Origin of the sequence: Mesorhizobium sp. M0217, assembly GCF_040321955.1 — a bacterium.
In the GTDB taxonomy this organism is placed as follows: domain Bacteria; phylum Pseudomonadota; class Alphaproteobacteria; order Rhizobiales; family Rhizobiaceae; genus Mesorhizobium.
This window is the reverse complement of sequence record NZ_JAMYSN010000009.1, coordinates 1-54,835: the sequence shown is the minus strand read 5'-3', so window position 1 is coordinate 54,835 and position 54,835 is coordinate 1. Positions and strand designations below refer to the sequence as shown.

Here is a 54,835-nt window from a genome sequence, read left to right as displayed (position 1 = left end):
TTCTCGCCGAAACCGACGGCGGGCACCGCCAGCGCCAGCACCGCCACCGGCGGAAAGGTCTGGCCGATATTGACCAGACTGCGCGACAGCGGCAGGAATTCGGCGCCCGCCGGCCTGGTCACCAGGATGGCAAGCGCCACGGCAACGATGGTTGCGGCGACGGTAGCGATCAGCACGGTCCTGAGATGCAGCAGGGTCAGCGTCAGCAGGCTGCCCTGATTGTAGATCGCCGGCGCATTGTTTTCGGTCAGCGGCTTCAACAGCGGCTCGAACCAGCCGGGATTGGTGACGAAGGCTATGAGAAGCACCACCAGTGCAAGCCTGAGCAGTGAAGGCAGCCAGGCTTTTAGACCGGCCCCTTTCATGCCGGCCTCGCCGCGCGCTTCACCAGCCCGTCGACGGTGACGCGGCCGAGCAGCTTGCCGTCTTCGCCCTTGACCGGCAGCGCCGGCCGGCCCGACCACAGAAGCTCGGCCAGCGCGTCGCGCTGGCTGGCGTCGCCTGGGATCGCCTCGCCTTCGGCAGTCCCCTTTTCCACGGCGTCGCGCACGCGGCCGAGCGACAAGAGCCGGAACGGCTTTTCGCTGGCGCCGACCAGGGTTTCGACGAAGGCGTTCGCTGGCCGCGCCAGGATCTCTTCCGGCTTGGCGTATTGCACCAGCTTTCCGGCATCCATGACGGCGATCTTGTCGCCCATATGGACCGCCTCCTCCATGTCGTGGGTGACGAGGATGATGGTGGTGCCGAAGCGCTTCTGGATCGCCAGCAGATCTTCCTGCGCCTTGGTGCGGATGATCGGGTCGAGTGCGCCGAACGGCTCGTCCATCAGAAGCACATTGGGCTCGGCGGCGAGCGCGCGCGCGACGCCGACACGCTGCTGTTGCCCGCCGGACAGTTCGTGCGGGTAGCGCTGGCCATAGGCCTCGGGGTCGAGCTGGTAGAGTGTCATCAACTCATCGACGCGGGCCTTGATGCGGTCCTTGTCCCAGCCCAGCAGGACCGGCACGGTGGCGATGTTCTGCGCAACGGTGCGGTGCGGGAACAGGCCGTGGCCCTGGATAGCGTAGCCGATGCTGCGGCGCAGCTCGTAGCCGGGCAGCGTGCGGTTGTCGTTGCCGTCGAGCTTGATGACGCCGGCGGTCGGCTCGACCAGCCGGTTGATCATTCGCAGCAGCGTCGTCTTGCCGGAACCGGAGGTACCGACAATGACGCAAACCGTACGCGGCTCGACGACCATGGACACGTCGTCGACCACGGTCGTCGCGTCATAGCGCTTGGTAATGCCTTCGATCTCGATCATGCCGTTTCAACCCTGCGCCTGGTGGCGGTCATTTCGATCACTGCGTCGAGGATGATGGCCCCGGCGAAGGCCAGCGCCACCGTCGGCACGGCGCCGAGCAGCACCAGGTCCATTGCGGTCTGGCCGACGCCCTGGAAGACGAAGACGCCAAAGCCGCCGCCGCCGATCAGTGCGGCGATGGTGGCCAGGCCGATGTTCTGCACCAGCACGATGCGGATGCCGGTGAGGATCACCGGAAAGGCCAACGGAAACTCGACGCCGAACAGGCGCTGGCCATCGGTCATGCCCATGCCGTGCGCTGCATCATTGGCCGCGCGGGGTACGCCGGCAAGCCCGACCACGGTGTTGGCCACCACCGGCAGCAGCGAATAGAGGAACAAAGCCACGAAGGCGGGCGCGGTGCCGATGCCTCTGATACCGAGCGCTGCGGCACCCGGAACATGCGCGGCGACCCAGCCCAGCGGCGCGATCAGCAGGCCGAACAGCGCGATCGAGGGTATGGTCTGGACGATGTTGAGCACATTGAGCACGCCGGCCCGCAACCGTTCGACGCGGTGGCACAGGATGCCGAGCGGCAGGCCGACGATCACCGCCGCCGCCAGCGACCCCAGCGCCAGCGTGATGTGCTTGGAGCCTTCGGCCCAGAAACTATCGGCGCGGTTTGCATATTCCTTGAGGATCGACAGGCTGTCCCACTGCCCCGATATCAGCAACAAGCCGATGGCCAGCGCCGCGAGGACGAGCACGCCGACGCGGGCCGGTGGCGACAGGTTGAGCCTGGTCAGCACGTCGGCGAGCAACAATGTGAAGGCAAAGATCAACAGCCAGAACCCGGAAGCCGGCGAGATGCGGGCGAAGGTGTTGCCGGCCGGCGTCAGGAAGGTGCCGGCGACACCGATCAGGATGGCAAGGGCGGCGAGCGCCACGACGCTTGCGGCCAGGCGCAGGACAAGCGGGGTTTTCAGCAAGGCAACAATTGCGGCCACGACGACGATCGCCAGCAGTAGCGGCCCGACTGTGGCCGGCAGCGCCTCCAGGATCGAGCGCGCCTGACCGGGAACGATACGATTGGCGCGGAAGGTGGCGAACGGAGCCAGAAACGCCGCATAGGCAACGATCGCCGCGATAACCATGCCGAGCTTGTCGAAACGCAGGGTCATGGATGCCCCTCATGAGGAGCGATTTTCCACGTTGCGCAGACTACGCTGGTGATCGGTGCAAGCCGACGCGAAGTCCGATCTCCCCCCTTGCGGGGGAGATGGCCGGCAGGCCAGAGGGGGGTGTGAAGGATCGTCAGCTCTCGAGCGTCGGCCTGTTCGGAAGCAACCCTGTCGAGGCACGCACCTGCTACCGGTTGTGAGGTCGGCGGGACAGCACCCCCCTCTGTCCTGCCGGACATCTCCCCCGCAAGGGGGGAGATCAGCAGCTTCCAGAGAGGGGTGTCTCGCACCAGCGTCACGATCAGCTATGCGCTGACTACTTCAAAAACCCGTTCTTCTTCAAAAAGTCCTCGGCGACACCCTTGACCGGCTCGCCGCCGACCTGGACGCGGCCGTTGAGTTCCTGCAGCGTGACGAGGTCGAGCTTGGCGAACACCGGCTTCAACAGCGTCTCGATCTCCGGATGCTCTTTCAGCACCGCTTCGCGGATGATCGGCGCCGGCTGGTAGACCGGCTGCACGCCCTTGTCGTCGGCGAGCACGACCAGGCCGGACGGCGCGATGCCGCCGTCGGTGCCGTAGACCATGGCGGCGTTGGCGCCGTTGGTCTGGTTGGCGGCAGCACCGATTGTCGCGGCGGTGTCGCCGCCCGAAAGCGTGATCAACTGCTCCGGCTTCAGCGTGAAGCCGTAAGTGGTCTGGAACGCCGGCAGGGCTGCCGCCGAATTGACGAACTCAGCCGACGCCGCCAAAACCACCGTGCCGCCGCCGGCGACGTATTTGCCGAAGTCGGTCAGGGTCGCCAGCTTGTTGGTCTCGGCAACCTCCTTGCGCAGCGCGATCGCCCAGGTGTTGTTGGCCGGTGACGGCGACAGCCAGACGATCTTGTTGGCGTCATAGTCGAGCTTCTTGGCGGTCTCATAGGCCTTGGCGGCATCCTTCCAGACCGGATCGTCGGCCTTCTCGAAGAAGAAAGCGGCATTGCCGGTGTATTCGGGATAGATGTCGATCTCGCCGGCAGTGATCGCCTTGCGTACCACCGGTGTGCCGCCGAGCTGGATGCGGTCGGTGGTCTTGATGTTGTTGGCGTTGAGCACAAGCTGGATGATGTTGCCGAGCACGCCGCCCTCGGTGTCGATCTTCGAGGAGACGACCACCTGGGCATTGGCGGAGGCGGCCGTGATGCCGAGCGCCAACGCCGCGCCGGCCAGAATCTTGACTGAAAACATTGTGAAAACCCCTTGCTTTGGACCGAAATGCGGTGGCCGCATATGAGCATGGCTTCAACGCCCCGTCGGGGCACACGGTTTCATAACAATGGGTACAGACGCAATAATTTTGTGCGGTCGCCGCGATTTCGGCCGCCGCCATGCTGACACGTCGTGCCAAGCCAAAGATAGAACCGGATCAGGCGCGGGCTTTGCGCGATCCGGTCAGTTTGAGCGCGCCAAGGGCGACGAAGCAGACGGCGACGACCGGGAAAACCAGCCAGTTCAGCATCTCCCAGCCCCACGCATTGTAGATGGCGCCCGACATTAGCGAGGCGAAGGCGACGGAGCCGAACAGGACAAAGTCGTGGAAGCCCTGCACCTTGCTCTTTTCGGACGGATGGTAGCTGTCGGCGACCATGGAGGTGGCGCCGATGAAGGCAAAATTCCAGCCGAGGCCAAGCAGGATCAGCGCCGTCCAGAACTGCCACAAATGCAGGCCGGACAACGCCACCGCGGCGCAGCCGATGAGCAGGACCAGGCCGGTTGCGACGATGCGTTCGGCGCCGAAGCGATGGATCAGCGATCCGGTGAAGAAGCTCGGCGCAAACATCGCCATCACATGCCAGGAAATGCCGAGCGTGGCGTCGTCCGTCGACAGGCCGCAGCCGACCATGGCCAGCGGCGCGCCGGTCATGACGAAACTCATCAGCGCATAGCTGCCGACGGCGCAAAACAGTGCCGCGACGAAACGCGGCCGGGTGACGATCTCGGACAGCGGCCGGGCGTCGCTTGACGCGACTTCCGCGTGGCCGGGAGCCTTGGCCGGGATGCGCAGGAATGACAGGATGATGGCGCCGGCCGCCGCCAGAACCGGAATGGCCACGAACGAGCCGGCAAACATCACCGGCGCCAGCAATTCGCGGGTGAAGATGACGATCTGCGGCCCGAGGATCGCGGTGATGACGCCGCCGGCCAGCACGAAGGAAATGGCGCGCGCCTTGAATTCGGGCGGAGCATTATCGGCGGCGGCGAAGCGGAACTGCTGGACGAAGGCGCCGCCGACGCCGATCACCAGCAGGGCGAAAGCGAACAGCCAGAAGCTGGCGTGGAACAGTGCCAGCGTGGAGATGACGCCGCCAAGCGCGGTCACGATGGTGCCGGTCATGAAGCCGCCGCGCTGGCCGAGCCAGCGGATGATGGCCGCGGCCGGCAACGCGCCGAGCGCCACGCCGATGTTGAAGCCGGTGATTGGCGCTGTTGCCAGCGACTTATCGGGGCCAAGCAGATATTGCCCGGCCAGCCCGCCCATGGAAATGGCAATCGGCGCGGCCGAACCGATAATCGCCTGCGACGTCGCCAGGATGATCGCCGTGCGGCGCGCGTCCCGTGCTGCGCCGGCGACGGTGCCGGTCACAATGCGTCCTTGCCGCGCCCCTCGCCCCGCACCCGGCGCGACACACGGTCGAGCACGGCGTTGGTCAGCTTCGGCTCGTCTTCCTCGTAGAAGGCCTTGGCGATGTCGACATATTCCGAAACGATGACGGCCACCGGCACGTCGTCGCGCTTCATCAGTTCGTAGACGCCGGCGCGCAGGATGGCGCGCAACGTCGAATCGAGTCTGGACAGCGGCCAGTCTTCGGTCAGCGCCTGGCGGATGATCGGATCGATGGTCGTCTGGTTCTCGACGACGCCGGCCAGGATGGCGCGAAACCATTGCGCGTCGGCCTCGCGATAAAGCGCGCCGTCGACTTCCTTGCCGAGCCGGAACGCCTCGTATTCGGCGGTGATCTCGAAGACGCCGCTGCCGGCAACGTCCATCTGGTAAAGCGCCTGCACGGCGGCCAGACGGGCGGCGCCACGCTTATTGGCATGGCGTGTCGCGGGCTGGCCGGGCGAAGCGGGTTCGCTCACGATTGCGCTCCCAGCTTCTCCTTGAGCGCGATCATGGTCAGCGCCGCGCGCGCGGCAAAGCCGCCCTTGTCGCCCTCCGAGCGCTTGGCGCGCGTCCAGGCCTGCGCGTCGTTCTCGGTGGTCAGGATGCCGTTGCCGATCGCAATCGCTTCCTGCACCGAGAGATCCATCAGCGCGCGGCTCGATTCATTGGCGACGATGTCGAAATGATAGGTGTCGCCACGAACGATGGTGCCGAGCGCGACAAAACCATCAAAGTCCTTGCCGCCCTCGCCCATGCCCTCGAGCGCAAAAGTGATCACTGCTGGAATTTCCAGCGAACCGGGAACGGTGACGACGTCATAGGTCACGCCGGCTTCGTCGAGTGCTGTCGTCGCGCCGTCGAGCAGCGCGTCGGCAAGGTCGTCATGAAAGCGCGCCTCGATGATCAGAAGGTGGGCCTTCTTCTTCGGGCGAATGAACGCTTTGCCGTGTTGGGATGTGCCAGCCATAAATGTCTCCGGGGGTAGCCGGTGACTTAGGCCGAAGCGGCCGCATTCGCAAGCTTTGTCCGAAGGGCCAGCCCAATTTCCGGACGGTGGCCCAAAGCCCTACCGGCCCTCTCGCGTGTGCCACAGACGCAGCACGTAGATAATCGATTCGTGAATCTCATACCGCAGTTCATAATTACCCACCATCACCCGTTCGGCTGCTTGGCTATTTACAGGCGCAAGAAAATCGTGAAGCCGAACCAGATCGGACAGAGCCTTGCTGGCCCACTTCAGCTCCATCAACGTGGCGCCGGCAATGGCTTTTCGCTACCAAGGCTCTCGGCCCATGCTTGGACGGTTTGATGGTCGATAACCCGACCGGCATCCACATCGGCCAGAGCTTCGAGGGTGAGCCGCCGACGCTCTTCCTCCATATCGACCCAAGCGGAAAGGGCTTGCTTGACGATCCATCCACGCGGACGCTCAAGGCGGGCGGCCAGTTGGTCTACTCTTTCCGCCAGCGGCAGCGGCACATGCGCGGTAATTACTTTGGTTTCCATCAGGAACCTCGGTTAATCAACTCAAATCATAGCGATTAAATATGATTAAGTCGAGACCGGAGCATTGCATGCCCATCAAAGCCCCTCTTTCGCCGCCTCGACCAGTCGCGCGGCGTAGCGGGCCATGGTGTCGATCTCGAGGTTGACCTTGTCGCCCACCTTGCGCTCGCCCCAGGTCGTCACGGTCAGCGAATGGTGGATCAACAGCACGTCGAAACGGGCGCCTTCGACCTTGTTGACGGTAAGCGAGGTGCCGTCGAGTGCGACGGAGCCTTTTGGGGCAATGAATTTTGCCAGTTCGCGCGGCGCCTCCAGCGTGAAGCGAACGGCATCGCCTTCATCCTTGCGCTCGATGATTTCGGCCATGCCGTCGACATGGCCCGACACGATGTGCCCGCCGAGTTCGTCGCCGATCTTCAGTGCCCGCTCGAGATTGACCCTGGTGCCTGATTTCCAGCCCGACGCCGTGGTCAGCCTGAGGGCCTCTTCCCAGGCTTCGACCTCGAACCAGCGTGCGTTGGACCCGCCATCTGGCAGCGCCGTCACCGTCAGGCAGACGCCGCCGCAGGAGATCGAGGCACCGATGGCGATCGTCGCGGGGTCATAGGCGGTGTCGATGCGCAGGCCGACGCCTTCGCTCAGCGGCTTGACGGCCGCGACGGTGCCGATATCGGTGACAATTCCAGTGAACATTTCAGATATCTCTCACCCATTCGGCATAGCTGTCTTCCGCGAAGCGCATCTCGCGCAATTTGCGGAAGCCTGCCGGGATATGGTTGGCGTCGATGGGCGATGCAATGCCGCCCTCGCCGATCGCTTCCGGTCCCTGGAACAGCACGATGCGGTCGATCAGTCCTTCGGCGAGGAAGGCGCTGGCCACCTTGGCGCCGCCTTCGACCAGAACGCTGGCCATGCCGAGCGCGCCGAGATCCTCGAGCAGTTCCGGCAAGGCCACGCCGCCTTCATGGGTTTCGGTGCCGATGAAGCGCACGCCGGCACGCTCCAGCACCGACCGCCGTAGCGGATCAGCCTCCAGGCTCGCGGCGATATAGAGCGGCACCCGGTCGATGCCGGAGACCAGCTTCGAGGCTTCGGGCAGCCTGATCTGGCGGTCGAGCACGATGCGCGCCGGCGAGCGGTTCTCCAGCCCCGGCAGCCGCACGGTGAGCGCGGGATCATCCTCCAGCGCCGTGCCGATGCCGACCAGTATGCCATCGGCTTCGGCGCGCATCAGATAGACTTCGCGGCGGGCGACATCGCCGGTGATCGCAACCTGGCCGGCGCCATACCTGCCGATCTTGCCGTCGCTGGAAAGCGCAAGCTTCAGAGTCACTTCCGGGCGCTTTTTTAGGGATCGAATCAAATAGCCGGCCATCTGCCCGGCGGCTTCCTCGACCAGCACCTTTTCGACCACTTCGATGCCGGCGGCGCGCAGGATGGCGTAGCCTTTGCCGGAGACGCGCGGATCGGGATCGCTGGCAGCGCCTACCACCCGCGCCACTCCGGCATTGACCAGCGCGTTGGCGCAAGGCGGCGTGCGGCCATGGTGGGCGCAGGGCTCCAGCGTGACATAGGCGGTGGCACCGCGCGCCAACTCGCCGGCTTCAGCCAGCGCTTCGGTCTCGGCATGCGGCCGGCCGCCAACAGCGGTGACGCCGGTGCCGACGATCATCGGGCCGGCGCCATCGTCGCGAACGATTATGGTGCCGACGGAAGGGTTGGTGGAGGTGCGGCCGGCATTTTTCCGCGACAGCCGCAGCGCCGCGGCCATGAAGCGGCGATCGAGGGCCTGCTGATCGGCCTTCCCTGACGTTTGGCTTGCCATGCTCAGCCGGCGTCCTCTTCGCTCTTCAGCTCGTCGCCTTTGAGTTCGTCACCTTTGAGCTCACCCAGCACATCGTGGAAATCCTTGGCCTCGCGGAAATTGCGATAGACAGAGGCGAAGCGGACATAGGCGACGTCGTCGAGCGACTTCAGCGCTTCCATCACGAGCCGGCCGACCTCGCCCGAGGCGATTTCCGTCTCGCCGGAGCTTTCGAGCTGGCGCACGATGCCGGTGACGGCGCGGTCGATGCGCTCGGGATCGACATTGCGCTTGCGCACCGCGATCTCCACCGAACGCAAGAGCTTGTCGCGGTCGAACGGCACCTTTCTGCCGGACTTCTTGACCACCACGAGGTCCCGCAACTGGACGCGCTCGAAGGTGGTGAAACGGCCACCGCAATCGGGGCAAACGCGCCGCCGGCGGATCGCGGCGCCATCCTCGGCGGGGCGCGAATCCTTCACCTGCGTATCTTCGGACTGGCAATAGGGACAGCGCATGGAGAGCCTTCGGGTTGGCGATTCTGGCGGAACGATAGGCTTAGAGGTTTTTGCCGGGACGGCAAAGGTTCGGCAACGGCCGCTCGCGCCCTCAGAGATAGCGAGGCGGGAGGAAAATTGCCAGCCGCGCCAGATATGTCAGGGGGCGACGTCCTTGGTCGGGAAGCCGCAGGACGTTCCGAGGTTGCGGTAGGCCTTGGTGAAGCCATCCATCGGGATGCTGGCGACAGCCTGCTTGCCGAACGTCACATCGAGCGAGATGACCTGGCGCATGGCCCGCAACAAAGCGAGACTGGTCTTGGCCTGGTTGTCGACGGTCCAGCTCGGGCGGCCGGCATCATTGGAATAGACGGTCGCGGAAACCTTGACGCCGGGGTCGCCAAAGGTCGCGGCGATCTTCTTGCCGGTCGGCAGCTCCTTGTTGGCGATGGTGAACATGATCGCCGGATAGGCATCGGGCGGCAGGGCGTCGCCAGTCGAGATCGAAAGCGTCAGCGTGCCGGCATTGCCGTTGCCGTCGACAAAGGCTGTCGAGGCCGCACAGGTCTTGTGCGAATCCTGGCCGGTGTCGAGCGCATCGATGATCGTGGTCCACCTGCCAAAGGTGCTGGTGGCCGGGATATCCGTGCCCGGCTGCGTCTGCTCCTCGGCGATCGCGCACGACACAGTGAAGGTGGCAAGCAAGCCGAGGAAGGCCAGAACGGCAGGATGGAACATGCGCATCGTCAGATCTCCACAGGCCGCGCCGCCCGGACAGCAAGCGGCGCAGAGCGCGGGATAAAAGACGATGCGCCGCTGGCGGTCAACCGAGATAGGGATAGAGCGGGAAACGATCGGTCAGCGCCACGACCTTGGCCTTCACGGCTGCTTCCACAGCCGCATTGCCTTCGTCGGAATTGGCGACCTTCAGCCCGTCCAGCACCTCGGCGATCAACTTGCCAATCTCGCGGAACTCGGCCTGGCCGAAGCCGCGCGTGGTGCCGGCCGGCGTGCCCAGACGCACGCCCGAGGTGACGAAAGGCTTTTCCGGATCGAACGGGATGCCGTTCTTGTTGCAGGTGATGTTGGCGCGGCCGAGCGCTGCCTCGGCGCGCTTGCCGGTGGCGTTCTTGGGCCTGAGATCGACGAGCATCAGATGGTTGTCGGTGCCGCCGGAGACGATGTCGAGGCCGGTTTCCTTGAGGCTCGACGCCAGCGCCTTCGCGTTGGCGGCGACACTCTCGGCATAGAGCTTGAAGCTCGGCTTCAGCGCCTCGCCGAAGGCGACCGCCTTGGCGGCGATGACATGCATCAGCGGGCCGCCCTGCAGGCCGGGGAAAACCGCCGAGTTCATCTTCTTGGCGATGTCCTCGTCATTGCACAGGATCATGCCGCCGCGCGGGCCTCGCAACGATTTGTGCGTGGTCGTGGTCACGACATGGGCGTGCGGCAGCGGTGACGGATGCACGCCGCCGGCAACCAGGCCGGCGATATGGGCCATGTCGACCATCAGATAGGCGCCGACCGCATCGGCGATCTCGCGAAAGCGCTTCCAGTCCCAGATGCGCGAATAGGCGGTGCCGCCGGCCAGGATCAGCTTCGGCTTGGTCTCATGCGCGGTCTTTTCGATCGCGTCCATGTCGAGCAGATGGTCGTCCTTGCGCACGCCGTAGGAAACGACCTTGAACCATTTGCCGCTCATGTTGACGGGCGAGCCGTGCGTCAGGTGGCCGCCGGAGTTCAGATCGAGGCCCATGAAGGTATCGCCGGGCTGCAAGAGCGCCAGGAAGACCGCCTGGTTCATCTGGCTGCCGGAATTCGGCTGGACATTGGCGAAGTTGCAGCCGAATAGCTTTTTGGCGCGCTCGATAGCGAGTTCCTCGGCGACGTCGACGAACTGGCAGCCGCCATAATAGCGCTTGCCCGGATAACCCTCGGCGTATTTGTTGGTCATGATCGAGCCCTGCGCCTCGAGCACGGCGCGCGAAACGATGTTTTCCGAGGCGATCAGCTCGATCTCGTGACGCTGGCGGCCAAGCTCGTTGCGGATCGAGCCGAAGATCTCCGGATCGGCATCTTCCAGCGTGGTTTCGAAGAAGGATTCGAATTTGTTCGACGCTGCCGCTGCAGTTGCCATGGCCTGAAATCCTTCGCTTCGGGGCATTTATCTATGCATATCGTTGCCCCGAAACCGCTGCACGGTTCCGGGCGACATGCATTGCCGCGCCATTAACACAGTTGTTTTCGCCTCGCCACGTTTGCAGCGCGAAATTTGCTGGCCGGATTGCGCCAGAGCGGCCCTGACCCACTATTTTCGCTCCTGCCGCCCCTGCAGCAAGGCTTCGGTGAGCGTGATCTCGGTAAACAGCGCCCGCGCCGTATGGTCGTTGATCGCGCCGCTGCTTAACATGTCGCGCACGGCGATGCGCTCGGCCTCGATGCCGGCAAGCCGCATTTCGAGCTCCAGCCGCCCGGCTTCGCGGGCCTCCGCCCGGGCGTCGTCGGCCTCGTCCGAGGTGGCGATGCGGCGCCGGTAGCCGGCGACGATGTTTTCGGCGGCGGCAAGCCTGGCGCCGGGCACCTCGCCCTGGTCGTCGTAGCTCGCGCCCGCCATGCTTTCGATGCGGGCGATGGCCGCCTTGGCGGCGCCGATGCGGGCGAGACGCTCCTCGATGGCGCTGCCATCCTCGCCCGGCTCGACCAGCCCGCGCGCTATCTTCGGCAGCGCCACGCTGGCGATGGCGAGCGAACAGATGATGACGCCGGCGGCGAGGAAGATCACCAGGTCGCGCGCGGGAAAAGGCGAGCCGTCCGGCATGGCGAGCGGGAGCGACAGGATGCCGGCCAGCGTGATCGCGCCGCGCACGCCCGCCACCGAGCCGGCAAGCCGCACACGCATCCCGAACGGCTCGGCCTTGCGCTTTCCCCATTTTGCCTTGAGGCCTGCCGCGATGTCGCCGACCCAGATCCAGAGGAAGCGCAGCGCGATCAGGCACAGCGTCAGCGCAATCACCGTCGCGACCGGCTGGATGATCGGGTAATGGCCAGTCAGTTCGGGCGGCACGCGGCGAATGATTTCGGGAAGCTGCATGCCGAGCACGATGAACAGCGCGCCATTGTAGACGAAGGACAAGGTCGTCCACAGCGAGATCGTCTGCATGCGCGCCGAGACGCCGAGGAAGCGGAAGACGCCGGAGCCGCCGGTCAAAAGCCCGGCGGTGACCGCCGCCAGAATGCCTGAGGCATGCAGATGTTCGGCGACGAGATAGGCAATGAAGGGCAGCAGGACCATGACCAGAACCTGCGCCTCGGCCGGAACGCCGCCGATGCGATTCAGAAGCTGCAGGAGCCTGGCGGCGATGAACAACGCGGCGATGCCGGCCAGGATGCCGATGCCGACGGCATAAACGAAGCTCAGCGATGCATCGGCGAAGGAAAAGCTGCCGGTCACGGCGGCGGCGACGGCGAAGCGGAACATGACCAGGCCCGAGGCGTCGTTGAGCAGCGCCTCGCCTTCCAGAATATGCATCAGCCGCGCCGGCACCAGGCTTCTGTCGACGATCGAGGACACCGCCACGGCGTCGGTCGGGGACAGCACGGCAGCGAGCGCGAAGGCGACGACCAGCGGGATGCTCGGCACCAACCAGTGCAAGGCATAACCGAAGCCGACAATGATAAAGAAGACCAGCCCGATGGCCAGATCGAGGATCGGTCCGCGCAGCGCGATCAGCTCGCGTTTGGGCGCTCCATACGCATCGCCGAACAAAAGCGGCGGAATGAACACCAGCAGGAAGAGTTCGGGGTCGATCTCGACATGGATGCCTTTCACCGGCCAGGCGAGCGCGGCGCCGATGGCAATCTGCAGCACCGGCAGCGGCACCCGAACCAACCGCACCAGTGCGCCGGAAAGAGCGACGAAGACCAGCACGGCGAGGATGAAGATTGCGACCTGCATGGCGCGATTCCGGCTGTTTTGAGGACCATGCGCAATTGCCGTTAGTCCGTCCAGATGGGCCTGCGGCGCAACGTCCGGCAGTGTTCATGGCCTGCATGGCTGGCGGCCACCAGTCTTCTTCTGTTGGGATGTCGAACGGAAAAGGCCACCTTGCGGTGGCCTTTCCTGAAGGAGATCAGCCGCTTAGAGCGAAGAGGTGATCTGCAGTTCGCTGGCGCCATCGAGCGCGTAGACGTCGTCGCGGAACTGCACGACGCCCGGACCCGTCGACCAGGCCGACACATAGAGGAAGTGGACCGGAACCGGGTTGACGACCTGCACCGGCGTGTTCTCGCCGGTCTTGATGGTCGCCTCGAAATGCTGGCGGTCCCAGCCGGGTGTGTCGCGCAGGATCCATGTGACGAGGTCGCGCACGTTCTGGACACGCACGCAGCCCGAGGAATCGAAGCGCATCATCTTGCCGAACAGGCTTTGCTGCGGCGTATCGTGCATGTAGACGCCGTCGGGGCTGGGGAAGTTGATCTTCACCGAGGCCATGGCGTTGCCGGAACCCGGATCCTGGCGGAAGCGGTATTTTGCGGCATCATCCGTCGACCAGTCGACAGTCATCGGATCGACTTCGCTGCCATCAGGCGCAAACAGCCGGATGTGGCTGTCCTTGAGATAGTCGGGGTTCTTCCGCATCAGCGGAATGATGTCCTTGCGCACGATCGAGACCGGCGCGTTCCAGTAAGGATTGACGATGATCTCGTTGATCTTGGAATTGACCACCGGGGTCTGGCGGTCGATCTTGCCGACGATTGCGGTGTGGCGCAGCACGACGCGATCGTTCTCGACCGCCTCGATCTGTGCCGCCGGGATATCGACCAGCACATAACGGCTGCCCAGCGTGCCGGCCTTTTCGCGCAGGCGCTCCAGGTTGGTCTGCAACTGACCGAGGCGGATCTGCGCCGAAACGTTCATCGCGGCGTAGGTGTATTTGCCCATGGCGCCGTCGGCCGGCAGGCCATGGCGCGCCTGGAAGCGCTTGACCGCGGCGTCGACGTAGGAATCGAACGATGTCGAAATGCCGGCGCTCTGCGCCAGGTCGCCCGAAACCATCAGCCGCTTGCGCAGCGGCACCACGTCCGGATCGTCGACGCCAAGCTGCAGCTTCTTGGTCGCCGGCACCTCGCCCCAGCCGCCCTGGGCGACGATGTTCTGATACTGCGCCACCGCCTGTTCGGTGAAGGCGACCGTCTGCAGGCTGAAGATCGGCAGCGTCGAGGCGACCTTGCCGCCCTCCGAGGCGCGGGCATCGAACTGGTCGTCCCAATTGCCGCGGCCCGACGATTTCAGGATATCGTCGATCACATCCTGCGCGCTGGCGGCATTGGCAACCATGGCAACGGCGAGCGCGGAAGCTCCGGAAAGGAAAAGGCGGCGGCTGGTTCTCATGGACGTTCCAGACATTCTTGTCGTGTTTGGCTTCTAGCGTTTGGCTGTTGCAGCGTTCGGCTACGTGCTCGATCTTGGGCGATATCGCCCGCACTCTAAAGTTGGCACTGTTAACAATTAGCCAACCATGACCTGCATCACTGAGCCGTGAAAAGCGGACCGCGATGCGACATTACAGGCGCGCGAACAGCTTTCGCCGCCGCATCACCCGCATCCCCGCTTCCACCGCGAATATGGCGGCAACGTGGCTTACGCCGAATTTGGAAGCGCTGGCGGCTCGAAAAGAAAAGGCCGGTGCTTTTCGGCACCGGCCTGTTGGCTGAGACTTTCCTCCGGCCGCGCTTCTTCCGGCGCAGCTGCTATTCAATGCCCGCTGATTACATCCGGTAGGCGATGGTGTCGTTCCAGAAGCGGTCGAGGCGCTGCAGCGCGCGGTTCATCTGCTTGAACTCTTCGCTGTTGATGCCGCCGACCTGTTCGATCGAGCCGACATGGCGCTCATAGAGACCGGCGACGACTTCCGCCACTTCATTGCCCTTCGGCGTCAGCGAAACGCGGACCGAACGGCGGTCGATGCGCGAGCGCTGGTGGTTGATGAAGCCGAGATCGACCAGCTTCTTCAGATTGTAGGAGACGTTCGAGCCGAGATAGTAGCCACGCGAGCGCAGCTCGCCGGCGGTCAATTCGGAATTGCCGATATTGAACAGAAGCAGCGCCTGGATGGCATTGATGTCGGAACGGCCGTTGCGGTCGAACTCGTCCTTGATCACGTCAAGCAGACGGCGATGCAAACGCTCCACCAGCTGCAGCGATTCCATGTAAAGCGAACGGATAGCCTCGCGGCGATCGTCGGATACGTTGGCGGTCTTCGCCGCCGGACGCGAATTGATCATTGTCTTTGCCTCTCGTTTGTCGCCCTGGTGATTTTTTGTTTTTCACCTTGATTGCGACACTATCGAATACTCATAAAATTCGACTTAAACGCTAGGGCTAACAAGAGCTTACCGGTAATAGGTTTCGCAAGACGCTTAACGAACGGTCACCCGAGCAAGGATAATTAACCTAAAGATTTAGCGAATGGCTGCGGGGCGGCGTTTCAGGCGCGCGCGGGGCGCTTGCGCATCCAGATAACGACGCGGAAGGCGATGTAGAGCAGCGCCACCGCGGCATGCGAGAAGACGATCAGCGGCCGGTGGCCGTAGAGATCGGGGAAGCCGGCATACATGATGGTCTCGGTCACCGCGCAGATGAACCAGATCACCGGGCCCCATGACGCCAGCATCCACAGGCCGGCGGCGGCGAAGGGGAAGAACACGGCCAGCATCACCGCCACGACCTGCCAGTGCACCGGCATCAGGTCGAAGCGCCACAGCGGGCCGGGATAAAAGCCGATCAGCCGGATCCAGTACAGGATGCCGAACAGCAGGCAGTAGCCCGCTATGACGCGCTGGAACCAGGCGAAGATGATCTCGACGCCCGAGGGCTGCAGCACGATACGCCGCGACGTGACCTCGCTCACAGTTCGAGCTCCCGTTCGAGCGGCGCGAAATAGGCGTCCACCGAAGCAGCGTCGACCTCGGCCAGGCTTGCCGGCCGCCACTGCGGCGTCGAACCCTTGTCGACGAGGACGGCGCGGATGCCTTCATAGAAGTCGTGGCCGGCCAGCATTCGGTTGAGGATACGGAACTCCATCTTCATGCAGGCTTCCATCGACAGCGTCAGCCCGGCGCTGATCTGGCGCCACGCGACATTGAGGCTGGTCGGCGAGCGGGTGCGGATGGTGGCCAGCGTCTTGGCGGCAAACTCGTCGGCGCCTGCCGCCCGCTCCAGGCTCTCAAGGATTTCGGCGAGCGACGGTTGGGAAAAATGCCGGGCGATGGCTTCCAGCACCGGCTGGGCGGTTTCGCGCCGGGCCGGCACGAAGAAGCCGCGCAGCACCGATTCCGGATCGCCATTGGCGCAGAGCCGGTCGAGAAAGGCAGCCTGGTCGGCGGCCTTGATGGTGTGGGTGGCCAGGCCCGACCACAGCGCATCGCCATAGCGAATGCGGTTGCCGGTCAGCGCCAGATACATGCCGAAGCTGCCGCCAAGGTCGGGCAGCAGATGGCTGCCGCCCACGTCGGGGAAGAAACCGATGCCGACTTCGGGCATGGCGAACTGGGCGTTCTCGGTCAGCACGCGCTGCGAGCCGTGGAAAGAGATGCCGACGCCCCCGCCCATCACGATCCCGTCGATCAGCGCGACATAGGGCTTTTTGTAACTGTTGATGCGGGCGTTGAGCCGGTATTCGTCGGCGAAGAACTCGACCGGCGGCTTCCCGGCGCGGGCCTCGTAGACGTGCATGATGTCGCCGCCGGCGCAAAACGCTCTGCCCTCGGCCTTGACGACGACGACATCGACGCCGGTATCGCGTTCAAAAGCGTCGAGCGCCTTGTCCAGCGCCTTGATCATGCGATGTGTCAGCGCATTGAGCGCCTGCGGCCGCGTCAGCGTGACGACGCCTGCCTTGCCCAACCGTTCGAAGCGGATCTCGTCGCCGCCGCCAAAGTCCATCGTCAGAGAATCCCTCCCCGCGCCTGCGGGACTGAAGTGCTAAAGGTGGCGCATGGGTGCGTCAACCGGCGGGCGCGGTTTGGATTTTCGCAAGGCAACGCGACCGTGCTGTGCCTCCGACAGAAATGCGCGCAAAATTGCCGGGCAAAACAGCCTTTCTTCTGATGCAGGGACAAACGCATGACGCATGAAACCGCAGCGCCGAGCCATGGCTGGGAGATGCCGAAAAAGTTCGACCCGGATGATGTTCTCAGCCGCCCGCTGATGGCCAATCTGGCGACCGTGACCGCTGACGGCGCGCCGCGCAACGCGCCGATGTGGTTCATCTGGGAGGACGCTGCGATCTGGCTACTCGGCTCGACCGGCGCAAGTGCTGTCAAACACCTCGAACGTGACCCGCGCTGCGCCGTGGAGATCGTCCATTTCGACAATGAGGCCGGCATCCTGCTGCATCTCGGCCTGCGCGGCGTCGCCACCATAGAAGCGATGGCGCCGAACCGCTTCAAACGGCTGCTGCACAAATATCTCGGCCCGGAGGCGACCTGGAACCGCTGGTTCATCGACAATGTCGCCGACATCGGCCATCCGGACGGGCGCCTGATCCGGCTCGCCCCGGAGAGCACCTTCACCAACAATGTGTCGTTCTTCAAAACCGGCCCAGAACTGGCGTGGCCGCCGAAGCCGTAAGCAGCGCGTTATCGACTGGCACAATCGTGTCGCATTGGTCAGCGGCAAGGCCTCGTGGTAAAAGCCGCCTCGACCCGGAGTTTTTGCGATGAACAAATTCACCCCCGCGACGAGCAACAAATTCGCGCCGGCAAAGCCCGGCGGTGCGCGCAGCGTCGACGAGATCACCGGCAGCCGCCGCTTGCGGCGCATGCGCAAGGCCGACTGGTCGCGCCGCCTGGTGCAGGAAAACCGGCTTACGGTGAACGATCTGATCTGGCCGATCTTCGTCATCGACGGCAAGAACACGCGCGAGCCGATCGCCGCCATGCCCGGCGTATTCCGCCTGTCGCTGGACCTCGCCGTCAAGGAGGCCGAGCGGGCCGCTAAGCTCGGCATTCCGGCGATCGCCACCTTCCCCAATGTTGAACTCAGCCTGCGCGACCTGACGGGATCGCACATCCTCGACCCGGAAAACATCATCAACCGCGCAACCCGCGCCATCAAGGACGCGGTGCCGGAGATCGGCATCATCACCGATGCCGCGCTCGATCCGTTCACCTCGCACGGCCATGACGGCATCTTGCGCGACGGCATCATCGTCAATGACGAGACGGTGGAACAGGTGACCGCCGCGGCCGTCATCCAGGCAGCGGCCGGCGCCGACATCATCGCGCCGTCCGACATGATGGACGGCCGCATCGGCGCCATCCGCGACGCACTCGACGCCAACGGTTTTTCGGATGTGGCGATCATGTCCTATGCGACGAAATTCGCCTCCGCCTTCTACGGCCCCTACCGCGAGGCGGTCGGCACCGCGGGCCTGCTCAAGGGCGACAAGAAGACCTACTATCTCGACCACGCCAATTCCGACGAAGCGGTGCGCGAGGCCGAGCAGGATATCGCCGAGGGCGCCGACATGCTGATGGTCAAGCCCGGCCTGCCCTATCTCGACATCATCCGCCGGCTGAAGGACGAGTTCCAGATGCCGACCTTCGCCTACCAGGTGTCAGGCGAATATTCGATGATCAAGGCGGCGGCCGCCAATGGCTGGATCGACGGCGAAAAGGCAATGCTGGAGAGCCTGCTCGCCTTCAAGCGCGCCGGCTGCGACGGCATTCTGACCTACTTCGCGCCGGAAGTGGCGCAAATGCTGAAGGGATAAATTCACTCCAGCACATAACTCTCTTTGACATTTCTTGTTTCGAAGTCCAGCCGACCACGCCCGCAAACCGACATGTCTTGGAACACGTCGGGATTCTTGATGCCTGCTTCGACACAGGCTTCTCTCAATTTGGCGGTGCAAATGACGATGCCCATGTTCTTCTGTTTGAAGATATGCGCATCGCCAACAATCTCCTCCTTGAAATAGAAGCACGCGCCTCCGGCGCGGTCGTAGTGGACGCCTCCATTCTCGCCGATCAAAAGCCTAAACTTCGACGATTCGAGATCCACGGCATCAATCTTGCGAACGATGTCGCAAAGGTAGTGCTTTGGTTCGATCGGCTTTCCGCTCAAATAGAATACGTCGCAGTCGTTAAACACGACCCCATCGGGGTCGACTGACTGCAGAACGTCCTTCAGGCGCTCGGATACAAGCCAGTAACAATGAAAATCTTCTAAGTCTTTTGGTGGCCTGCAATAGTCTGTCGCTTCAGGCCGTAGCCTGGGCGTCTCCGGGTACTCAGGAAAGCCGTATCCCCCAAACTCCGTCGGCCCGAGCAGTATGCGGGATGGCGGCACCAAAGCTTGGGCGTTTTCCAGCTGAAGACAATGGGACCCGCCGCGATATGTCGGTCCGATCTGGAAGAATTTTCCATGTTTCTTGAATTTCGCCTCTTTGCGGAAAACCCGCTCTGGGACTTGAGCTGGCCTATTCTGCGGGCGGTTCCGGTTGGCAAACAGTTTTGCAATGAGTGAAATAATGGTCACGTGCGCGCCTGCTCAGTCTACCGACTTTCGAGTTCAAGACTAAATCGCGTGAGAGTACCCGTCCACCTGCTTCGCGCCCGAAGTGGCGCAAATGCTGAAGGGCTAGCCGGAACCCGGACTTTCCGGGTTCCGGCTTTTCCTCACGCCTTTGGCAAATAAGGAATCGTTCCGGCGAGATCGGTATCGTCGATCAGCTGGAAGCGGCTGTCGCTGCCCTTCCGGCGCTCCGCCACAAACGGGGCGTATTGCGGATCGTTGGTGAAGGCCTCGGCTGCCTTTGCCGACGGAAACGCCATGATGGCGATCAGGCTGGTGTCGAGCGGCTTGCCCTCCAGCGTCTTCACATTGCCGCTGCGGGCGAGATACTTGCCGCCATGCTTGTGGACGAGGTCATGCACCGAAGCGGCATAGGCCGGCACCCATTTGTCGTCCTTCACCTTGATGTCTGCGATCACGTAAGCGGTCATTGTCCAACTCCTCATGGATCGGCACCGGACTGCCCGGTGACGTGACCGCTGCCTCGCATGGCGGCGCCGGACCGCTCCAGTCACAGAACTGTACCGGGGGTGCCAGTACAGCTTCTGTACTGGCTGAACTCAGGTTTTCTGAATAAGGTCCGGCAACATCTTTTGGAGCTCACCACATGACACAAGCCGGTTACAAGCAATTCTGCCCGCTCTCCATGGCCGCCGAGCTGCTCTGCACACGCTGGACCATGGTGCTGCTGCGCGAACTGGTGGCGGGATCGACCCGCTTCAACGATTTGCGCCGCGGCGTGCCGAAAATGTCGCCAACCCTTCTGTCGCAACGGCTTAGGGATCTCGAAGCGGGAGGCATCGTCGAGCGGACCGAGATCGCGACCGAGAAGGGCGTGTTCGAATACCGGCTGACCGAGGCGGGCCGGGATTTGCGCCCGGTTGTCGAGGCGATGGGGTTTTGGGGCCAGAAATGGGTCGAGGCCAGGCTGTCGCTCAAAAACCTCGATCCGTCGCTGCTGATGTGGGACATGCGGCGCAATCTGAACCCCAGTCCGCTGCCGGACGGGCGCACCGTGATACAATTCCTGTACCATGACCTGCCGGCGTCAAAACGATCGTGGTGGCTGATCGTCGAAAAGCAGGGCGAGGTCGATCTTTGCTGGTACGATCCGGGCTTCGACGTCGATCTCTACGTCTCGACCGATCTGTGCACCATGACCTCGATCTGGATGGGGCTGACGACAGTTCACAAGGAACGCGACAAGATCATCCTGACCGGCGATCTCGACGTCGCCGGCAAGATGCAGATCTGGCTTGGGCTCAGCCCGTTTGCGGTGATGCCGAAGCGCGTGGCGGCTTGAGGTCCCTGCGCATTCCACAGATCGGCTTGCCTCTAAAAATATTAGTTGCAAAATGCAATCAGTTTGAATACTGATTGCAAATCACAACTGGTCACCGAAAGGGAGTCCCCATGTCCAAACTTCGCGTCAATGCCTTCACCTTGTCGCTCGACGGTTTCGGCGCCGGTCCTGACCAGGACCTGCAAGATCCGCTCGGCGTTGGCGGCGAACATTTGCACAAATGGATGACCGGCACCCGCACCTTCCACGAGATGGTCGGCAAGGATGGCGGCACCACCGATGTGGACGACCGGTTCACTGTCCGCAGCTTCGACAATGTCGGCGCCTGGATCCTCGGCCGCAACATGTTCGGCCCAATCCGCGGCGAATGGCCAGACGAGAGCTGGAAAGGCTGGTGGGGCGACAACCCGCCCTATCACGTGCCGACCTTCGTGCTGACCCACTACAAGCGCGACCCCATTGTGATGGAAGGCGGCACCGTTTTCCACTTCGTTGCCGGCGGCATCCACGCCGCGCTCGAACAAGCAAAGGCCGCGGCCGGCGGCAAGGATGTCCGCGTCGGCGGCGGCGTTTCCACCATCCGGCAATATCTGCAAGAGAAGCTCATCGACGAGTTGCATCTGGCGGTGTCGCCGGTGTTGCTCGGGAGGGGCGAGAGCCTGTTTGCCGGGCTGGATATGCTGAAGCTGGGTTACCAGTGCACCGAGCAGGTGGCGACAGCGCTCGCCACGCATGTGACGATCAAGCGGGTGTAGTGGCGAAGTGATAGGCGCAGGCTTCTTTCTCCCCGTTCTACGGGGAGAAATGCCCGGCAGGCAATGAGGGGCAGCGCTGCTTTTGGAGGTTAGCAGCGTCCGACGACTCTGAATTCGCCGATGCCGGCGCTGCCCCTCATCCGCCCTTCGGGCACCTTCTCCCCGTGAAACGGGGAGAAGGAAAAGTGCTCAATACTTCTCCGGCACGTAAAGCTCGCGCGGCAGGACCTGGCGCTCGTACTCCGGGTTGAACACCCGCTCGGGCAGCGTGATTTCTTCGTGCGGCACGTCCTCATAGGGCAGCTGTTTGAGGAGATGGTCGATGCAGTTCAGCCGCGCCCGCTTCTTGTTGCCTTCGACGATGTACCACGGTGCCTCTGGGATGTTGGTGCGGGCAAACGTCTCTTCCTTGGCCTTGGTGTACTGCTCCCAGCGCACGCGCGACTGCAGGTCCATCGGCGACAGCTTCCACTGCTTCATCGGATCGTGGATGCGCATCATGAAGCGCATCTGCTGTTCCTCGTCGGTGATCGAGAACCAGTATTTGACCAGCGTGACGCCGGAGCGGACCAGCATGCGCTCGAACTCCGGCACGTCGCGGAAGAACTCTTCGACCTGATCGGGTTCGGCAAAGCCCATCACCCGCTCGACGCCGGAGCGGTTGTACCAGGAGCGGTCGAACAGCACGATCTCGCCGCCGGCCGGCAGATGCGGCACGTAGCGCTGGAAATACCATTGTGACTTTTCGCGCTCGGTCGGCGCCGGCAGCGCCACGACGCGGCAGATGCGCGGGTTGAGGCGCTGGGTGATGCGCTTGATGACGCCGCCCTTGCCGGCGGAATCGCGGCCCTCGAAAACCACCACTAGCTTCTTCTTGTGGTAGGCAACCCAGGACTGCAGCTTGATCAGTTCCGACTGCAAGCCGATCAGGTCGCGGAAATACTGCATGCGATCGATCGACGGCGGATGCGCGTTCTTGTAGATCTTGGCGATCTCCAACGACAGCGCCGGCTCCGAGATTTCCAGCTCATAGTCCTCGTCGAGCGTGTCGGCGAGTTCGGCTTCCAGCCAATCCCTGGCCGCAGAATTCTGCTTTAGCTCATTCATTTCCACTGCTCCGCTTGCCGGCTGACATGAAACCCTGAGCCGACTTGATATAGGCCGGCAATGACGGTTTTATTGCAAGCCGCCGGCCAGCCGGTCTTCACTGCAAAGCAGCGAGGCATTGCCGATCCAGCGCCCTGGCATGGCGACAAGCCGCTCAAATTGTCCTACAAATAGCGGACCCGTTCGGGCTTCCCCGCCCTTTCCTGCTAAAACCGCCTCCCCACCAAAACTACGAGGATCAGACATGGAATACCGCACGCTTGGCCGTTCCGGCTTGAAAGTTTCGGCGCTGACCTTGGGAACCATGACCTTCGGCGGCAGCGGGCCGTTCGCTGCCGTCGGCAATTCCGATCTCGCGGAGGCCTCGCGCATCATCGACACTTGCATCGATGCCGGCATCAATCTCATCGACACCGCCAATGTCTATTCCAACGGTCTGTCGGAAGAGATCATCGGCGAGGCGCTCGGCGGCAAGCGCAAGAACGACGTGCTGATCGCCTCCAAAGCGCGCATGCGGATCGGCAAGGGCCCCAATGACGAAGGCCTGTCGCGCCATCATCTGATCCGCGAATGCGAGAAGAGCCTGAAGCGCCTCAGGACCGATGTCATCGACATCTATTTCCTGCACGAATGGGACGGCGCGACGCCGCTCGAGGAAACCATCGCCGCGCTCGACACGCTGGTTGCCCAGGGCAAGATCCGCTATGTCGGCTGCTCCAACTATTCCGGCTGGCAGGTCATGAAGGCGCTCGGCATCAGCGACAGCCAGCACCAGCCGCGCTTCGTCACCCAGCAGATCCACTACACGCTGGAAGCACGCGAGGCCGAGTATGAGCTCTTGCCGATCTCGGTCGACCAGGGCCTTGGCGTTTTGGTGTGGAGCCCGCTCGCCGGCGGCCTGCTGTCGGGAAAATACCGCCGCGACAGTCCGACGGCGCGCCAGATCGGCGGCTGGTCGGAACCCCCGATCCGCGACGAGGATCGGCTGTGGCGGATTGTCGACGTGCTGGTCGATATCGGTGCGGCACGCGGCGTTTCGGCGGCCCAGGTGGCGCTGGCCTGGCTGCTTGGCCGGCCGGCCGTCAGCTCGCTGGTGATCGGGGCGCGCAACGAAGCCCAGTTGAAAGACAATCTCGCCGCGGCGAGCCTGACGCTGTCCTTTGATGAACGCCAGCGTCTCGATGCCGTCAGCCGGCCTCCGGTGCTCTATCCCTACTGGCACCAGCAGTTTACGGCGAAGGACCGCTTCGGCCCGGCCGATCTGGTTATGGACCGCAGCGTCATCTGACTTAAGGGCGCCGGAAGCCGCTAGCCCGCGATAAACCGCCAGACCTGCGGATCGGGCTCGATCTGGCCGCTGAGCACGAAATATTTGTAGAGCACGAGCAGGCAGATCGCCTGCTCGGCCCGCTCGTCGGCGAATTTGCGGCAATAGGCGTTGGCCGCCGCAACGATGCGCTGGGCCTCGGCCGGATGCTGCTCGAGATGATGCACCCGCTCGGCCAGATCGCTGAAGTCGGGCGCCAGCGGCACATAATGGACATCGGGCTCGAGCTGCCCCTCGGCGAACCAGGTCTCGTAAGTCGGCGGCGGCATCAGGCAGAGCGAGTTCGAGCTCATGATCCATTTCAGATTGGTCGCGACATCATTGCCTTCGAGCGAGATGATGTAGCGGTAGCGGCGCTGCTGATCGATGCTGAGATAGGGCTTGCGGTATTCCGCAGGTGCTGTCGCCCTCGGCGTGCCGACATCGCAGAACGGCAGATTGCGGGCTGCATCCAGCAACAAGGTGCGGATCGGATTGTTGAGTTCGCCGCGCCAAACGACGAGCGGATGCTTGTCGGCGAAGGCGACATCGTCGGCCGGCATGTAGAAATGACGGAACTTGTTCAGCTTGAACAGGACGCCGTTGCCGTTGTCGCCCGCTATCGGCCGGTCCTTGACGATCGACGGCATCTTCGGCACTTCGATGACGTCGCCGAATTCCAGGTCGATGCGCAGATCTGGGTCGAAATAGCGGGTGAACTCCTTCAGATCGTAATAGTACATGCTGCGGTCCGACGGCAGCCGGCTGACCGGCACGGCCTCGGGGCTGGGGCTAAAAGGCTCCCGCAGCGTGTTGTAGTAATTGAGCCGCTGGCGGACCGATGCGTCGGAAAGCCTGGCCTGATCGAGCAGCCGGCCGAGCCGGCGCCGGAAAAGAACCGGCGGCGCGATGTCGCGCATGGCGTTGCGCGCATAGTAGATCAGCTTCTGTGCGTTTCTTTGAAGCGTGGCCATCGGTCGTTTTGATTCGAAATCGGTCGGCGGCGGCTCCAGCAACTGTCCCGCAGCCTTTTCTAAACCATTGTGTTCGCCATCACGCAAGTCCAGAACCGCTGGCATCTGCCCTCGCGGCGCTGTTGTGTTTGCCGGCCAATGCTTCTAGGCAGGATCAGGCACAGCGAAAGGAAACGATATGGCTCGACCACCGAATTACGGTCAGGAACGCAAAGAGCGCGACCGGCAGAAGGCCGCCAAGAAGGCGGAGAAGCTCGCCGCCAAGGTCGCGGCCAAGGAGCGCGCCGAGCCTGAGAACGAGGCAAGTTCCAAAACCGACACCGAGACAGAAAAATAGGCAAGACAGGATCACCGGCCCGCGAAACGGGCCGGATCCTGGCAAAATGCCGGTCTGATCAGGCCGATGTGATCAGGCCGGGGCCTTGTCGCTGACGAAGACGTTGACCTCGCGCGCGGCGGCGATGAAGGCGCGTCTTGCAATCATCGCCGGCTTGTCGCCGGCCAGCGCGTCATGGCAGGCCTGCAGCGCTTCGCGATGCTTGGGGCTGCGCTTGCCGGGCCAGCTGTTGAGCAGGTAATCGGAAGCCTCACGCACCGTACGCAAGAGCTGAGTGCTTCCCTCCGTGCCCGACTTAACGGTCACGGGTGTTTCAAATCGGTTGTTTTCCATGGCCGCCTCTTACGCCATCGGCGTCCGCGAAGCGAGGCCGAAAGCGGATGGCGTCGGCGTTCTTTCGTTTTCGTGACCGGTATCAAGCGGCGACGACAGCAAAACCCCTGGCGCGCAGGCCGCGCCGGTCATTGTGCAACGACGTCACCAGGCGGGCGCGGCTGCCGGCTATATGGGCGGAAAGTCGCGCCGCCGCCGCATCGGCATCGCCGGCCCGCACCGCTGCCAGAATGGCGTGATGCTCGCTCCAGGCGCGGCCAAGGGCCGCCTCGTCGCGCACCTCCAGCCAGCGCGCCCGCGACAGCCGCGTCATGGCATCGCGCACGGCCCGAAACAGGAACTCGTTGCCGGAGAGCCGCGCCAGTTCGATATGGAAATCCATGCCGACGCGGTGCCATTCCTCGCGCGGCGTGGCAGTGTCGCAGGAGTCCAGCATCGCCTTGATGACATCGGCTGCGCTCCTGTCGGCCAGCGCCGAAGTCAGCCTGACCGCCGCGACCTCGACGGCTTCGCGGTACACCGCGATCTGTTCCAGTTCGGCAAGGTTGATCGGCGACACGGTCCAACCGCGCCCGTCGCGGCAGATCAGCCCTTCCGTCTCCAGCCGCAGCAGGGCTGCCCTGACCGGCGTGCGCGAGGCGCCGAAGCGGCTCTCGATCCAGCGCTCCGTCAGCCGCTCGCCAGGACCGACCTCGAGGCCAAGGATCATCTCGCGAAGCGCTTTTTCGACGATGTGCATCTGCGACATAGTTGCTTCCATTGCTGGCGATCGGCCTTGCCCGTTGGTCTTGCCGATCACATTGAGAGCGCCTGATTGACAGCAGCCGGGCTTTGCGTCCATGAGGGTACCAAGTTGGTATCCCAAAATGGTATCCGCAGCAAGCGGACAGGACAGGACATGCCGCAGGACAGTGCAGCGCGGGCCGCCGAAGTGCCTTCCACCTACAACATTCATTGGCGGCGCAACCTGTTCGTGTGCTTTGCCGGATCGTTCAGCACGCTTGTGGCGATGACGTTGCTGCTGCCGTTCCTGCCGCTCTATGTCGAACAGCTGGGCGCCGTGGGCCACGCGGCGATCGTGCAATGGTCCGGCATCGCTTTCGGCGCCACCTTCCTTGCCGCCGCCCTTGTCGCGCCACTGTGGGGACGGCTGGGTGACCGTTATGGCCGCAAGGTGATGCTGGTGCGCGCCAGTTTCGGCATGGCGATCTGCATGTCGCTGACCGGCATGGTGCAGACCGTCTGGCAATTGGTGCTTTTGCGCCTGCTGATCGGCTTTGCCGGCGGTTATTCCTCAGGCTCGACGATCCTTGTCGCCATGCAGACGCCGAAGGAGCGCTCCGGCTGGGCGCTTGGCGTGCTGTCGGCCGGCATCACCGCAGGCTCCCTGGTCGGCCCGTTGCTTGGCGGCGCGCTGCCGCCATTGATCGGTATTCGCGCCACCTTCCTCATCGCGGGCGGCGTCATTTTCCTGGCGGCGCTGGCGACGACGTTCCTGATAAAGGAGATGCCTCGCCCGCCAGTACAGGCAAAACGCGAGGAGAAACCAAAGGGAAGTTGGGCGCAGATCCCCGACAAACGCCCTGTCGTGGCCATGCTGGCGACCGGCATGCTGTTCACCTTCGCCAACATGTCGATCGAGCCGATCATCACCGTCTACGTCCAGCAACTGGTCGCGGACGCAAGCCGGGTGACCCTGGTCTCAGGTGTCGTCATGTCGGCGGCCGCACTCGGCGCCATCCTGTCGGCGTCACGGTTGGGCAAACTCGCCGACCGCATCGGCCACTGGAACGTCATCGTCGCATCGCTGGCCGTCTCGGCTCTGCTGTTGATACCGCAGGCCTTCGTCACCGAGAGCTGGCAGTTGGTCGGGCTGCGGTTCCTTATGGGTCTGGTGCTGGGCGGGCTGTTGCCCTGCATCACCAGCGTCATCCGCCACAATGTTCCCGATGGGGTCGGCGGCAATGTGCTGGGCCTGGCAATCTCGGCGCAATATGTCGGCCAGGTTGCGGGGCCGCTGCTGGGCGGCTTCGTCGGCGGCCATTTCGGCATGCGCGCGGTGTTTCTCGGCACGTCGTTGCTGATGGCGGGCGGTGCCGCGTATAATTGGCTGGCCCAGGCGCGCCGCACGCGCGACATGCTGGCGATATCGGAAAAATCCTGACAGACAGGTCGCGCCGCCTATCGTCAATCCCGGAGCCCGAGACATGAGCATCGCCGAGTCAGCACCAGCAAACAGCGCGCGCATCCTCGTTTTCGCCGGCGGCATTGCCGGCGCGGCGGGCGTGGCGCTGTCGGCGGCTTCAGCGCATCTCGGCGGCGCGTTCGTCGGCACGGCCGCATCCTTCCTGCTCATGCATGCGCCGGTGTTTTTGGCCGTCGGCCTCGCCGGCGCAAACCGGATCTTGCGGATCGGCAGCCTGGTGCTGCTCGTCGGGCTTGTTCTGTTCTGCGGCGATCTGCTGGCACGGGATTTCGTGGGATCGCGGCTGTTCCCGATGTCGGCGCCGATCGGCGGCACCTTGCTCATCGCGGGCTGGCTGGTGATCGCGGCCTCGGCGCTCGTGCGGCAACGGTCCTGACGAGGCAAGAACCCTGCCCCATCAGATATCACACGAGGCTTAATCCTGCCGGTTTTCCGGCAGCAGGTCGCGGTTGCGCTTGGCAGGCTTGGTCGGCCGCCGCCGTTGCGGCTGCTCCGTGGCAGGCGAGATACCCCAGTAATTGCGATAAATGTCTTCGAACAGATGTTTCACGGGATGCATGTTCGTTCTCCTCTTCAAGAACTTGAATCGATCCAATCAGCTGGCACGAAAATGCCGGGGCCGATCAGCTGCGCTTGCGTTTCACAAGGTATTGCAGGTCACGCCTCCACGGCCCGACCTTGTCGCGGCGCCTGCGGGTGGCGGCGTCGGAGACTATGCCCCAATCATTGCCGTAGATGTCTTCGAACAGATAATTCACGGGATGCATGGCACCCTCCTCTTGAATCGATCCAAGTTGTACTTGATGAATCCCTTGGATCGATTCAAATATAGACCCTCTCCGCCGTCCGATCAAGGGAAAATTTGAACCGATCCAACGAAAGTGCTAAACAGGCTCCGGTTCAGGAGACGAAAATGACGGCATTGACCTCCGGCAAGACGAGACCAGTGCGGCTTGCCGACATCGCCAAGGCGGCCGGGGTCTCGCACGGTACCGCGTCCAACGTGTTCGCTCGCCCGGAGATCGTGCGCGAAGAGGTCCGCGAGCGGGTCAAGGCGGCGGCGGAAGCGATGGGCTATGCCGGCCCGGATCCCAAGGGCCGGCTGCTGCGCGCCGGCAAGGTCAACGCCATCGGCGTGGCAACGGCAGAACCATTGTCCTATTTCTTCGACGATCCCTTTGCCCGCGTCATGATGGCCAGCATTTCGCAGGCCTGCGACGCCACCGGCGCCGGAATTTCGCTGGTCTCGGCCGCCAACAGCGAGCAGCTCGCCTGGAACATCCAGAGCGCCCTAGTCGACGGCTTCATCGTGTTCTGCATCGAGGGTGGGTCGCGGCTGGTCGAACTGGCGCGCGAACGCAAACTGCCTTTCGTGGCGCTTGATCTCGATTCGGAAAATGAGGCGGTCGCTGCGATCGGCGTCGACAACGTCGCCGGCGCGGGTCTGGCGGCGCGCCATCTGGCCGAGTTCGGCCATCGCAGCTTTGCCGTACTCGCCCTGGAATCTGCCGACGCTGGCTTTGGTCCCGTCACGCAGGAGCAAGTCGAGACGACATCCCTCTACTCGGGCACACGCGACCGTCTGCGTGGCTATTTCGGCGAGCTCTCCCGCTTCGGCATCGACGTCTCGCAAGTGCCAATCTACGAAACCCTCAATGACGAGGCGAGCGTGCGGGCCGGCCTCGATCATATTTTCGCGCTGCCGCAGACGCCGACGGCAATCCTGGCCATGTCGGACAAGATCGCGCTGCATGCGCTCGACTGGCTGCGCGAGCGTAACATTGCCGTGCCGGGCGATGTGTCAATCGTCGGCTTCGACGGCGTGCCGGAAGGCGCCGACTCCGAGCCGCCACTAACCACTGTCGCCCAGCCGATCGCCGAGATGGGCCGGCTGGCCGTCAAGGCGATCCTCGAAAATGACGGCTCGCAGCACCGGCAATTGCTGCCGGTCGTTCTTGTGGTGCGGGGGTCGTCCGGCCCCTCGCCTGCTGGCTAGGCGGCTGATGTGGGATCATCGGCTTAGCCTTGGCATCGCGGGCATGCCGAAGGTCTGGTGAACGGCTGGCGCTTCTTTGCGAACCGGCTTTTTGCCCAAGCCGATGCCGGACAGCCACTCAAGATAGAAGGCGAGCGCGAATTGCATGGCGATGCCGGCCGAAATCAGCAAGACGTCATAGGGAAAGCCGCCCGGATTGATCAGCTTCATCACCTGCGCCGCCATGGCGATCAGCGTGCCGGCGAGGAACACCGGCAAGGAGCGCTTGCCGAGCAGGGCAAGCGGATGGTCCGGGCTGAGACGGAACAGGTTCGAGAAAGCCGGCAGGGCGACGATCAGATAGCTCACCGCCAATATGTGCAGGAGCCGCGGCAGCGACAGGAACGTCTTGTCGAAGCCGCCGATCACCACGGGCAGGTTAAACCACGTTATCTCGCCCCAGAGCGGGCTGTGCACCCAGACCGCCGCTGCCGCGACATAGGTCGCCGCGGCGCCCACCAGCCAACGATTGACGGGAATTGTGCCGCCGCGCCTGGCATGCAGCATGCCGGCAAGGCCGATGTTGAACAGGAATTGCCAGGACAGCGGGTTGAGGAACCAGAAGCCGGGCTCGGGATAGTTCGGCGGCGCGATCTGCCAGAGGCCGGCGGCAAGCCACAGCGCGCCGGAAAAGACCAGCGCCGGGAGCGGCCGGTAGCTGACGAAGAGCAGGAAAAGCGGCGCCATCAACAGCAGCGCCGCATAGACCGGCAAAATGTTGTTGTAGCCAAGCTGGTGGCCAAGCGTGACAATGCCGATCATGACCTCCGGCGTGTTCTTCATCAGCGGCTCGATGTTGATCAGCTTGAGCAGTTCCGGCCGCCGGCCGTACACCGCCGCGGCGCAGAACAACGCCATCACAACCATGGTGGTGACGATGTGGGCACTGTAAAGCACGCCGGCCCGGCGCCACATCTTCAACATCGCCAGCAGCCGGCCGCCCGGCTGGAACTTGTTGCCATAGGCGAGTGCGACCGACATGCCGGAAATCAGCACGAAGGCTTCCGCCGCGTCCGAGAATCCGAAATTCTTGTAGGTCAGCGTTTCGAAGACGGTGCCCGGCACGTGGTCGATATAGATGGTCAGGAGTGCGAGCGCACGGAACACGTCAATGCGCGTGTCGCGATCGGCGATACGCGGGGCGCGATCGGGCGGAACTGGCAGGGTCATCGACAAAAGGCCTCAAAGGAGAGCAAGGGTGCTCGCGTTGTTCATGCCGGGATGCGACCATCGGCGCACACCGCTTCGATTCCTCCCGCAGGGAGCATATCGGCGCAGAAACGGTCTGAAATGAGCCTGTTGCAATCACATTTGGCGGAGCGTGAAAATATTCCGTTTTGAAGCTGGCAAAGGACCAATGTCTCCGTGAAAACAACGAGATATGAGCGTGCATCGATATAGCGACGAGAACGCCTTTCTGCATCAGGATCTGGCGTTTCCCTACCGCCTCCTCAAGCCGGAGAATGTCGGCGGCGAGAGCCTGTTTTTACTGCACGGATCGGGTGTCGACGAAACGACGATGGTGCCGATTGCGAGGCAGATCGCCCCCAACGCCACGCTGGTCGCGGTGCGTGGCCGCATCCGCCAAGAAGACGGCTTCCGCTGGTTCGAGCGGATCACGCCGACCAGTTTTGAACAGGCGAGCATCCGTGCCGAAACATCGTACTTTGCCGCCTTCGCAAGCGAGGCCGCAAAGCGCCACGGGCTCGACCTCGCCCGGGCGACTTTCCTCGGCTATTCCAACGGCGCCAATCTGGTTTCCACCCTGATGCTGCTCAACTCCGGCCTCGTCCGAAAAGCGGCGTTGCTGAGAGCAATGCCCGTGCTTGACGATGCGCCGGCAACCGATCTGACAGGAAGGCGCGTCCTGATTGTCGCTGGTGCCGCGGACGAGACCTACGGGCCGTTTGCGCCGCCACTGGTGAGGCTGCTCAACAAACATGGCGCCGAGGTCGATGCGCGCATCGTGCCTTCAGGTCACGAAATCGGCGACCCGGATGCCGCCATCGTCCGGCAATGGCTGGCGGGACCAGCATTGGTCGCACGCCAGGCAGGCTAGGAGACCTTGGTAGACCGCATCGGCGCCCGGCGGAACGGCTGAGCAGATGCTCATCGCCTAGCCCTGTCCCATCCGGTTCCAGGCATCGAGCCCGGCGATCTTGTAGGCTTCGGCCAGCGTCGGATAGTTGAAGGTGTTGTTGACGAAGAAATCAACCGTGCCGCCGAGGTTGATCACCGCCTGGCCGATATGGATCAGTTCGGTGGCGCCTTCGCCGACGATGTGGGCGCCGAGCAGGCGGCGCGTTTCGACCGAGAACAGCAGCTTCAGAAAGCCGGAGTTGACGCCCATGATGTGGCCGCGCGAGGTTTCGCGGAACCGCGCCAGACCGACTTCATAAGCAGCGCCGCTCTCGCGCACCTGCTCCTCCGACTGACCAACGGTGGAGATTTCCGGCACGGCGTAGATGCCATAGGGGAAGGTTTCCGGCGGCGGTGGCAGTTGCACGCCGAAGGCGTGGCAGGCGGCCACCCTGCCCTGCTCCATCGATGTCGAGGCAAGGCTGGGGAAACCGATGACGTCGCCGGTGGCATAGATGTTGGGCGCACTGGTCTGGAAGGTCTGCGGATCGACCTTGATGCGGCCCCGGGAATCGGCCTCGATGCCGACCACGTCGAGGCCGAGGCTGCCGAGATTGCCGCTGCGGCCGGCGGCGTAAAGCACGATCTCGGAGCGGATGGTGCGGCCATCGGCGAGCGTCACTTCGGCATAGTCGGGTTTTGAGACGATTTCCTTGACCGTACTGCCGAGGCGAATGGTCATGCCGCGGTCGCGCATCTGGTGGATGAAGTCGTCGACGATCTCGCGGTCGACGAAATCGAGGATGGTGTTGCGCGGCTCCACCAGCGTCACCGGCACGTCGAGCGCCGAAAAGATCGTCGCATATTCAACGCCGATGACGCCGGCGCCGATCACCGTCAGCGTGCGCGGCAGATGGTCGAGTTCCAGCATCTCATCGCTGTCGAAGACGCGGATCTTGTCGAAAGGCACGTCGCGCGGCCGGTGCGGCCTGGTGCCGACCGCGATCAGCGCATTGGTGAAACCAACCTCCGAGTAGTCGCCATTGTCTGCCGTCAGGCTGACCTTGTTTGGGCCGACGAATTTCGCCATGGCGCGCACGCTTTTGACAGCGTTGCGCATAAACTGGTGCTGCAGCACCTCGACCTCGTGGTCGAGCGTCTTGTGCAGCCGCTCGACCAGGTCGGCGATGGAGATGTCCTGCTTGACCCGGTAGCCGCGGCCGTAAAAGCCCCGCTCGCGCCAGCCGGACAGGTTCAGCACCGTCTCGCGCAGCGTCTTCGACGGGATGGTGCCGGTGTGCACCGAGACGCCGCCGAGGCGCCGGCCCCTGTCGACCACCAGCACCGATTTGCCGAGCTTGGCCGATTGCACCGCGGCGCGGCGCCCGGAAGGGCCGCTGCCGATGACCAGCATGTCGTAATCCATGTAACCCCGTCCCCTCGGCGTCTTGTTGCGCCGCAGCAAGCTAACGCCATCCGTCCACCAAATTCAATCGGCTCAACCGCGTCACACTGCCGAGCCGGACCGATGGACGAACCGATCTTGATTCCGCCCGCGGTCTTCACCATTTCAGTGGCGGCGCACCCTAGCGTGGCGCCTGTTATGAGGACATGACATGAACGCGCGGGTACTTGACGGCCAAATCATCACCAGCAGGCTCGACGACGTCAGGGCCTATGACGGTGTGCGCACGCGGCGCATCCTGGCCTTCATCATCGACTATTGCATCGTGGCGCTGCTCACCATTCCGTTCGCGATCCTGGTGGCCGTGCTTGGCCTTTTGACATTCGGTCTTGGCTGGGCGCTGTATTCCATCCTCGTGCCGGCGGTCGCCATTCTCTACATCTGGAACACGCTGGGCGGTCGCAACCAGGCCACATCAGGCATGAAGATGATGGGCATTCGGCTCGATCGTCTCGACGGCAGCCGTATCGACGGCCTCACCGCCGTTGTCCATTCGGTGCTGTTCTGGGCGAGCACGGTCATCCTGACGCCGCTCGTCCTCCTGGTGACGCTGTTTTCCGATCGCAAGCGCACACTGCACGACCTGCTGCTTGGCACGGTCGTCAGCCGCAGCGACCGTTGAACCGGCGTCCAACCGACGCCAACAGGCATTTGTGCGCAAATGTGAAGGGGTCCGTTCAACCCCGCCTTCACAATCCTGTTGAATTTTTCGCCAGCCAAGCCAAAGGTAGAGCGATTCGCAGGAGTGTTCCCAAGGTTCGATGACGCACCATCCGACCCAGTCGCCGCAGTTCTTCCTGACCGCGCCATCGCCGTGCCCGTATCTCGAGGGCCAGTTCGAACGCAAGGTGTTCACGCATCTGGTCGGCGACAAGGCGCCGGAGATGAACGATCTGTTGACGCAAGGCGGTTTCCGGCGCTCGCAGAACATCGCTTACCGTCCCGCCTGCGAGACCTGCCGCGCCTGCGTCTCGGTGCGTATCCTGGCGCAGGAGTTCACCGCCAGCCGCAACATGAAGCGGGTGATCCAGCGCAATTCCGATCTGATCGGCGCCATGCACGACGCGCAGCCGTCGACCGAGCAGTATTCGCTGTTTCGCGGCTATCTCGACGCTCGCCATCGCCGCGGCGGCATGTCCGACATGACGGTGCTCGACTACGCCATGATGGTCGAGGATACCCATGTCGACACCAAGGTGATCGAATACCGGCGCCGCGGCCCCGACACATTCATCACCGGCAAGGGCCAGGGCGAGCTGATCGCCGTGGCGCTGACCGACAAGATGGCCGATGGCCTGTCGATGGTCTATTCCTACTTCAATCCCGAGTTCGAGGACCGTTCGCTCGGCACCTTCATGATCCTCGACCATATCGCCCGCGCCCGGGCCATGGGCTTGCCCCATGTCTATCTCGGCTACTGGGTCAACGGCTCGCGCAAGATGAACTATAAAATGCGCTTCATGCCGCAGGAGCATCTCGGCCCGAAGGGCTGGGAACGCTACGACCACGAAGCGGTCACGCGCTGATTTTTCTTCTTACCAAATCCTGATCTAAACATTTTCAGCCGAGACGATGCTGGTCTTTCCGCCCGTTGGCGGGGCGATTGCGCCGACCGGCATCTGCTCAAATCATTGCGAAAGCCGTTGCATGTCCTCTCACAATGCCCACACCAAAGGACTTCTGCTCACCGCGCTTGGCGGGCTGGCGCTGACCATCGACATTCCCCTGATCCGGCTCGCCCATGGCGAAGCCTGGACGATCCTTTTGCTGCGCACCGGCTGCACCTTCGTGGCAGGGCTGATCGTATGGGCCATCTGGCGCTCGTTCAGCAAGAATGCTCCGCAGCTGATACCCGGCTGGTCGGGGCTCGTCGTCGCCACCCTCTACGGGCTCGGCGCAATCGCCTTCATCACTGCCGTCTACAACACCTCGACCGCCAATCTGGTTTTCATCCTGGCCTTCTCCACCATGTTCTCGGCGCTGCTGTCGTGGCTGTTCCTGAAGGAGCGACCACAGCCGCTGACGCTTGCGGCAATGGCGCTGATGATCGTCGGCATCGCGATCATCGTCGGCGATTCCGTCGGCACGGGAAATCTGTTCGGCGATGTGATGGCGCTGTGTTCGGCCTTGGCGATTGCCTGCGCCATCACCGTTTCACGCGCCAGCGGCAGGGATATGGGATTCACCGCGCTGACCGGCGTCCTGCTGCCGTTCGGGCTGGCGGCGCTCATGGTCTCCAAGACCGGTTTTCAGGTGGAGGCGCCATGGTGGATCGTTTTCAACGGCGCCGTCATCATGCCGTTCGCCTTCTTCTGCCTAGCCAACGGGCCGAAATACATTTCAGGCCCGGAAGTGGCGATGTTCTATCTCCTGGAAACGGTTCTGGCGCCGGTCTGGATATGGATGATCTTTGCCGAGACGCCGTCGCGCAACAGCTTGATCGGCGGCGTGATCCTGATCGTCACGCTGGTTGCCCATTCCCTGTGGCAGTTGCATGAAGGGCGCAAGCGCCGGGCAGCGCTCGCCGTCGCTTACCCAGCCTGACCTCTCTTCGCCGGGCCGGCGACAATCTCGATCTGCGGCGGCCCGCCTTCGAGCTCGGCCGCCGCGTCGGGAACGGTGTCTTCGGCCAGTTCCACCTCGCGCAGCCATTCGCGCCATATCGCCACCAGCAGCGCCATCAGCACGGGGCCGATGAACAGGCCGAGAAAGCCCATCGTCTTGACGCCGCCGATCAGGCCGAAAAAGGTGGGCAGGAAGGGCAATTTGATCGGTCCGCCGACCAGCTTCGGGCGCAAGGTCTTGTCGACGATAAACAGCTCCACCGCGCCCCAGATGAACAGCGCCAGGCCCGCCATCGGCGAGCCGCTGGCGGCGAGGTAGATCGACACAAGCGTAAACGACAGCGGCGCGCCGCCGGGGATCAGCGCCATCACGCCGGTCAATGCGCCCAGCGTCACCGGCGACGGCACCCCGGCCAGCCAGTAGGCGATGCCGAGCACCAGCCCCTCGCCGATGGCGATCACGGTCATGCCGGTAACGGTCGAGGAAATGGTCGCCGGCACGACGCGCGAAATCCGCTCCCAGCGCGTCGGCAGGATGCGTTCGCCGAGCCGGTCGATCTGGCTGGCAAAGTGTTCGCCGTCGCGGTAGGCGAAGAACAGCGCGATCATCATGAACAGCAGCGTCAGCAACAGGCCGAAGGCGCTGCCGCCGGCAGCCAGCACGCCGCGATAGATGCTGCCGATATTGGCGCCGCTGACCAGCTGGATCAGCTCGCCGATGCCGCCGGGATGGCCGAAATTGTCGATCCACTGTTCGTTCAGCCACTCGCCGACGACAGGCAGCGAGGTGATCCAGTGCGGTGTGACCGCGCCGTGCCTGTTGGTCTCGATCGCCCAGCCCACCCATTCGCGGACCTCGTTGATGGCGTAGGTGCCGGCGAGCGCTATCGGCACCACCAGGAAGGCGAGGATGAACAGGATGGCGAGCGTCGCGGCGACGGTGCGGTTACCGCCGACACCGGCAAGCAGCCGGCGGTAGAGCGGCCAGCTGGCAAAAGCAATGACGAGGGCTGCCAGCACGGGAAACAGGAACCCGTGGAAGAAATAGACGCCGGCGGCGACGATCAGCACCAACAGCCAGCGCGCAGCCGACAGCGGCGGAATGACGGCGGATCGCAACGGTGTCGACAGGCCGAACAGGCGCTGCTGACGTTCCGGCTTCTGGATCTTCGCTTCCTTCAAACGGTCAATTCTCCCCAGCCTACACAGCGTTTATGCACTGTTATAGTGCCGCAATCGTGACGATAGTCCAAATGCCTTGGGATCTCCCCCCTTGAGGGGGAGATGGCCGGCAGGCCAGAGGGGGTCGCCGCGCATGAAGCGCCAGCCTTCTCTGCCAGCGAAAGGGTGTCGTGTCAGGACGTACCGACCCCCTCTGTCGCCTTCGGCGACATCTCCCCCTCGAGGGGGGAGATCCCTACCCAAATTTCCCCGTCCGCGGGAATCCCTTCGGCACCATCCGTCCGGCCGACGCTCTCGCGCCGATCCATTCCGCCAGCTCCTCGCGCGACCTGACGAAGGTGCGGTCGGCGGAATCCTGCCAGGACAGGCCGCTCGCCAGCGTGAAGGGTTTCAGGTCGAGCAGACCGCCATCCTTGTATTTCTGCAGGCGAACGCCCTTGCCGCGGCCCATCTCGGGAATTTCGGAGAGCGCAAACACCAGCATCTTGCGGTTCTCGCCGACAATGGCGAGATGATCGCCTGACACGGGGACGCAGGCCTTGGCCTCGTCGGGCGCCTTGACGTTCATCACCTGCTTGCCCTTTCGGGTGTTGGCGACGACCTCCTCCTCCGGCACGACGAAACCATTGGCATCGTAGGAGACGAGCAACAGCTTGCGCTTCGGGTCGTGGACGAAGGCGGTGACGATGTCCTGGTCGTTGTCCATGTCGACGATGATGCGGATCGGTTCGCCATGGCCGCGGCCGCCCGGCAGCCGGTCGGCGCCGATGGTGTAGAATTTTCCGCCGGTGGTGAAGACCAGGATCTTGTCGGTGGTCTGGGCATGGAAGGCGAGCTTGAGGCTGTCGCCTTCCTTGAAGGTGAGCGTGGAATGGTCGGCCAGATGGCCTTTCATCGCCCGCAGCCAGCCCTTTTCCGAGACCACCACGGTGACCGGCTCGCGCTCGATCATGGCGTGCGCAATGTCGGTCAGATCATGCTCCGGCGCGTCGGCGAACTGGGTGCGGCGCTTGCCGAGTTCGGTCTCGGGGCCGAACTTGTCGCGAACCTGCGTGACTTCCCATTTGATCGTCGACCATTGCTTGGCGTCGGATGCGAGCAATGCCTCGATCTGCTTCTTCTCGGTGGTGAGACCGTCGAACTCCTTGCGGATCTCGAACTCTTCCAGCTTGCGCAGGGCCCGCAGCCGCATGTTGAGGATGGCTTCGGCCTGGGTGTCGGTGAGCGACCAACGGGCCATCATCACCTGCTTGGGCTCATCCTCCTCGCGGATGATCCTGATGACCTCGTCGATGTTGAGATAGGCGATCAGGTAGCCGGCAAGGATTTCCAGCCGCTTCTCGATCTCGCCAAGCCGATGCTTCGAGCGGCGGATCAGCACATCGCGCCGATGGTCGAGCCACTCCTTCAGCACGCCCTTCAGCGACAGGACGTTAGGCACCTTGCCCCGCGACAAAACGTTCATGTTGAGGGGAAACCGGCTTTCGAGCTCGGTCAGCTTGAACAGCGATTCCATCAGAATGCCGGGATCGACCGAACGGCTCTTCGGTACGAGCACAATGCGGACGTCCTCGGCGCTTTCATCCCTGACATCCTCAAGCAGCGGCAATTTGCGCGCGATCAAAAGCTCGGCGATCTTCTCGATCAGCCTGGCCTTCTGGATGCCGTAGGGGATTTCAGTGACGACGATGCTCCAGGTGCCCCTGCCCTGATCCTCCTGGCCCCATTTGGCGCGCACGCGAAAACCGCCGCGGCCGGTCTCATAGGCCTCCAGGATGGATGCGCGGCTGTCGACGATGATGCCGCCGGTCGGGAAATCCGGCCCCTGGACGAACTCCATCAGCTTTGTCACCGGCGCGTCCGGCTGCTCGATCAGCTGCAGCGCTGCGTTGCAAAGCTCGGCGGCATTGTGCGGCGGGATGGACGTGGCCATGCCAACCGCAATGCCGGAGGAACCGTTGGCGAGCAGATTCGGGAAGGCGCCGGGAAGCACTACGGGCTCCTCGTCCTCCTCGTTGTAGGTTGGCCGGAAATCGACGGCGTCCTCGGTGATGCCGGCAAGCAAATCGCTCGCCACCTCGGTCATGCGCGCCTCGGTATAGCGCATGGCGGCGGCGTTATCGCCGTCGATATTGCCGAAATTGCCCTGCCCGTCGACGAGGGGATAGCGCATGGAGAAATCCTGCGCCAGGCGCACCAGCGCGTCGTAGATCGACTGGTCGCCATGCGGATGGAACTTGCCCATCACGTCGCCGACGATGCGGGCGCATTTGGCAAAGCCCTGGTCGGGGTTGAGCCTGAGCAGCCGCATCGCATGCATGATGCGGCGATGCACAGGCTTCAGCCCGTCGCGCACGTCAGGCAGCGCCCGGTGCATGATGGTCGACAGCGCATAGGCGAGATAGCGCTCTTCCAGCGCCTTCTTCAGATCGACCGGTTCGATGTGGTCACCGCCGCCATTTTCAGGCGGCAAAATCCTTTTTCCCATGCGGCTGGACTAGCCGAGCGGGTGATTCGCGGCAAGGCGGGGCTGCGGAAATCCGCACTTTGCAGCCTTTGGGCTGACGAGGGCGGCTCAAGGTCCGACAATGGATGTGACGGACTTCATGTCCCCCCTTGCCGTCCCTGTGCAACAGCAGCGGTAGCAGTGCTGTTGCCAACCAACATCAATCTGTTACACGCCCTCTCTAAGGCAGGAGACGGTACGCAGGGGAGCCCGACCTTCATGACATATTCACCGCATCGGGCGAAGGCTCCCGCTCCGATTTGCCTTTCGCCGTGATTTTCGACAACTCTGCGGGAAAGCGCCTTTTTCCCGTCCAGTTCGTCACGGAATGGTGATGGCGTAGAATTGAGAAAACACTTTTTCAGGACTCTCTCAGGGAACTCGCGATGACAATCCAACGTTCGACACTCAAGAAACTTGCTTTTTCGACCTTTTTGCTGACGCTGCCGCTGAATGCCGCCTTTGCGCAAGACACGGCGGTTGCCGACCGACTGAAGGCCGCACTTGCCGTCCAGGGCGTCGATATCACCTGGACCGGCGTTACCGGCGACAATTCCAGCATGGTGCTGCAGGGCGTGTCGGTCAAACCGGCGGCCGAAAAGGAGGCGCTGCCGATCGGCGACGTCAAGCTCGAGGGCGTGACCGAAGCCAATGGCGGCTTCGATGTCGCGACCATCACGACTTCGGCCTTCGAGCACAGCAAGGACGGCGTCACGCTCAATCTCACCCCCTTCGTCATCCACGACGCCAACATCCCGGCTGAGGGCGCTACAGGCCCGCTCGGCTCGATGATGATCTACAAGTCGGCCGAACTCGAAAACCTGACGGTCAAGGTTGCCGACAAGACCGCCTTCTCGGTGGATGGGCTTGCTGTCCAGATCACGCCGCCGGCCGACGGCAAGGCGATGGAGTTTTCCGCCACCACGGAAAAGTTCAACGCCGACCTGACCCTGGTCGACGATGCGAAATCCAAGGAAGCCATCGAGGCCCTCGGCTACCAGAACATCTCGGGCAATATCGAAATCGGCGGCACCTGGCAGCCGAGCGACGGCAAGATGGACCTGTCGAAATACGACATCTCGGTCGAGAATGCCGGCACGCTCGGCATGACCTTCGGCCTCGGCGGCTACACGGTCGACTTCGTCAAGTCGCTGCAGGAGATGCAGAAGAAGATGGCGGCGCAGCCCGAAGGCGCCGACAATTCGGCGCAAGGCATGGCCCTGCTCGGCCTGTTGCAGCAGCTCTCCTTCAACAGCGCCTCGATCCGCTTCGACGACGATTCGCTCACCGGCAAGGTGCTTGAATATGTCGGCAAGCAGCAGGGCATGTCGGGCAAGGACATCGCCAACCAGGCCAAGGCGATCGTGCCGTTCGGCATGGCGCAGCTCAACAACCCCGAACTGACGGCCGAAGTGACGGCGGCGGTGAGCAAGTATCTCGACGATCCGAAGAGCCTCGAGATTTCGGCCGAGCCGCCGGCAGCGGTGCCGTTCGCGCTGATTATGGCCGGCGCCATGTCCAACCCGGCCGACCTGACCAAGACGCTCGGCGTCCACGTCAAGGCCAACGAAGACTGATCGAAGTTCGCTCCCTTCTCCCCGTCACTATACGGGGAGAAGGTGCCGGCAGGGGATGAGGGGCGGCGCCAACGCCTGCAAATTGTAGTTCGATGCTGAACCGATTGTCAGAAGGCGCCAACTGCTAAGGCCGTTCGCCAATCGCCTGCATGCGTGCTGCCCCTCATTGTCCTGCCGGACATTTCTCCCCGTATAGAGACGGGGAGAAAGGGCAGCTGCAACGCTGCTGTCAGTCCTTCTTCACTGCCGCGACACGCAGCGACAGATCACGCAACTGCTGCGGCGAGGCTTCCGAAGGCGCGTTCATCAACAAATCGTAGGCCTGCTGGTTCATCGGGAACATGGTGATCTCTCGCAGGTTCTTGGCGCCGACCAGCAGCATGACGACACGGTCGACGCCGGCCGCCATGCCGCCATGCGGCGGGGCGCCATACTGGAAGGCGCGGTAAAGGCCACCAAAGCGTTCTTCCACCGTGGCGCGGTCGAGGCCAACCGTCTCGAACGCCTTGACCATGGTTTCCGGCAAATGGTTGCGGATACCGCCAGAGGCGATCTCGAAGCCGTTGCAGACCATGTCGTACTGGAAGGCCTTGATGCCGAGCAGGTCGTCGCCGTTGAGCGCGTCGATACCGCCTTGCGGCATCGAGAACGGGTTGTGGGCGAAGTCGATCTTCTTCTCCTCCTCGCTCCATTCGAAGAACGGGAAGTCGACGATCCAGCACAATTCGAAGCGCTCGCGGTCGACAAGGTTCAGTTCTTCGCCGGCACGCGTACGCGCGGCACCGGCGAAGGTGACGAACTTCTTCGGATCGCCGGCGACGAAGAAGGCGGCGTCGCCATCGGCAAGGCCGAGCTGCTGACGGATCGCCTCGGTGCGCTCCTCGCCGATGTTCTTGGCCAGCGGACCGGCGCCTTCAAGCTTGTCGCCTTCCTTGCGCCAGAAGATGTAACCCAGTCCCGGCTGGCCCTCGCCCTGCGCCCACGAGTTCATGCGGTCGCAGAAGGCGCGGCTGCCGCCGGTCTTGGCCGGAATGCCCCACACTTCGGCCTTCGGATCGTTGGCCAGGATGTTGGCGAAGACCTTGAAGCCGGAATCGCGGAAATGGTCGGAGACGGCCTGCATCTCGATCGGGTTGCGCAGGTCCGGCTTGTCGGAGCCGTATTTGCGCATCGCGACATCGTACGGGATGCGCTGGAATGTCTGCGTCACCGGCTTGCCGTTTGCGAAAGTCTCGAAGACGCCCCGCATCACCGGTTCCATGGTCGACAGCACGTCGTCCTGCTCGACGAAGCTCATCTCGAGGTCAAGCTGGTAGAATTCACCGGGCAGACGGTCGGCGCGCGGATCCTCGTCGCGGAAGCAGGGCGCGATCTGGAAATAGCGGTCGAAGCCCGAAACCATGATCAGCTGCTTGTACTGTTGCGGCGCCTGCGGCAGCGCGTAGAAGGTGCCGGGATGGATGCGCGACGGCACCAGGAAGTCGCGTGCGCCTTCCGGCGAGGAAGCCGTCAGGATCGGCGTCGAGAACTCGGTGAAGCCGACATCGGTCATGCGCTTGCGCATCTCAGCGATGATCTTGGTGCGCGCCACGATGTTCCTGTGCAGCGTCTCGCGGCGCAGGTCGAGGAAGCGATACTTCAGGCGGATGTCTTCGGGATAGTCCGGCTCGCCGAACACCGGCAGCGGCAATTCCTTGGCTGCCGACAGCACCTCGATCTCGCGGGCAAAGATTTCGATCTCGCCGGTCGGTAAGTTGGCGTTGGTGGTGTCCGGCAGGCGCGCCTTGACCTCGCCGTCGACGCGGATCACCCATTCGCCACGCAGCGTCTCGGCGACCTTGAAGGCGGGCGAATCCGGATCGGCGACGATCTGGGTCAAGCCGTAATGGTCACGCAGATCGATGAACAGCAGGCCGCCATGGTCACGCACGCGATGCACCCAGCCCGACAGGCGGACGGAAGAGCCGACATCGCTCTTTCTCAACTGGGCACAGGTGTGGCTGCGGTAACGATGCATTGTCATGTCAAAAGTCCGGGGTGCTGGGTTGTGGGCCGAGCATCAAAGCCCGGTCCAAAATTTGCGCGAAAAGCGCATGGGAGGCCGGATTTGTCAAGGCAAGCCGGGTTTGGGTCGTCTCTCTATCCGCTCGTCAGCATGAAGTCTTTGCCAGGCTTGGCGCGTTGCCGCCAGAAGTGTTTCCCGCGACAGTGCAGTCATCGAATGATCTGGAGATACTTCATGCCAAAACCCACAGTCCCGCCGAGTGTCGGGCCACATAATGGCCGCGAATTGGAGCTGATGCTTCAGGGCGACAAATCAATGGCCTTGTTCGCGGCGGAACCGGGTATGGACGCCGACATATTGGCGATGCAGGCTTTGCACCGTTTGTCGACAAAGGCCGCATCCTGAAGTTCACCCAGATTGTTCCTAAAACCTCAGTGGAAGAGCGCTGATACTGCCTGCCGACAGAAGAATGACGCTGCAAACTGAGCTTGTTGATCTCCAGAACGTGCCGCAGCGGAGAGGCCTTTGACATCTTCACATCGAATGATCTGGCGAGGCTTGAAGGAGCCCTTCTCGGTCATTCAAAGGAAGATGTCGAAGTGTTCGTCGCCCATGCTGCGTCCCGGACTGCCCGCGCGCCGAGCTCCGTTTAAGCCAAATGGATTTCGGCGCCCTGGCGTTCGAAATCCGCGAGGATTGCGGCCGGCGCGGTCTTTTCGACCACGAGGTGACGGATCGCCTCTGGCCTGGCGACCCGGTAGGGTGCGGCTGTGGCCAGCTTGTCGTTGGTTACAGCGATGACGATGCCTGCGCTGTTCTTGGCCATGGCCCGCTTTACCTCGGCCTCAGCCGAATCGAAGGCCGTGACGCCGCGCGACGCATCGAGACCGCAGGATCCGAGAACAAACAAGTCCGCGCCAAGTTGCCCGACAGCTGCAAGCGTGTCGGCGCCGACGCAGGCGCCGAGATGGCGGTCGAACCGCCCGCCCAGCACAATCAGTTCGACCAAAGCGTGGTCTGACAGGACGGAGGCAATTTCGAGCGAATTGGTGGCGACGGTCAGATCTATGTCGCGCGGGATGGCCCTGGCGATCGCGGCATTGGTCGAGCCGCTGTCGATGAACAGGGTCTGTCCGCGCGAAAGCAGTGCCACGGTTGCGCGGGCCAGCCGCGTCTTTTCTTCGACGGCATGACTGGCGCGCAGGCCGACAGTCGTCGATGCGAAGGGTGCGGGCGCGACCGCACCGCCATAGACGCGGCGGCATTGCCCGGCCTTGGCGAGTTCCCTGAGGTCGCGGCGAACCGTGTCCTCCGAAACGCCGAAGCGGCTTGCCAGCTCGCCGGCCAGTACCCGGCCCTCGACGGCGAGGCGATCGCGAATGATTTGATGCCGCTCATCGGTCAGCATTGTATGATCCTGTTTTCTTTTTGCACGTTCTTGCACGATTTGCATGTTTGTGCAAGATAAGAGAATATCAACCACAATCGCCGGCTCTCTTCCCCGAAAGCATCGTCATGACCTTTGGCCTCCGCCTCGCTCCGCAACACCGGGTCTACGCCGGCTTTGCGATCTATTCGTTCGCCATGGGCCAAATCTTCCCGCGGCTGCCCGACATCAAGCATGCCATGGGCATAGGAGACGGCACGCTCGGGCTCAGCCTGATCGGGACGCCGATCGGCACCTTGACCGCGCTGACGCTGGCGGCGCCGATCCTGGAGCGCGTCGGCTTCCGCCGCGCGCTGCTCGGGCTGGTGCCGCTCTTGTCGGTTGTCTTTGCCATTGCCGTGCATGCGCCTGGGCCGCTTGCGCTGTTCCTGATGCTGTTTCCGGTCGGCCTGATGATCGGCAGCGTCGAGATCATTCTCAATGTCGAGGCCGACAGAACCGAATTCCTGCTCAAGCGCCGGATCATGAACCGGGCGCATTCGTTCTGGAGCATCGGCTTTTTCGGCGCCGGCCTGTTCGGCGCCGCGCTTGCGCATCTCGGCATTTCGCCGCAACTGCACCTGGCGATTGTCGTACCGATGGTGGCGACAGGAATCGCGCTGTTTCTCGGCGGTTACGAACCGGCGCCGAGCCGCTTCGCCGGCAATGACGAGACGGCGCCAACGCTGGCGCGGCCGACGCTGCCGATCCTCGTCCTCGTCGCGGTGACACTGTCGGCGATGCTGATGGAAGGCGCCAGCATCGACTGGTCGGCAATCTACATGCGCACCGTGTTCGATGCGGGCCCTTTCGTCGCCGGCTTCACCGTGGCGCTGTTTGCATTCTCGCAAGCGAGCACGCGCTTCTTTGCCGACTCCTTTGTCGACCGCCACTCGCCGAGCGTCGTGGCGCGGGTGCTGCTGGCGACGATGGCGGTCGGCGTGCTGCTCGTCTTCTTCTCGCCTGCCCCGCTCGTATCGATGCTGGGCTTTGCGCTACTTGGCATCGGCAGCAGCGCGATCTTTCCGCTGGCGATCTCGGCGGCGGCCCAACGCACGGACCGCTCCGCGGCAATCAATGTCGCGGCGCTGTCGCAGATCTCCTTCGTCGCCTTCCTGCTCGGCCCGCCATTGCTCGGCTTCGTCTCCGACCATTGGGGCATTCGCTCGGCCTTCGGTATCGGCATCCCCTTCATCATGCTCAGCCTGCTGACCGCCGGCTCGCTTGGCCGAAGGGCTGCCCGGGGCAAGCCTGCGCCAGCGAGCGAAGCTTTGGCGAGGGCCGACGGAGCTTGAACGGCCGCACTTGAAGCCACACACCTGTTGGCGGCGGGACAAGCCACTGGCATTGGCCACACCGATAGTTCAGAACTGTGGAGCCACCTAAGCAACGGTTCCGTATGTCCTCCATCCGCCCGCTGATCCCGCTCCTCATCGCCGCCGGCATCCTGCTTGGCGGCAACGGGCTGCAGGGCACGCTGATCGCGCTGCGCGGCGCGCAGGAAGGATTTTCGGCCTCCGACATCGGCCTGATGGGCACGTTCTATTTCGCCGGCTTCCTGTTGGGGTGCTTGGCCGTCACCCGTATCCTCAAGGCAGTCGGCCATGTCCGGACGTTTTCAGCGCTCGCCGCCATCGCCGCTGCCAGTACGCTGCTCCTGGTGCTGGTGATCGACCCGGTGATGTGGTGCGCGGTGCGCTTTGCCGGCGGTTTCTGCTTTGCCGGCCTGTTCACCGTCATGGAAGCCTGGCTGAACTCCGGCGTCGAAAACAAGGATCGTGCGCGGGTGCTCGCCGTCTACCGCATGGTCGATATCGGCTCGGTAACCGGCGCGCAGTTCCTGATCCCGATCTTCGGCCCCGGCGGCTTTGCCATCTTCGCCATCATGTCGATGATGATCACGCTGTCGCTGGTTCCGGTGTCGCTCGGCGACCGCTCCAACCCGACGCCGCCGGAAGACGTCAAGCTCGATCTCGCCCGCGTCTGGCGGATTTCGCCGCTCGGCTGCTTCGGCTGCATCTGCGTCGGCGTCACCAACAGCGCCTTCCGCACGCTGTCGCCGGTCTATGCCGAGCAGATCGGCATGTCGGTGGCCGATGTCGTCACCTTCGTCAGCGTCGGCATCTTCGGCGGCGCCCTCATCCAGTATCCGCTGGGCTACCTCTCCGACCGCTGGGATCGGCGCGCGGTGCTTTTGGCCACGACATGCGGCGCCATGTTCGCCGCGCTGGCGCTGGTCTTCGTCGCCGGCGCCGATCCGACCCTCAATTTGATCATCGTCTTCATCTTCGGCAGCTTCGCCATGCCGCTCTATTCGCTATCGGCGGCGCATTCCAACGACCGCGCCGACAAGGGCGAGTTCGTGCTGATCAACGCCGCCTTGATGCTGTTCTATTCCTTCGGCGCCATTGGTGGCCCCTTCGCGGCGTCCGCAGTGATGCAACATTTCGGACCGGGCGCCCTGTTTGTCTTCAGCGCAGTCGTCTACGCCACCCTCATCGCCGTCATTCTCTACCGCATGCAGGTGCGCGGCAGCGTGCCGGCGGGCAAGCGCAGCCGCTTCACAGCGCTGCTGCGCACATCGACTGTGTTCGCGCGGCTGGCGCGCAGGAATGGCGATTCCGACGGATCGGCGGATACTTGACCGACGGGCGGCTTGACGAAAGCGCCCACGGCTGAAATTGAAAGAGAACCTTACCCGTTACTAAAAAGCGATTTGATGCACGTCATCACCACCCAAAATGAGCTCGAGTCCGTTCTCGCCGCTTTTGAAAAGTCGGATTTCGTCACCGTCGACACCGAATTCATCCGCGAAACGACATTCTGGCCGATTCTGTGCCTGATCCAGATGGCGGCGCCAGGCGTCACCGCGCTGATCGACCCGCTGGCGCCCGACATCAACCTCGCCCCATTCTTCCGGCTGATGGCCAATGAAGCGGTGGTCAAGGTTTTCCATGCCGCGCGCCAGGACATTGAAATCATCGTCCATCTCGGCGATCTGGTGCCGCATCCGGTGTTCGACACCCAGGTCGCGGCCATGGTCTGCGGCTTCGGCGACAGCGTCTCCTACGATCAGCTGGTGCAGCGCATCACCGGCGCACGGCTCGACAAATCCTCGCGTTTCACCGACTGGCGCCACCGGCCGCTGTCGGACAAGCAGCTCGACTATGCGCTGGCCGACGTCACCCATCTGATCGACGTCTACAAGCATCTCAGCGCCGAACTGGAGCGGGAAAACCGCGCCCATTGGCTGAACGAGGAAATGGAGGTGCTGACTTCGCGCGAAACCTACGATCCGCACCCCGAAGACGCCTGGAAGCGGCTGAAGATGCGGCTGCGCAAGCCCCAGGAGCTGGCGATCGTGCAGGCGGTGGCGGCATGGCGCGAACGCGAGGCGCGTGAGCGTGACGTGCCGCGCGGCCGGGTGCTCAAGGACGACGCCATATACGAGGTCGCCCAGCAGGCGCCGCGCGATGCGGCAGCCCTTGGCAAGCTGCGCACGACGCCGAAAGGCTGGGAGCGTTCGTCGACGGCTACCGCATTGCTTGGCGCGGTCAACACGGCGCTCGCTTTGCCCCGCGAAGAGATGCCGAAGCTGCCCAAGAGCTTTCAGCCGCCCGAGGGCTCCAATGCCGCCTCCGAGCTGTTGAAAGTGCTGTTGCGGATCGTCGCCGAGAAGGAAGGCGTCGCCTCGAAAGTGCTGGCGTCCAGCGACGACATCGACCGCATCGCCGCCGAGGGCGAGGATGCCGACGTGCCGGCCCTGCAGGGCTGGCGACGCGCCGTGTTCGGCGAAGCCGCACTGAAGCTGGTGCGCGGCGAAATCGGCATCAAGTTCGACAAGCGCAAGATCGCGGTGTTCGATTTGTAGACCCCCCCCCCCCCCCCGGGCGCGGAGCGACCCTCCCCACGAGGGGGAGGGTAAACGACTGCCCTACACCGCTCCGAGCAGGTGTAGCGCGAACCAGATCCATGCCAACAAGAGAATGATCGCGCCGACGTAGAAGGCGCGGCTGCGAAACCGCAGATTGTTGCTGGTGAGGTGGACCCAGGCGTGGCCATAGCGGGAAATCACGAAAATCCACATCAACGCCAGGGTCAGATAATTGACGCCATTGGTCGCGTGCAGCGCCAGGCACAGCACATAGAACAGCACCGGCAGTTCGAACTGGTTGATGAGATTGTTGGCAACCGTGACGCTCGACCCGGGCTCGGTCGTGCGCACCTTGTATTGACCGACCTTGGCCTCGCCCGATTTGACCGCGCCGTAGCGGCGCCGGCCCATCACGACATAGACGATATAGACGAGCAACACCTGCGCCAGCATCGGCCAGAAAATCGCGGTCTGGCTCATGGCGTTGCCCCTGCTCTGTCGTTCATGCCTGTGGACGCCGCTGGGCGGCAAGGATCAAAAACGCGATGACGATGACGGGGATCGCCAGCAGCGCGAATTTGGTGACGATCAGCGACGAGGCGAAAGACAGAGAATCCGGGTTGGCCGACAGCGCATCGGACAGAAGCCGCGCCACCGCAATGTTCTGGGCGTAGTCGGCGCACGTGTAGGGCAGCACGATGACCAGCGCGAACAGTGCCTGAAGCTGCACCGGCATGGCACGAAAACTCTTCAGCCGCCGCCCGGTTGCCAGGATCAGGCTGACCATGGTCAGCGACAGCAGCGCCGGGAAGAGAAGGTCGAAAGTCAAATAGTGCCAGACCAGGATGATCTCGCTGCCGCGCCGGCCGAGTGCCGTCAGCCAGGCCATGCCCTCGTCGGGCGTGAACCCGCCAAGGCGCACGTCGAGCGACGGCAGGCCACCGCTCAGCCGGCGGAAATAGAAGAATTCCAGCAGCGTCATGATGATGAAAACCGCCGCGGCGGCAAAGCACAGCGCGCCGGCATGGCGCGCCAGCCGCAGCACGATCGTCGCCTGGTGGCGCCAGAGCATGTACCGCTCTGGCTGCCGGTCAGGCTCCGCCAGGATAGTTCGGGCTTTCGCGGGTAATCGTGACGTCATGGGCGTGGCTTTCACGAAGTCCGGCGTTGGATATGCGCACAAAGGTGGCGCGTTCGCGAAAATCGGCAAGGTCGCGGCCACCGACATAACCCATAGCGGCTTTTAGCCCGCCCGCAAGCTGGTGCAGCACGCCAGACACAGGTCCCTTGTAGGGCACCTGCCCTTCAATGCCTTCCGGGACCAGTTTCAGCGTGTCGCGAACCTCGGCCTGGAAGTAGCGATCGGCCGAGCCGCGCGCCATGGCGCCGACAGAGCCCATGCCGCGATAGGCCTTGAAGGAGCGGCCCTGATGCAGATAGACCTCGCCCGGGCTTTCGTCGGTGCCGGCCAGCAGCGAACCGATCATGGCCGCACTGGCGCCGGCGGCAAGCGCCTTGGCCAGGTCACCCGAATATTTGATGCCGCCGTCGGCGACGACCGACACGCCTGATCTATGCGCCGTCTCGACCGCCGACATGATCGCCGAAAGCTGCGGCACGCCGACGCCGGCGACGATGCGCGTGGTGCAGATCGAGCCCGGGCCGATGCCGACCTTGACGGCATCGGCGCCGGCGTCGATCAGCGCCTGCGTGCCTTCGGCGGTGGCGACGTTGCCGGCCAGGATGCGGACGGAATTGGAAAGCTTCTTGGCCCGCGTCACCGCATCGAGCACGCGCTGCGAATGGCCATGCGCGGTGTCGATGACCAGGAGGTCGACACCGGCATCGATCAACCGCTCGGCGCGCTCGAAGCCGTCATCGCCGACGCTGGTGGCTGCCGCCGCCCGCAGGCGCCCCTGCGCATCCTTGGTGGCGTGCGGGTTGAGCTGCGACTTCTCGATGTCCTTGACGGTGATCAGGCCGACACAATTGCCGGACTTGTCCACGACGACGAGCTTTTCGATGCGGTGCTGATGCAGCAGCCGCTTGGCCTCGTCCTGGTCGACATTCTCCTTGACCGTGATCAGGTTCTCACGGGTCATCAATTCGTAGACTTTCTGCCCCGGATCGGAGGCGAAGCGCACGTCGCGGTTGGTCAGGATGCCGACGAGGCGGCCGATCTTCTGGCCGCCGGTCCCGCCATTCTCGACCACCGGAATGCCCGAGATGGAATAGGTGCGCATCAGCGCCAGCGCGTCGGCCAGGGTGGCGTCGGGGCCGATGGTGACCGGATTGATGACCATGCCCGATTCGAACTTCTTGACCTGACGCACCTGCTCGGCCTGTTCGGCCGGCGAGAAATTGCGGTGGATGACGCCGATGCCGCCGGCCTGCGCCATGGCGATGGCGAGCCTCGCCTCGGTGACGGTGTCCATGGCGGCCGACAGGATCGGCACGTTGAGGTCGATGTCGGTGGCGATGCGGGTGCGGATGTCGGTCTCACCGGGCATGACCTCGGAATGACCGGGCTGCAACAGCACGTCGTCAAAGGTCAGCGCCAGCGCGCCGGTGGACGTTTCGATGATTTTTGCCATGGCCAGTCCTCGGATACGAAAAGCGCCGGGAGAATACAAAAAAGCGCTGGACCGAAATGGACAGCGCCGACTCGTTTCTTCCCTTTCAGGATTGGCGCTGGCTGGTAACACGTCGCGGCGTGGTTGAAAAGCCGGTCGTGGCCTATTCGGCGGACTTGCCCAACAGGGCATCGAGCAAGACATGGCGCGGTGACGCGAAAGGATTGACGACCGTTACGCCGCCCCAGGTGAAGCCGTCCTGCAGATCTTCCGACAGCAGCAGCCGGCAACCGGTTTGCGAGGCAACAGACAGGATGGTCGCATCCCAGATGCCGAAATGGTGATCGGTCGCAAGATCAGCCGCGACCGTCATCACCTCCGGCGTCGTGCCGACAACCGGAAACGCGTCGCGCCAGCTCAACAGGGCGTCGCGCGCTTGTGCACGTGATCGTCCGGCCTTGCGTGTGAGAACGGTGAACAATTCGCCGAGCACTTGGACTGGAATGACGGCTGCCTCTTGCGCAATGTCGTGCAGCAGGCCGAAAACGATGTCGCGCTTCTCGGCTCCGTTGATCCCCTCGGCATAAACAAGGATGTTGGTATCGAGCGCGACCTTCACCGCTCGTCCTCGTAAAGCTCGTCGCGGCTCCAGCGCCCGGCTTCTACAACAGGCTGGCGTTCGAGGCGCGACAGCAGCGCTGTGCGCGAACGAGACGCCGCAGGGTCGGGCTGCCCTGCAGGCACGATCCGCGCCACGGGACGCCCATGGCTGGTCACGACATAGCTCTGTCCTTCGCGGACACCGCGCAGGAGGAGCGAGAATTTGCGGTTGGCGTCGGCTGCGGAAACGGCTTCTTCCATGGCATTGTCCATATAGTAGTTATATTCACTACAGCATAGTGAACCCGGTCAATTTTCGCAAGTTCATTCAATGTGACGAAACGCAGCGACGCCTCTTGTCCGCCCACGGTCGCACAAAAGTGACAGCAAATTAATGCGACATCGCGCCTGAGGCGTGATAACCGCCGGTTCGTATCGCTTGCCCCGCCTTTTCATTGCCTGGATTGGCCGGCACGCAATTTTGGCCAATTCGGACGCGTTCGTTGAACCGCATCATTCCGCTCATTCTGGCGGTCGCCTTGTTCATGGAAAACATGGATTCGACCGTCATTGCGACATCGCTGCCGGCGATCGCCGTCGACATCCACACCAGCCCGATCGCGCTCAAGCTGGCGCTGACCGCCTATCTGGTGTCGCTGGCCATCTTCATTCCGATCAGCGGCTGGATGGCCGACCGGTTTGGCGCCAAGACCATTTTTCGCGCCGCGATCGGCGTGTTCATCGTCGGCTCGGTCTGCTGCGCCGTCTCCAACTCGCTGCCGGCCTTTGTCGTCTCGCGCTTCCTGCAAGGCATAGGCGGCGCCATGATGACGCCGGTCGGCCGGCTGGTCCTGGTGCGCGCGACGCCGAAGAGCGAGCTGGTTGCCGCCATGTCGTGGCTGACGGTGCCGGCGCTGGTCGGACCGCTCGTCGGACCACCGATCGGCGGCTTCATCACCACTTATTTCACCTGGCACTGGATCTTTCTGATCAACGTGCCGATCGGCCTGATCGGCATCTGGCTGGCGACGCGCTTCCTGCCGCAAACCGACTCGATGGAGACGCCGCCGCTCGATTTCGTCGGTTTCGTGCTGAGCGGGCTGGCGGCCTCCGGCGTCGTCTTTGGCCTGTCGGTGGTCAGCCTGCCCTATCTGCCGCCGGCGACCGGCCTCATCACCATGGCGGTCGGGCTGATTTCCGGCGTGCTCTATCTGCTGCATGCGCGGCGCGCCAAGAACCCGCTGCTGGCGCTGGAACTGTTCCGCAACCAGGTGTTCCGCTCCTCGGTGCTCGGCGGCTCGCTGTTTCGCATCGGCATCGGCGCGGTGCCGTTCCTGTTGCCCCTGATGTTCCAGATCGGCTTCGGGCTGACGCCGTTCCAGTCGGGCATGATCACCTTCGTCTCGGCCATCGGCGCCATTGGCATGAAATTCGTTACCGCGCTGATCTTCCGGCTTGCGGGGTTCCGCCGGGTGCTGATCTGGGGCTCGCTGATCGCCGCGGCATCGATCGCCATATACGGCCTGTTCACGCCGGAGACGCCTTACGCGCTGATGCTGGCGATATTGCTGGTCGGCGGCTTCATCCGCTCGATGTTCTTCACCGGCGTCAACGCGCTCTCCTATGCCGAGGTGTCGGCCGAAGACACCAGCAAGGCAACGCCGATCACGGCGGTGTTCCAGCAGTTGTCGATCGCGCTCGGCGTGGCGCTGGCCGGCGGCATCCTGGAAGTCTCGACCTCGATCCATGGCGGCCCGCTGATGCTCGGCGATTTCCACATTGCCTTCTTCATCGTGGCGGTAGTGTCAGCGGCGGCGTCGGTATCGTTCATGCGGCTGGCGCCGGATGCCGGCAACGCCGTGTCGGGTCATGGCCGGATGACGACGCCGAAGACACTGGAGCCGGTGAGCACGGCTGGGAAGTAAGGGGCGGCGCGACGAAAATCGTCGACGTCGGCGATCCTTCACACCCCCCCCTCTGGCCTGCCGGCCATCTCCCCCGCAAGGGGGGAGATCGGATATCACGCGGCTTTCGCCAATCTTGCAACTTTGAAGGAATGGCGAGGCGGTCGCAGCTGCCAATCTCCCCCCTTGCGGGCGAGATGTCCGGCAGGACAGAGGGACGGAACGCTACGAAGCGTCTTTCACGCCGTGCCGTCTCTGCCCTTAAAATTCTTCGCCAGCAAATACAGTTCCACCGACTCATCCCGCGACGCCGGCGGCTTCACGTGGTGCACCGAGCGGAAGTTCTTCTTGAGCATCGACAGCAGCTCGTCTTCGGCGCCGCCTTGAAACGTCTTGGCCAAAAAGTGCCCGCCCGGCTTCAGCACCGACAGCGCGAAATCGGCGGCCACCTCGCACAGATGCATGGTGCGGATGTGGTCGGTTCGCTTGTGGCCGGTGGTCGGCGCGGCCATGTCGGACAACACGATATCGGGGTCGCCGCCCAGCGCCTCGGCGAGCTTTTGCGGCGCTTCCGGGTCGAGGAAATCCATCAGCAGCACCGGCGCACCCGGCACCGCATCCATTTCGAGATAGTCGATGCCGATGACATGTGGATTATCAGCCGTCGATTTCGTCCTCGCGGCCGCCACCTGGCACCAGCCGCCGGGGGCCGCACCGAGATCGATGACCTTCATGCCGGGTTTCAGCAGATGATGCTTGTCATCGATCTCGATCAGCTTGTAGGCCGCGCGCGAGCGATAGCCGTCGGCCTTGGAGCGCTGGACATAGGGATCATTGATGTGGCGCTGCAGCCAGCGGCGCGACGATTCCTTCAGGCCGCTCTTCTTCTTGATCCGCGTCTTGAGGACACGAATGCTGGCGGAGCCCGGCTTTTCCGGCTTCTTGGTCATGACGTTATTTCTTGTTTGAGTTTTTGCGCTGGCCGAGTTGCCGCCGTTTTTCGGCGGCTTCGCGTTTCGCGAAGGGCTTCCCCCACTCCGTCGCCGCTTCGCGGCGCCACCTCTCCCCCCTCCGGAGGGAGAGGAAAGGCGCCGGTCTGCATAAGTTCGCGCCCTTCCTCTACCCCGTCGATCGGGGGAGAGGTGTCGAGGGCAGGGCGACCGGGGGGGGGGGGGGCGGTGCCCAAAGAAAAAAGGGTGATGATAAGGCCCCCCCCCCCGTGCGCCCGGCCCC

At 63.4% G+C, this 54,835-nt stretch carries 57 protein-coding genes (1 of these 57 cut by a window edge); 18 read left to right on the top strand and 39 right to left on the bottom strand.

Features of this window, described 5'->3' with window-relative positions; translation table 11 throughout:
* The 19 genes from NKJ18_RS16445 to NKJ18_RS16355 all read right to left on the bottom strand — a co-directional run.
* Window positions 1-365, bottom strand: partial view of an ABC transporter permease gene (locus NKJ18_RS16445; protein ID WP_023669360.1) — the 5' portion only. The gene continues 403 nt to the left of window position 1, outside the view; only the first 365 of its 768 coding nucleotides appear in the window; its start codon is at window positions 363-365; its stop codon lies beyond the left edge, outside the window.
* The gene (locus NKJ18_RS16440; RefSeq protein WP_023669359.1) at window positions 362-1,300 is read right to left on the bottom strand and encodes an ABC transporter ATP-binding protein; all 939 of its coding nucleotides are present in this window, start codon (window positions 1,298-1,300) and stop codon (window positions 362-364) included. Before NKJ18_RS16440 ends, NKJ18_RS16445 begins: the two co-directional genes overlap by 4 nt.
* Window positions 1,297-2,460 carry an ABC transporter permease gene (locus NKJ18_RS16435; RefSeq protein WP_352499238.1) on the bottom strand — a complete coding sequence of 388 codons (1,164 nt, stop codon included), beginning with the start codon at window positions 2,458-2,460 and terminating at the stop codon, window positions 1,297-1,299. Before NKJ18_RS16435 ends, NKJ18_RS16440 begins: the two co-directional genes overlap by 4 nt.
* Before the next feature lie 316 nt (window positions 2,461-2,776).
* Window positions 2,777-3,688, bottom strand: coding sequence for a glycine betaine ABC transporter substrate-binding protein OsmF (gene osmF / locus NKJ18_RS16430; RefSeq protein WP_023689505.1), 912 nt, complete (start codon window positions 3,686-3,688; stop codon window positions 2,777-2,779).
* A gap of 178 nt (window positions 3,689-3,866) precedes the next feature.
* Window positions 3,867-5,084, bottom strand: a complete 1,218-nt coding sequence (locus tag NKJ18_RS16425) for an MFS transporter (RefSeq protein WP_352758848.1) — start codon at window positions 5,082-5,084, stop codon at window positions 3,867-3,869.
* Window positions 5,081-5,581 carry a transcription antitermination factor NusB gene (gene nusB, locus NKJ18_RS16420; RefSeq protein ID WP_023669355.1) on the bottom strand — a complete coding sequence of 167 codons (501 nt, stop codon included), beginning with the start codon at window positions 5,579-5,581 and terminating at the stop codon, window positions 5,081-5,083. Before nusB ends, NKJ18_RS16425 begins: the two co-directional genes overlap by 4 nt.
* Window positions 5,578-6,072, bottom strand: a complete 495-nt coding sequence (gene ribH, locus NKJ18_RS16415; RefSeq protein WP_352758845.1) for a 6,7-dimethyl-8-ribityllumazine synthase — start codon at window positions 6,070-6,072, stop codon at window positions 5,578-5,580. The genes nusB and ribH overlap by 4 nt, the downstream gene beginning before the upstream one ends.
* A gap of 99 nt (window positions 6,073-6,171) precedes the next feature.
* Window positions 6,172-6,351 carry a type II toxin-antitoxin system RelE/ParE family toxin gene (locus NKJ18_RS16410; RefSeq protein WP_352758962.1) on the bottom strand — a complete coding sequence of 60 codons (180 nt, stop codon included), beginning with the start codon at window positions 6,349-6,351 and terminating at the stop codon, window positions 6,172-6,174.
* Entirely contained in the window at window positions 6,351-6,611 is a 261-nt protein-coding gene (locus NKJ18_RS16405) for a CopG family ribbon-helix-helix protein (RefSeq protein WP_352758842.1), read from the bottom strand. The genes NKJ18_RS16410 and NKJ18_RS16405 overlap by 1 nt, the downstream gene beginning before the upstream one ends.
* 75 nt (window positions 6,612-6,686) lie before the next feature.
* Window positions 6,687-7,304, bottom strand: a complete 618-nt coding sequence (locus NKJ18_RS16400) for a riboflavin synthase (RefSeq protein WP_352758839.1) — start codon at window positions 7,302-7,304, stop codon at window positions 6,687-6,689.
* 1 nt (window position 7,305) lies between these two features.
* Window positions 7,306-8,436, bottom strand: coding sequence for a bifunctional diaminohydroxyphosphoribosylaminopyrimidine deaminase/5-amino-6-(5-phosphoribosylamino)uracil reductase RibD (gene ribD / locus NKJ18_RS16395; RefSeq protein ID WP_352758838.1), 1,131 nt, complete (start codon window positions 8,434-8,436; stop codon window positions 7,306-7,308).
* A gap of 2 nt (window positions 8,437-8,438) precedes the next feature.
* A complete protein-coding gene (gene nrdR, locus NKJ18_RS16390) occupies window positions 8,439-8,933 on the bottom strand; it encodes a transcriptional regulator NrdR (RefSeq protein ID WP_023669351.1) in 495 nt (164 codons plus the stop codon).
* A 138-nt stretch (window positions 8,934-9,071) separates the two neighbouring features.
* Window positions 9,072-9,656, bottom strand: coding sequence for an invasion associated locus B family protein (locus tag NKJ18_RS16385; RefSeq protein ID WP_023708668.1), 585 nt, complete (start codon window positions 9,654-9,656; stop codon window positions 9,072-9,074).
* A 79-nt stretch (window positions 9,657-9,735) separates the two neighbouring features.
* Window positions 9,736-11,049, bottom strand: coding sequence for a serine hydroxymethyltransferase (gene glyA, locus NKJ18_RS16380; protein WP_023669349.1), 1,314 nt, complete (start codon window positions 11,047-11,049; stop codon window positions 9,736-9,738).
* 171 nt (window positions 11,050-11,220) lie between these two features.
* Window positions 11,221-12,867, bottom strand: coding sequence for a Na+/H+ antiporter (locus tag NKJ18_RS16375; RefSeq protein WP_352758835.1), 1,647 nt, complete (start codon window positions 12,865-12,867; stop codon window positions 11,221-11,223).
* Window positions 12,868-13,050: 183 nt separating this feature from the next.
* Complete coding sequence (locus tag NKJ18_RS16370) at window positions 13,051-14,304, bottom strand: L,D-transpeptidase family protein (protein WP_023708671.1); 1,254 nt, start codon at window positions 14,302-14,304, stop codon at window positions 13,051-13,053.
* A 377-nt stretch (window positions 14,305-14,681) separates the two neighbouring features.
* Window positions 14,682-15,197 (bottom strand): transcriptional regulator LdtR, encoded by a 516-nt coding sequence (gene ldtR / locus NKJ18_RS16365; RefSeq protein WP_023672997.1) that lies wholly within the window; start codon window positions 15,195-15,197, stop codon window positions 14,682-14,684.
* Window positions 15,198-15,400: 203 nt separating this feature from the next.
* Complete coding sequence (locus NKJ18_RS16360; RefSeq protein ID WP_023682398.1) at window positions 15,401-15,823, bottom strand: DUF6163 family protein; 423 nt, start codon at window positions 15,821-15,823, stop codon at window positions 15,401-15,403.
* The gene (locus NKJ18_RS16355) at window positions 15,820-16,857 is read right to left on the bottom strand and encodes an enoyl-CoA hydratase/isomerase family protein (RefSeq protein WP_023689512.1); all 1,038 of its coding nucleotides are present in this window, start codon (window positions 16,855-16,857) and stop codon (window positions 15,820-15,822) included. The genes NKJ18_RS16360 and NKJ18_RS16355 overlap by 4 nt, the downstream gene beginning before the upstream one ends.
* 180 nt (window positions 16,858-17,037) lie before the next feature.
* On the opposite strand from NKJ18_RS16355, the gene NKJ18_RS16350 reads away from it, so the two are divergent.
* Window positions 17,038-17,544 carry a pyridoxamine 5'-phosphate oxidase family protein gene (locus tag NKJ18_RS16350; RefSeq protein WP_352625372.1) on the top strand — a complete coding sequence of 169 codons (507 nt, stop codon included), beginning with the start codon at window positions 17,038-17,040 and terminating at the stop codon, window positions 17,542-17,544.
* Window positions 17,545-17,632: 88 nt separating this feature from the next.
* Window positions 17,633-18,688 carry a porphobilinogen synthase gene (gene hemB / locus NKJ18_RS16345; RefSeq protein WP_027049604.1) on the top strand — a complete coding sequence of 352 codons (1,056 nt, stop codon included), beginning with the start codon at window positions 17,633-17,635 and terminating at the stop codon, window positions 18,686-18,688.
* A 2-nt stretch (window positions 18,689-18,690) separates the two neighbouring features.
* Here the strand turns inward: hemB and NKJ18_RS16340 are convergent, their stop codons facing one another.
* Entirely contained in the window at window positions 18,691-19,455 is a 765-nt protein-coding gene (locus NKJ18_RS16340) for an imm11 family protein (RefSeq protein WP_352625374.1), read from the bottom strand.
* Window positions 19,456-19,595: 140 nt separating this feature from the next.
* Complete coding sequence (locus NKJ18_RS16335; RefSeq protein WP_023673003.1) at window positions 19,596-19,922, bottom strand: DUF1330 domain-containing protein; 327 nt, start codon at window positions 19,920-19,922, stop codon at window positions 19,596-19,598.
* A gap of 176 nt (window positions 19,923-20,098) precedes the next feature.
* Here NKJ18_RS16335 and NKJ18_RS16330 point away from each other — a divergent pair, with 176 nt between their 5' ends.
* Both NKJ18_RS16330 and NKJ18_RS16325 read left to right on the top strand, forming a co-directional pair.
* Window positions 20,099-20,794, top strand: a complete 696-nt coding sequence (locus NKJ18_RS16330; RefSeq protein ID WP_023805093.1) for a winged helix-turn-helix transcriptional regulator — start codon at window positions 20,099-20,101, stop codon at window positions 20,792-20,794.
* Window positions 20,795-20,904: 110 nt separating this feature from the next.
* Complete coding sequence (locus NKJ18_RS16325; protein WP_023750459.1) at window positions 20,905-21,549, top strand: dihydrofolate reductase family protein; 645 nt, start codon at window positions 20,905-20,907, stop codon at window positions 21,547-21,549.
* A 189-nt stretch (window positions 21,550-21,738) separates the two neighbouring features.
* Here NKJ18_RS16325 and ppk2 read toward each other — a convergent pair whose 3' ends face one another.
* Window positions 21,739-22,656, bottom strand: a complete 918-nt coding sequence (ppk2, locus tag NKJ18_RS16320; RefSeq protein ID WP_023750460.1) for a polyphosphate kinase 2 — start codon at window positions 22,654-22,656, stop codon at window positions 21,739-21,741.
* A 244-nt stretch (window positions 22,657-22,900) separates the two neighbouring features.
* Here ppk2 and NKJ18_RS16315 point away from each other — a divergent pair, with 244 nt between their 5' ends.
* Window positions 22,901-23,944, top strand: a complete 1,044-nt coding sequence (locus tag NKJ18_RS16315; RefSeq protein WP_023730846.1) for an aldo/keto reductase — start codon at window positions 22,901-22,903, stop codon at window positions 23,942-23,944.
* 20 nt (window positions 23,945-23,964) lie between these two features.
* On the opposite strand, the gene NKJ18_RS16310 is transcribed toward NKJ18_RS16315, so the two are convergent.
* Window positions 23,965-24,936, bottom strand: a complete 972-nt coding sequence (locus NKJ18_RS16310) for a glycosyl transferase family 90 (RefSeq protein ID WP_023700560.1) — start codon at window positions 24,934-24,936, stop codon at window positions 23,965-23,967.
* Between the two features lie 178 nt (window positions 24,937-25,114).
* On the opposite strand from NKJ18_RS16310, the gene NKJ18_RS16305 reads away from it, so the two are divergent.
* The gene (locus NKJ18_RS16305; RefSeq protein ID WP_023673009.1) at window positions 25,115-25,273 is read left to right on the top strand and encodes a hypothetical protein; all 159 of its coding nucleotides are present in this window, start codon (window positions 25,115-25,117) and stop codon (window positions 25,271-25,273) included.
* A 72-nt stretch (window positions 25,274-25,345) separates the two neighbouring features.
* On the opposite strand, the gene NKJ18_RS16300 is transcribed toward NKJ18_RS16305, so the two are convergent.
* A complete protein-coding gene (locus tag NKJ18_RS16300) occupies window positions 25,346-25,579 on the bottom strand; it encodes a DUF982 domain-containing protein (protein WP_245259900.1) in 234 nt (77 codons plus the stop codon).
* Window positions 25,580-25,688: 109 nt separating this feature from the next.
* Window positions 25,689-26,354 (bottom strand): GntR family transcriptional regulator, encoded by a 666-nt coding sequence (locus NKJ18_RS16295; protein ID WP_023730845.1) that lies wholly within the window; start codon window positions 26,352-26,354, stop codon window positions 25,689-25,691.
* A gap of 150 nt (window positions 26,355-26,504) precedes the next feature.
* Here NKJ18_RS16295 and NKJ18_RS16290 point away from each other — a divergent pair, with 150 nt between their 5' ends.
* Complete coding sequence (locus NKJ18_RS16290) at window positions 26,505-27,770, top strand: multidrug efflux MFS transporter (protein WP_027049607.1); 1,266 nt, start codon at window positions 26,505-26,507, stop codon at window positions 27,768-27,770.
* Window positions 27,771-27,813: 43 nt separating this feature from the next.
* Window positions 27,814-28,188, top strand: a complete 375-nt coding sequence (locus tag NKJ18_RS16285; RefSeq protein ID WP_023673013.1) for a DUF423 domain-containing protein — start codon at window positions 27,814-27,816, stop codon at window positions 28,186-28,188.
* Between the two features lie 39 nt (window positions 28,189-28,227).
* On the opposite strand, the gene NKJ18_RS16280 is transcribed toward NKJ18_RS16285, so the two are convergent.
* Window positions 28,228-28,371, bottom strand: a complete 144-nt coding sequence (locus tag NKJ18_RS16280; protein ID WP_023689522.1) for a hypothetical protein — start codon at window positions 28,369-28,371, stop codon at window positions 28,228-28,230.
* A gap of 64 nt (window positions 28,372-28,435) precedes the next feature.
* The gene (locus NKJ18_RS16275; protein WP_023673015.1) at window positions 28,436-28,579 is read right to left on the bottom strand and encodes a hypothetical protein; all 144 of its coding nucleotides are present in this window, start codon (window positions 28,577-28,579) and stop codon (window positions 28,436-28,438) included.
* A gap of 146 nt (window positions 28,580-28,725) precedes the next feature.
* On the opposite strand from NKJ18_RS16275, the gene NKJ18_RS16270 reads away from it, so the two are divergent.
* Window positions 28,726-29,808, top strand: coding sequence for a LacI family DNA-binding transcriptional regulator (locus tag NKJ18_RS16270; protein ID WP_023689523.1), 1,083 nt, complete (start codon window positions 28,726-28,728; stop codon window positions 29,806-29,808).
* 15 nt (window positions 29,809-29,823) lie between these two features.
* On the opposite strand, the gene NKJ18_RS16265 is transcribed toward NKJ18_RS16270, so the two are convergent.
* Entirely contained in the window at window positions 29,824-31,017 is a 1,194-nt protein-coding gene (locus NKJ18_RS16265; protein WP_352758830.1) for an OpgC family protein, read from the bottom strand.
* A gap of 217 nt (window positions 31,018-31,234) precedes the next feature.
* Between NKJ18_RS16265 and NKJ18_RS16260 the strand changes: the two genes are divergently transcribed.
* Window positions 31,235-31,906 carry an alpha/beta hydrolase gene (locus NKJ18_RS16260; protein WP_352758828.1) on the top strand — a complete coding sequence of 224 codons (672 nt, stop codon included), beginning with the start codon at window positions 31,235-31,237 and terminating at the stop codon, window positions 31,904-31,906.
* A gap of 57 nt (window positions 31,907-31,963) precedes the next feature.
* Here the strand turns inward: NKJ18_RS16260 and sthA are convergent, their stop codons facing one another.
* Complete coding sequence (sthA, locus tag NKJ18_RS16255) at window positions 31,964-33,352, bottom strand: Si-specific NAD(P)(+) transhydrogenase (RefSeq protein WP_023682415.1); 1,389 nt, start codon at window positions 33,350-33,352, stop codon at window positions 31,964-31,966.
* A 190-nt stretch (window positions 33,353-33,542) separates the two neighbouring features.
* On the opposite strand from sthA, the gene NKJ18_RS16250 reads away from it, so the two are divergent.
* The 3 genes from NKJ18_RS16250 to NKJ18_RS16240 all read left to right on the top strand — a co-directional run bounded on the left by NKJ18_RS16250 (window position 33,543) and on the right by NKJ18_RS16240 (window position 35,935).
* A complete protein-coding gene (locus tag NKJ18_RS16250; protein ID WP_352758825.1) occupies window positions 33,543-34,013 on the top strand; it encodes an RDD family protein in 471 nt (156 codons plus the stop codon).
* Between the two features lie 139 nt (window positions 34,014-34,152).
* Window positions 34,153-34,917 carry an arginyltransferase gene (locus NKJ18_RS16245; protein ID WP_023682417.1) on the top strand — a complete coding sequence of 255 codons (765 nt, stop codon included), beginning with the start codon at window positions 34,153-34,155 and terminating at the stop codon, window positions 34,915-34,917.
* Window positions 34,918-35,038: 121 nt separating this feature from the next.
* A complete protein-coding gene (locus NKJ18_RS16240; RefSeq protein ID WP_023829426.1) occupies window positions 35,039-35,935 on the top strand; it encodes a DMT family transporter in 897 nt (298 codons plus the stop codon).
* Here the strand turns inward: NKJ18_RS16240 and NKJ18_RS16235 are convergent.
* Together NKJ18_RS16235 and parC are read right to left on the bottom strand one after the other, a co-directional pair.
* The gene (locus NKJ18_RS16235) at window positions 35,923-37,137 is read right to left on the bottom strand and encodes an AI-2E family transporter (RefSeq protein ID WP_023831598.1); all 1,215 of its coding nucleotides are present in this window, start codon (window positions 37,135-37,137) and stop codon (window positions 35,923-35,925) included. The two genes, NKJ18_RS16240 and NKJ18_RS16235, sit on opposite strands and share 13 nt — an antisense overlap.
* A 235-nt stretch (window positions 37,138-37,372) precedes the next feature.
* Complete coding sequence (gene parC, locus NKJ18_RS16230; protein ID WP_023694915.1) at window positions 37,373-39,625, bottom strand: DNA topoisomerase IV subunit A; 2,253 nt, start codon at window positions 39,623-39,625, stop codon at window positions 37,373-37,375.
* Window positions 39,626-40,029: 404 nt separating this feature from the next.
* On the opposite strand from parC, the gene NKJ18_RS16225 reads away from it, so the two are divergent.
* Window positions 40,030-41,220, top strand: coding sequence for an aq_1923 C-terminal domain (locus NKJ18_RS16225; RefSeq protein WP_023697470.1), 1,191 nt, complete (start codon window positions 40,030-40,032; stop codon window positions 41,218-41,220).
* Window positions 41,221-41,449: 229 nt separating this feature from the next.
* Here the strand turns inward: NKJ18_RS16225 and aspS are convergent, their stop codons facing one another.
* Both aspS and NKJ18_RS16215 read right to left on the bottom strand, forming a co-directional pair.
* Window positions 41,450-43,237, bottom strand: coding sequence for an aspartate--tRNA ligase (aspS, locus tag NKJ18_RS16220; protein WP_023682421.1), 1,788 nt, complete (start codon window positions 43,235-43,237; stop codon window positions 41,450-41,452).
* A 637-nt stretch (window positions 43,238-43,874) separates the two neighbouring features.
* On the bottom strand, window positions 43,875-44,633 hold the full coding sequence (locus NKJ18_RS16215) for a DeoR/GlpR family DNA-binding transcription regulator (protein WP_023715384.1): 759 nt from the start codon (window positions 44,631-44,633) through the stop codon (window positions 43,875-43,877).
* A 107-nt stretch (window positions 44,634-44,740) separates the two neighbouring features.
* Between NKJ18_RS16215 and NKJ18_RS16210 the strand changes: the two genes are divergently transcribed.
* The 3 genes from NKJ18_RS16210 to rnd all read left to right on the top strand — a co-directional run bounded on the left by NKJ18_RS16210 (window position 44,741) and on the right by rnd (window position 48,522).
* Window positions 44,741-45,946 carry an MFS transporter gene (locus NKJ18_RS16210; RefSeq protein WP_023673029.1) on the top strand — a complete coding sequence of 402 codons (1,206 nt, stop codon included), beginning with the start codon at window positions 44,741-44,743 and terminating at the stop codon, window positions 45,944-45,946.
* A 104-nt stretch (window positions 45,947-46,050) separates the two neighbouring features.
* Entirely contained in the window at window positions 46,051-47,295 is a 1,245-nt protein-coding gene (locus tag NKJ18_RS16205; protein WP_023673030.1) for an MFS transporter, read from the top strand.
* A gap of 75 nt (window positions 47,296-47,370) precedes the next feature.
* Entirely contained in the window at window positions 47,371-48,522 is a 1,152-nt protein-coding gene (gene rnd, locus NKJ18_RS16200) for a ribonuclease D (protein WP_023673031.1), read from the top strand.
* Window positions 48,523-48,585: 63 nt separating this feature from the next.
* Here rnd and NKJ18_RS16195 read toward each other — a convergent pair whose 3' ends face one another.
* From NKJ18_RS16195 to NKJ18_RS16175, 5 genes are all read right to left on the bottom strand, one after another.
* Window positions 48,586-49,005, bottom strand: a complete 420-nt coding sequence (locus NKJ18_RS16195) for an MAPEG family protein (protein WP_023673032.1) — start codon at window positions 49,003-49,005, stop codon at window positions 48,586-48,588.
* Between the two features lie 22 nt (window positions 49,006-49,027).
* Complete coding sequence (locus NKJ18_RS16190; RefSeq protein ID WP_023673033.1) at window positions 49,028-49,597, bottom strand: hypothetical protein; 570 nt, start codon at window positions 49,595-49,597, stop codon at window positions 49,028-49,030.
* Window positions 49,598-49,616: 19 nt separating this feature from the next.
* Entirely contained in the window at window positions 49,617-51,119 is a 1,503-nt protein-coding gene (gene guaB, locus NKJ18_RS16185) for an IMP dehydrogenase (RefSeq protein WP_023673034.1), read from the bottom strand.
* A gap of 142 nt (window positions 51,120-51,261) precedes the next feature.
* Complete coding sequence (locus NKJ18_RS16180) at window positions 51,262-51,717, bottom strand: PIN domain-containing protein (RefSeq protein WP_023673035.1); 456 nt, start codon at window positions 51,715-51,717, stop codon at window positions 51,262-51,264.
* Window positions 51,714-51,959 (bottom strand): type II toxin-antitoxin system Phd/YefM family antitoxin, encoded by a 246-nt coding sequence (locus NKJ18_RS16175; protein ID WP_023673036.1) that lies wholly within the window; start codon window positions 51,957-51,959, stop codon window positions 51,714-51,716. The genes NKJ18_RS16180 and NKJ18_RS16175 overlap by 4 nt, the downstream gene beginning before the upstream one ends.
* A 242-nt stretch (window positions 51,960-52,201) precedes the next feature.
* Here NKJ18_RS16175 and NKJ18_RS16170 point away from each other — a divergent pair, with 242 nt between their 5' ends.
* Window positions 52,202-53,623, top strand: a complete 1,422-nt coding sequence (locus NKJ18_RS16170; protein WP_352758821.1) for an MFS transporter — start codon at window positions 52,202-52,204, stop codon at window positions 53,621-53,623.
* 218 nt (window positions 53,624-53,841) lie between these two features.
* Here NKJ18_RS16170 and NKJ18_RS16165 read toward each other — a convergent pair whose 3' ends face one another.
* On the bottom strand, window positions 53,842-54,552 hold the full coding sequence (locus tag NKJ18_RS16165; RefSeq protein WP_352758819.1) for an RlmE family RNA methyltransferase: 711 nt from the start codon (window positions 54,550-54,552) through the stop codon (window positions 53,842-53,844).
* Window positions 54,553-54,835: the final 283 nt, after the last annotated feature.

What these genes read in the sequence shown, in the direction of transcription:
- NKJ18_RS16315 (WP_023730846.1), top strand. Translation starts at nt 22,901, where the DNA reads ATGGAATACCGCACGCTTGGCCGTTCCGGCTTGAAAGTTTCGGCGCTG.
- NKJ18_RS16410 (WP_352758962.1), bottom strand. Translation starts at nt 6,351, where the DNA reads ATGGAGCTGAAGTGGGCCAGCAAGGCTCTGTCCGATCTGGTTCGGCTT.
- nrdR (WP_023669351.1), bottom strand. Translation starts at nt 8,933, where the DNA reads ATGCGCTGTCCCTATTGCCAGTCCGAAGATACGCAGGTGAAGGATTCG.
- parC (WP_023694915.1), bottom strand. Translation starts at nt 39,625, where the DNA reads ATGGGAAAAAGGATTTTGCCGCCTGAAAATGGCGGCGGTGACCACATC.
- NKJ18_RS16175 (WP_023673036.1), bottom strand. Translation starts at nt 51,959, where the DNA reads ATGGAAGAAGCCGTTTCCGCAGCCGACGCCAACCGCAAATTCTCGCTC.
- NKJ18_RS16285 (WP_023673013.1), top strand. Translation starts at nt 27,814, where the DNA reads ATGAGCATCGCCGAGTCAGCACCAGCAAACAGCGCGCGCATCCTCGTT.
- NKJ18_RS16435 (WP_352499238.1), bottom strand. Translation starts at nt 2,460, where the DNA reads ATGACCCTGCGTTTCGACAAGCTCGGCATGGTTATCGCGGCGATCGTT.
- osmF (WP_023689505.1), bottom strand. Translation starts at nt 3,688, where the DNA reads ATGTTTTCAGTCAAGATTCTGGCCGGCGCGGCGTTGGCGCTCGGCATC.
- NKJ18_RS16400 (WP_352758839.1), bottom strand. Translation starts at nt 7,304, where the DNA reads ATGTTCACTGGAATTGTCACCGATATCGGCACCGTCGCGGCCGTCAAG.
- NKJ18_RS16375 (WP_352758835.1), bottom strand. Translation starts at nt 12,867, where the DNA reads ATGCAGGTCGCAATCTTCATCCTCGCCGTGCTGGTCTTCGTCGCTCTT.
- guaB (WP_023673034.1), bottom strand. Translation starts at nt 51,119, where the DNA reads ATGGCAAAAATCATCGAAACGTCCACCGGCGCGCTGGCGCTGACCTTT.
- NKJ18_RS16250 (WP_352758825.1), top strand. Translation starts at nt 33,543, where the DNA reads ATGAACGCGCGGGTACTTGACGGCCAAATCATCACCAGCAGGCTCGAC.
- NKJ18_RS16370 (WP_023708671.1), bottom strand. Translation starts at nt 14,304, where the DNA reads ATGAGAACCAGCCGCCGCCTTTTCCTTTCCGGAGCTTCCGCGCTCGCC.
- NKJ18_RS16405 (WP_352758842.1), bottom strand. Translation starts at nt 6,611, where the DNA reads ATGGAAACCAAAGTAATTACCGCGCATGTGCCGCTGCCGCTGGCGGAA.
- sthA (WP_023682415.1), bottom strand. Translation starts at nt 33,352, where the DNA reads ATGGATTACGACATGCTGGTCATCGGCAGCGGCCCTTCCGGGCGCCGC.
- NKJ18_RS16355 (WP_023689512.1), bottom strand. Translation starts at nt 16,857, where the DNA reads ATGGACTTTGGCGGCGGCGACGAGATCCGCTTCGAACGGTTGGGCAAG.
- NKJ18_RS16270 (WP_023689523.1), top strand. Translation starts at nt 28,726, where the DNA reads ATGACGGCATTGACCTCCGGCAAGACGAGACCAGTGCGGCTTGCCGAC.
- NKJ18_RS16240 (WP_023829426.1), top strand. Translation starts at nt 35,039, where the DNA reads ATGTCCTCTCACAATGCCCACACCAAAGGACTTCTGCTCACCGCGCTT.
- ppk2 (WP_023750460.1), bottom strand. Translation starts at nt 22,656, where the DNA reads ATGAATGAGCTAAAGCAGAATTCTGCGGCCAGGGATTGGCTGGAAGCC.
- NKJ18_RS16440 (WP_023669359.1), bottom strand. Translation starts at nt 1,300, where the DNA reads ATGATCGAGATCGAAGGCATTACCAAGCGCTATGACGCGACGACCGTG.
- NKJ18_RS16330 (WP_023805093.1), top strand. Translation starts at nt 20,099, where the DNA reads ATGACACAAGCCGGTTACAAGCAATTCTGCCCGCTCTCCATGGCCGCC.
- NKJ18_RS16275 (WP_023673015.1), bottom strand. Translation starts at nt 28,579, where the DNA reads ATGCATCCCGTGAATTATCTGTTCGAAGACATCTACGGCAATGATTGG.
- NKJ18_RS16295 (WP_023730845.1), bottom strand. Translation starts at nt 26,354, where the DNA reads ATGTCGCAGATGCACATCGTCGAAAAAGCGCTTCGCGAGATGATCCTT.
- hemB (WP_027049604.1), top strand. Translation starts at nt 17,633, where the DNA reads ATGAACAAATTCACCCCCGCGACGAGCAACAAATTCGCGCCGGCAAAG.
- NKJ18_RS16335 (WP_023673003.1), bottom strand. Translation starts at nt 19,922, where the DNA reads ATGACCGCTTACGTGATCGCAGACATCAAGGTGAAGGACGACAAATGG.
- NKJ18_RS16190 (WP_023673033.1), bottom strand. Translation starts at nt 49,597, where the DNA reads ATGCTCTGGCGCCACCAGGCGACGATCGTGCTGCGGCTGGCGCGCCAT.
- NKJ18_RS16385 (WP_023708668.1), bottom strand. Translation starts at nt 9,656, where the DNA reads ATGCGCATGTTCCATCCTGCCGTTCTGGCCTTCCTCGGCTTGCTTGCC.
- NKJ18_RS16165 (WP_352758819.1), bottom strand. Translation starts at nt 54,552, where the DNA reads ATGACCAAGAAGCCGGAAAAGCCGGGCTCCGCCAGCATTCGTGTCCTC.
- NKJ18_RS16210 (WP_023673029.1), top strand. Translation starts at nt 44,741, where the DNA reads ATGACCTTTGGCCTCCGCCTCGCTCCGCAACACCGGGTCTACGCCGGC.
- NKJ18_RS16215 (WP_023715384.1), bottom strand. Translation starts at nt 44,633, where the DNA reads ATGCTGACCGATGAGCGGCATCAAATCATTCGCGATCGCCTCGCCGTC.
- glyA (WP_023669349.1), bottom strand. Translation starts at nt 11,049, where the DNA reads ATGGCAACTGCAGCGGCAGCGTCGAACAAATTCGAATCCTTCTTCGAA.
- aspS (WP_023682421.1), bottom strand. Translation starts at nt 43,237, where the DNA reads ATGCATCGTTACCGCAGCCACACCTGTGCCCAGTTGAGAAAGAGCGAT.
- NKJ18_RS16350 (WP_352625372.1), top strand. Translation starts at nt 17,038, where the DNA reads ATGACGCATGAAACCGCAGCGCCGAGCCATGGCTGGGAGATGCCGAAA.
- NKJ18_RS16290 (WP_027049607.1), top strand. Translation starts at nt 26,505, where the DNA reads ATGCCGCAGGACAGTGCAGCGCGGGCCGCCGAAGTGCCTTCCACCTAC.
- NKJ18_RS16225 (WP_023697470.1), top strand. Translation starts at nt 40,030, where the DNA reads ATGACAATCCAACGTTCGACACTCAAGAAACTTGCTTTTTCGACCTTT.
- NKJ18_RS16280 (WP_023689522.1), bottom strand. Translation starts at nt 28,371, where the DNA reads ATGCATCCCGTGAAACATCTGTTCGAAGACATTTATCGCAATTACTGG.
- NKJ18_RS16325 (WP_023750459.1), top strand. Translation starts at nt 20,905, where the DNA reads ATGTCCAAACTTCGCGTCAATGCCTTCACCTTGTCGCTCGACGGTTTC.
- ribH (WP_352758845.1), bottom strand. Translation starts at nt 6,072, where the DNA reads ATGGCTGGCACATCCCAACACGGCAAAGCGTTCATTCGCCCGAAGAAG.
- ldtR (WP_023672997.1), bottom strand. Translation starts at nt 15,197, where the DNA reads ATGATCAATTCGCGTCCGGCGGCGAAGACCGCCAACGTATCCGACGAT.
- NKJ18_RS16245 (WP_023682417.1), top strand. Translation starts at nt 34,153, where the DNA reads ATGACGCACCATCCGACCCAGTCGCCGCAGTTCTTCCTGACCGCGCCA.
- NKJ18_RS16310 (WP_023700560.1), bottom strand. Translation starts at nt 24,936, where the DNA reads ATGGCCACGCTTCAAAGAAACGCACAGAAGCTGATCTACTATGCGCGC.
- NKJ18_RS16205 (WP_023673030.1), top strand. Translation starts at nt 46,051, where the DNA reads ATGTCCTCCATCCGCCCGCTGATCCCGCTCCTCATCGCCGCCGGCATC.
- NKJ18_RS16265 (WP_352758830.1), bottom strand. Translation starts at nt 31,017, where the DNA reads ATGACCCTGCCAGTTCCGCCCGATCGCGCCCCGCGTATCGCCGATCGC.
- NKJ18_RS16305 (WP_023673009.1), top strand. Translation starts at nt 25,115, where the DNA reads ATGGCTCGACCACCGAATTACGGTCAGGAACGCAAAGAGCGCGACCGG.
- ribD (WP_352758838.1), bottom strand. Translation starts at nt 8,436, where the DNA reads ATGGCAAGCCAAACGTCAGGGAAGGCCGATCAGCAGGCCCTCGATCGC.
- NKJ18_RS16195 (WP_023673032.1), bottom strand. Translation starts at nt 49,005, where the DNA reads ATGAGCCAGACCGCGATTTTCTGGCCGATGCTGGCGCAGGTGTTGCTC.
- rnd (WP_023673031.1), top strand. Translation starts at nt 47,371, where the DNA reads ATGCACGTCATCACCACCCAAAATGAGCTCGAGTCCGTTCTCGCCGCT.